Source organism: Pseudomonas sp. 9.3L (assembly GCF_058536285.1).
In genome coordinates this window covers 2,093,127-2,150,141 of sequence record NZ_JBZUBK010000001.1, presented here as the reverse complement: position 1 = coordinate 2,150,141, position 57,015 = coordinate 2,093,127, and the positions used below count along the sequence as shown (strand labels likewise).

The following is a 57,015-nucleotide window of genomic DNA, read 5'->3' as shown; positions in this document are numbered from 1 at the left end:
ACCTTCGCGCCACCCTGACGCTCGAATGGCTGTTCGGCCTAGGGGCCTTGGCTGCGGTGGCCCTGCTAGGCACCCTGCCGCCCACGGCCTAAGACGCTTGCACCCGGTAGCTGCACAGGACCTGACTGATGACCATTGGGCTCATAGCCGACACCCACGGGCTGCTTCGCCCAGAAGCGCTGCACGCCCTTGCGGGGTGTGACCACTTGATCCACGCCGGGGACATCGGCAAGCCCGCGATTCTTGACACGCTCCGAGGCGTCGCCCCCTTGAGCGTGGTGCGAGGCAATAACGACCGCGGCCTGGCATGGGCAGATGACCTGCCCGACCACCTGGTGGTACGCCACGCAGGGCTGGTGATTTACCTCACCCATGAGCGCCCTGATGTGCCTGCCGAGTTACCTGCAGGCACCCAGGTCGTGGTCACCGGGCACTCCCACAAGCCGTTGATCGAGACCCGCAATGGCGTGCTGTTCGTTAACCCGGGCAGCGCGGGCCCGCGTCGCTTCACGCTGCCGGTTTCGGTTGCGTTGCTGACGCTAACCCCCCAGGGGCCTGAGGCTCGACTGGTGCCGTTGAGCTGAACCGCATTGAACGCAACTGCCGCTGCAAGGTCTCGATTTCCACCAGCAGGGCCTCCACCGGCGTCGTGCCGCTTTCCACTGCTTCACAAGCCTGCACCAGCCCCAAAGCGCCCACGATGCGTGCGCCCCCTTTGATCCGGTGGACCACGGCGTCCAGCTCCGGAGATCCCGGCGCCAGTGCGTGCAGGCGTGTGTAGTCAACGCTCAACGCTTGCTGCAGGCTATCGCGCAATCGGCGGGCAGAAACAGGGCTGCCCCCAGCCAGGCCCAATAATGCCGCGGCGCCTTGAGGTGCCAAGCCCTCCTCGTTCGAGCTGGAGTCGCCGTGCGCGCAGGCGGCGTTTGCTGCCGGTGCGAGTGCTGCGGCGAGCGCCTCAAGGCCCAGCGGCTTGACCAGGCAGTCGTCCATCCCGGCCTCGCGTGAGCGTTCGCGTTGGCCGCACCCGGCATCGGCCGTGCAGGCAAGCAACCGGCAGGGCAAGAGCCCTTTGCGCTGCTCCTCCAGACGGATGGCCCTGGCCAGGTCGTAGCCATCCAGGCCTGGCATTTCACAGTCGCAGATCACCGCGTCAAAGCCGCCCCGGCCGCACCACTCTCGCAAACCATGGGCACCGTCCACGGCAACCGTGACCCGGTGGCCGAGGTAGCTCAGCTGTTGCGCCAGAAGCACCCGGTTAGGCTCATGGTCATCCACCACCAGAACATCCATCGCCACTTGGTGGGCAGCAGCCGGCACCTCCTCCTGTACCAGGCCCGGCGGTTCGCACATCGGCAAGCGCAGGCAGGCTTGCACCCGGCTACCTTCGCCTTCGCGGCTTTCCAGCGTAAGGCCGCCACCCATGATGCGGCACAGGTGCTGGCTGATGGACAACCCCAACCCTGCCCCCACCCGCCCGGACAAGCCGTGGTTATCCGCCTGCTGGTAAGGCTGGCAAAGCCGGCGAAGGTCTGCCTGGGGAATGCCAATACCGGTGTCCTCTACCACCAACCGCAGGGCCACCTCGTGGCCTTCGCGGGTAGCGTGGAGGCTCACCGTCACGCTGCCGGCACGGGTGAACTTGATGGCATTGCTGAGCAGGTTACCCAACACCTGTTGAAAGCGCAGCGGGTCCAGTAAGACGCCCGTTCCTACACCGGCACAGGCGTTTAGCTTTAGGTGTAACCCTTTTTCTCGGGCCTTGACCTCGTATAGCCTCACCACTTGCGCGGCCTGAACATCGATGTCTACAGGCCGGGGGTTGAGTGTGAGGTGGCCAGACTCGATTCGACTGATGTCGAGAATATCGTTGAGCAGCTCCAATAGGCCGCTGGCGGATTCCGAGGCTACTTTGAGCGCCAGCCGGTCCAGCTCCCCCTTCTCAGCCTTGCGCAGGGCCAGCTCAAGCATCCCCAGCACCGCGTTCATAGGCGTTCGGATTTCATGGCTGGCTGTGGCCAGGAAGCGGGTTTTTGCGCGGTTCGCCGAATCCGCAGCCTCCTTCGCGGTTTGTAACGCATCATAAAGCCGTTGGCGTTCCGTGATGTCGATCCAGCCGCCGATCACGCCGCCAATGCTGCCATTACTGGCCTGGTAGGGCAGCATCCAGTGGAACACCGTTAGTTGCTGGCCGTTACGCAGCCGCAACTGACGGTCCTCGACGATCGCCTGGCCTTCTGCAACCACCGCCAGGTACAGCGCTTCATACTCCTTGGCCTGCTCGCTGACCAACGGGATGCGCGTTACTGCCTGGCCGATCACCTGGGTGCGGTCGACCCCAAGGGCGGCCAGGTAGCTGGCATTGCAATTGAGGAGGCGGCCGCCGCGGTCCCGGACGTAGACGGGGTGCGGGGTGCCATCGATCATCACCCGCATGAATTCCAGCTGGTCCGTCAGCGCCTGCTCGGCGGTGCGGCGCCTGCGTACCTGCCTGCGAAGGGCCCGTATCCATGCCACGGCCAGCAGCAGCATCACCCCTGCCAGTGCAAATGCAGGCAGCAGCCAGCGGGCCTGACTCGGCCAGCGGGGCTCTACGTGAATTTCACTACGCCAGCGATGAGCCATTGCATCGAGGCCTGCGGGCTCAAAGCTGAGCAGGCCCTGGTCGAGGATAGTCAACAACGCCGCCTGCTCTGGACGCGCCGCGAACCCATAGCGCGGCGGAGCGACCGGTAGCGCGCCGCTGATGTGCAGGCCGCTGGCGGCTTCCCCTGCCAACAGTGCACGCGCCTGGATGTAAGGCAACACGGCACCTGCCGCCTGGCCGCTGCTCACGGCCTGTAAGGCCAGGCGTGCGCTGGCTTGCTCGTGCCAACGCACGCCTGGCCACTGATGGGCCAGTGCAGCCGTAAGGCCCAGAGTAGCCGGTACGCCTACGGCCTGACCCTCTACGGTGCTCAGCGGTGTACGCAGGCCTGGGCTGGCCGACGTAATTAGCACGGGCACGGCGCTTAGCCAGGCGCGACTGAGCTGCAGGTTCGCGCCGCTGGCAGTATCACTGGCCATAGCCGCCCCCAACTCGACCGTGCCAGCCTGCAGGGCTGCCACCAGCGCAGCCTGCGACTCGAACACAACAGGCTCGAACCCAACGCCGGTACGCTGGGTAATCCGTGCCAGAAGGTCGGCAGCCAGCCCGCGAAACTCGCCCCGCTCACCCTGAAAACTGAAGGGTACGAACTCCCTCAGATAGCCCACGCGAATGCGGGGGTGGGTTTCCAGCCAGCGATGTTCGACAGGCCCTAACGGCACCAGGGGTGTTTCGCTCAGCCGGGTGGCGCCGCGACTCCACGCCTGAGCCACCTCGTCACGCCAACGCAGGGGCACCTGCCCAAGGCGTGCGTTCAGTGTGTTCAGCAAGCGATCGTCGGTGGCGCGAAGCAGGAACGCGAAGCCTTCAGGGCGTGGCGGCAGGAACTGCACGTGCTCGCGGCCATAAAGTGGACTGTGAGCAAGTTGCGCGGCCACCGAGGCTGCATCGGCCAACAACGCATCCGCCTGGCCCAGCGCTACTGTTGCGAGCCCGGTTAGCAGGGAGGGTACGAGTATGGCCTGGTGAGGCGGCACCAGCCCGGCCACCGTACTGGCGCTGGCGTAAGTGGCCTGTACGGCCACCGTACTGGCGCTGGCGTAAGTGGCCTGTACGGCCACGCGTGGCCCTGCGCCGTTACGGTAGGTGGTTTGAGGCGAGAGGCGGCGTACCAGCACGGGCTGGTCTACGGCATAGGGTAAGGTTCGGGCCACACCCTGCGCGGTGGTTTCGTCACCACTGGAGCCGGTGAGCAGGTCTACGGCGCCCTCTCTCAGCGCCAGCAGAGCGGCCTCACGCGCATCGAACGGCACGAGTTGCACCTCGACCTGCAACGCATCGGTCAGTAGCCGCAGGTACTCCGCACTGATGCCTTCGTAGTGTTGGCCATTGCCAAGGATGTCCAGAGGCGGCGCATCGGGCCGGGTGACGCCTACGCGCAAGGGGCCGCGACGGCGTAGCCACAGACGGTCGGCATCGCTCAAGGGCGGTAGTGCCCACTCCGAAGGCAAGCTGACCCGGGGCCGCAACTGCGGACCTTCGGCGGCTGCGCAGGGTGTGGTTAGCGTGATGGCCAAGGCCACAATGAGCAGCACCAGGTAACGGCCCTGTAGGCCTGCCCGCCTTAGCACAGCTGGTGCCTCTTGGCGATTTCGGCCAAGGCAATGACAGACGGCACGCCGAGTTTTTCCATCAATCGAAACTTGTAGCTACTGATAGTCTTGGCGCTGAGCGCCAGGTGCTCGCCGATCAGGCGGTTGGTATACCCCCGGGCGAGGTGGTGAAGGACCAGGATTTCTCGGTCGCTGAGGGTGGCCAGGCATTCGCGTTCGGTGCGCAGTGCATCCTTGCGCCAGACGCTGCTGTAGGTGACGTCGGGAAAGTAACTGTACCCCGCCCTCACCGCCCTCACCGCCTTGCGCAGCTCAGCCAGCTCGTTGTTCTTGGCCACGAACCCGCACGCACCGGCCTTCATGCAGCGCAGCGAGTAGAACTCGGCGGGCAGTGAACTGAGGACCAGCACTTTGGTAGGTAACTGCAGGCTGCGAAACCGCTGCATTACGGTGAGCCCATCGAGTAGCGGCATGGAGATATCCACGATGGCAAGGTCGGGCAACAGGTCACGCGCGACCTGCAGGCCGAGGCGACCGTTATCAGCCTCGGCCACCAGCGCGACACCATCCTGTGCCAGCAGCAGCCCTACGCTTGCGCGGATAAATGGATGATCATCGACGATCATTGCCCGGTACATTCACACCTCCTTGGCGCTGGCCGTCTAATGCCTGACGGGGGGAGGATTATTCGATCTTCCCAAGAAAGTGTCTGTAGGACCGGTCCGAGCTATTTGTAGGAAAGGGGGAAGATTTCTGTCAGGGAGCAATCCATCGCACGGTGCGGTCAATGCTGTAGGCCCCGAAGGACGCTTTAACCATGTCGGACATCGCCCTACCCGCCCTGCCCCCTGACCTTCATTACGTCGATGACAGCCAGCCTGGCATCCGGCGGCGCACGCTCAGAGGCAAGTTTGCTTACTTCACCCCGGACGGTGAGCGCATCAAAGCCCAGGAAGAGATCGACCGCATTAACGCGCTGGTCATCCCCCCGGCCTACAAAGATGTCTGGATCTGCCCTGACCCGCGTGGTCACCTGCAAGCCACGGGCCGAGACGCACGTGGGCGCAAGCAGTACCGCTACCATCCACGGTGGCGTGAGCTGCGTGACGAAAACAAATATGCGCGCATGCTGGCGTTCGGCAAAAGCCTGCCTCAGGTGCGCCGCCAGCTTGAAGAGCACCTGGCCGCGCCAGGGCTCTCCCGTAACAAAGTCATGGCAGCGGTGATTTCACTGCTGGACGCTACGTTGATCCGTGTGGGCAACACTCAGTACGCCCGCGACAATCAGTCGTATGGCCTGACCACCCTGCTTAACGAGCACGTGGACGTCAAAGGCAGTGCGATTGCCTTTCAATTTCGCGGCAAAAGCGGGGTTGAGCATCAGATAAGCCTGAAAGACAAGCGCCTGGCGCGCATCATCAAACGCTGCATGGACCTGCCCGGCCAGCACCTGTTTCAGTTTCTGGATGAAAACGGAGAGCGCCACGTGGTCAGCTCTCACGATGTGAACGATTACCTGCGCGAACTGCACGGCAGCGACTTTACCGCCAAGGATTACCGAACCTGGGCAGGCAGTGCCTTGGCACTGGCCATGTTGCGCGAGCTGCATTGGCAACCTGAGCCCGATGCCAAGCGGCACATTGTAGACATGGTCAAACAAGTGGCCCGTCAGTTGGGCAATACGCCTGCGGTGTGTCGGCGCTGCTATATCCACCCTGCGGTACTCGAGCGCTTTGTGATGGGTGAGCTAGCAGCCTTGCCCAAGCCCCGCGAACGCAAAGGCCTGAAGCTTGAGGAGGTCGCGCTGGCCACCTTCCTGGAAAACCTGGCGCAGGTCACTGACGATGCGCAGCCCGCGCTATCCCGTACACGCAAGGCAGGGTAGCACCGGCGCCAACGCCGTGGGCGCTGCCACGGCGCTGGTTAGCGCAGTGCGGCGTGTAGGCCTAGCGGGTGGGCAGCGGGTCGTTGCCAGGGTCTTTCTCATCGATAGGCCGCGACACTTCCCCCTTTTCGTTGAGGTCCTTATGGGTTTCGCCCACCTTGCCGGCGTTATCGGGGTTATGGTTCAGGTCTTCGCGTTCAGATTGCTGAGGCATGAGTATCACTCCTACGGGTTCATGCATTAGGCAACAGAACGCCTGTAAAAGTTTGCGCTGAACTCACGGCCTCGCCGGCCAGTCATCATAAAACCTGGCTCACTGGAGGCACCCTGCAATGCACATCTCGCTGGACAAGCAAATCGCCCTCGTTACCGGCGCCAGTTCGGGCCTTGGCATGGCTGCCGCCAAGGCACTGGCCGCTGCGGGCGCTTCGGTGGTGGTGAACTACAACAGCCACCCGGAGCCTGCCCAAGCGCTGGTTGAGCAGATTCGCCAAGAGGGCGGCCAAGCCATTGCCCTTGGCGGCGACGTCAGCCAGGAAGAGGCCGTGGAGGCACTCTTCGCTAAAACCGTCGAGGCCTTTGGGGCCCTGGATATTCTGGTGGCCAATTCGGGCTTGCAACGGGACGCGGCCATCGCCGACATGACCCTTGAGGACTGGCGCAAGGTCATCGACGTGAACCTTACCGGGCAGTTCCTGTGTGCCCGTGCCGCCCTTCGCCAGTTCGCCAAGCAAGGCCCAAGGCCCTGGGTGTCCAAGGCCAACGGCAAGATCATTCACATGAGTTCGGTGCACCAGTTGATCCCGTGGGCCGGGCACGTGAACTACGCGGCGTCAAAAGGCGGCGTGGACTTGCTGATGCGTTCCATTGCCCAGGAAGTGGGCGAACAGCACATACGCGTCAATAGCATCGCACCTGGCGCGATCCGCACCCCGATCAATGAGCAAGCCACCCACGGCGACAACCTCGAAAAATTGCTCAAGCTCATTCCTTATAGCCGTGTCGGCGATCCGGAAGACGTCGCTAATGCCGTCGTCTGGCTCGCGTCTGACCTGTCGGACTACGTGCACGGCACCACGTTGTTCATCGATGGTGGCATGAGCCTTTACCCGGAGTTTCGTGGCAATGGATGAACGACGCAGGCCTGCTCAGGTGCCCATTCAGCGGCACGGCGTGATCGGTAACATGCGAGGCCTGGCGTTGGTCGCCGACACCGGTAGCATCGACTACCTGTGCTGGCCGGACTTCGACAGCCCCTCGGTGTTTACCTCACTGCTCGATACGCCCGAGGCCGGCGTATTCGACTTGGCGCCACGGCTGCCAGATGCTCGCAGGCTGCAAATCTACCTGCCAGGCAGCAACATTCTTCAAACCCGCTGGCTAAGCGGAGATGCCGTTGTTGAAGTGACGGATTTCATGCCAGTGGTGGCCGACCCCGATTTGCCACCGCTGCTGGTGCGTCGGGTCACGACAAGGTCCGGCAAGGCTACGGTGCGGATGCGCTGCCGGGTGCGCCACGACTACAACCGTGCGCAGACTCAGGCGCACAGCGACGCTGCCAGCGTGGTCTTCACAGCCGACGGCCAGCCGCCTATACGGCTAGGCGCCTCAATGCCCATGCATCTTGAGGACAATACCGCCTATGCAGAATTCGAACTGGTCGCCGGCGAGATCGCAGAGTTTGTGTTTGGCAATGCCGACGACTCCAGGGTTGTCCCAGGGCGGGCCTCAGAGCTTGAAGCCGAAACCCTCGCCTATTGGCGCCATTGGTTGGGTAAAAGCAACTACCGCGGCCGCTGGCGTGAGTGCGTCGAGCGCTCCGCCCTCGTGCTGAAACTGCTCACATCCCGTACCCATGGCGGCATTCTGGCGGCTGGCACCTTCGGTTTGCCCGAACAACCGGGGGGCGAGCGCAACTGGGATTACCGTTATTGCTGGATACGTGACGCGTCCTTTACCGTGTATGCCTTCATGCGCCTGGGCTTCAATGATGAGGCCAACGCGTTCATGCGCTGGGTACGCAGCCGCGTCAGTTCCTGCAATAAAGACCCCTCCCCGCTGCGCATCGTCTATGGCATCAAAGGTGAGAAGTCGTTTCCAGAAGAAGAACTCAGCCACTTGGCAGGCCACATGGGCTCGCGCCCGGTGCGCATTGGCAACCAGGCGTATGAACAGAAGCAACTGGACATCTATGGCGAACTGATGGATGCGGTGTATTTGGCCAACAAGTACGGCGAGGCGATTTCCCACGAGGGCTGGGTTAACTGCCAGACCTTGGTTGACCGCTTGTGCGAAGAGTGGAACACCACCGATGTGGGCATTTGGGAAATGCGTGGTGAACCCCAGCACTTCCTCCATTCCCGGCTGATGTGCTGGGTCGCTCTGGATCGGGCGATTCGTCTGGCGTACAAGCGGTCACTGCCCGGCCCCCTGGCGCGCTGGGATCACACCCGGCAGGCCATCCACAAAGACATCTGGGACAACTTCTGGGACGCCGACGCGGGGCACTTTGTGCAGCGCCTGGGCACCACCGAAGTGGACGCCTCTATGCTGTTAATGCCGTTGTTCCGCTTTGTGGGCGCAACAGACCCCGCCTGGCTGGCAACTCTGGCCGCGATCGAGCGCGACCTGGTACGCGACGGCATGGTGTACCGCTACCGTAATCACGACAGTGCCGATGGGCTGAAAGGCGACGAGGGTGCCTTTACCGCCTGTTCCTTTTGGTACGTCGAGTGCCTGGCGCGCGCAGGTCAACTGGATAAAGCGCACCTGGAGTTTGAACAACTGCTGCGCTACGCCAACCCGCTGGGGTTGTATGCCGAGGAGTTCGACCCTAACGGTCGCCACCTGGGCAATACCCCTCAAGCGCTTAGCCATTTGGCCTTGGTAAGCGCTGCCACCTTCCTTGACCGCAAACTCAGCGGCGACAACAGCTCCTGGCAACCCTAAAGAGGATCAACGATGACCAGCGAATTAGAAAAAGCCGTACTTAACCGCCTGCTCAACGCCCACCCCCGTGGCCTGGGCGCGGAAATACTGGACGACCTTCACGGCCCCGAACAGGTGGCGCTATGTGTACAGGACCTGCGTCAACGCGGCCTTATTCATAGCCCGGAAGAGGAGAAAATGGTGTACCCCGTGAAGCTCAGTGCTGCCGGTGTCGAGGCTGCAAAAGCGATAAAGGCCTGACCCCTCGCCCTGGGCCGCCCTGGCCCAGGGCACTCATAAACGACTTTTCACGCATTCCGCGTGCTAGGCGCTAGGCGCAAAAGCCATTACAGGCGATACTCCCCGGGCGTTAATGCCTCAATCCTTGTAGTATTTTTCTTATAGCGATGGGGGATAGTACGGAATTAAAAAGATTAACTCGCGTCTTTAACCTAGGACGCGTTCTGGACATCACCAGACCGGATTTTGAGCAAGGAAAAGGAACATTACATGCTGATTCTCACCCGCAAGAACAACGAGAGCATCGTTATCAACGACGACATCAAGATCACCATCCTGGGCGTGAAAGGCATGCAGGTCCGGATCGGTATCGACGCTCCCAAGAACGTACAAGTACACCGTGAAGAGATTTACCAGCGCATTCAGTCAGGCACCCCGGCACCCGCAAAAAACGAACAGTAAACGCGCAGCGCGTCTGGCCAGCAGGCTTTCCGCGCTTCGTTACCTGCCTGGCATCGCTCGGCCGCACCGTTTCTATTCGGATTGTTCATGTTCAAGCGTGGCGCTCTGTTCAGCCTCCTCCTGTTAGCCAGCCTTCCCCTGCACGCCCTTGAGCGTGGAGAGGCCGTCGCGCCCTGGACACTGCTGGACCAGTTCGATCAGCCCTACACGCTCAGTGGCGATACCCGCGTAATTCTTGTGGCACGCAGCATGAGCGCTGCCAAGCTGCTCAATGCCGCGATGGATAACGCGCCCAAGGGCTACCTTGACTCACGCCAGGTGGCCTATATCGCCGATGTTGAACGCATGCCTGCCATCGCCCGTGCGATCGCCATACCGGCCATGCGCTCAGCGCCCTACCGCATACTGCTCGATATCCAGGGCCGCGTGGCGCCTCGCTATGACGGCGCCCGCGAAGGCGTACAGTGGTTGGAGGTGGAAGGCGGCACGTTGAAAGCAGAACGACGCTTCGACGACCCGGCTGCGTTACGGCAGGCACTGGAGGCATTGCCCATCACTACCGCCCGCAAGGCCGGCCCTTCGAACGCAGCGTAACCTGCGGTTGCACTGAGTCAATCAAAGCGTGCGAACAGCTCGCTTACAAACGCACGTATTGGCTGATCGGGGCCGTACACGTCGCCCAAATGGCGCTCGGCGCTACGCACGTGCTGACGCAGGCGGTGCTTGACGCCGCTGCTGCCCAACACCGCGACCAGGGTAGATTTGCCGGCATCCTTGCCCACGTCTTTGTCAGCAGCGGTGCCAGGGGTGGCGAGGTCCTGCAGGTCATCCACCAACTGAAACGCCTGGCCCAAGTCCAGGGCAAACGCCGCCAACGAGCGCCGAACCTCCATGCCTGCTCCGGCGGCAATGGCCGCCATTTGCAAGGTGGCATCGAACAGCACGGCGGTTTTCAGTTCGTTTGTTCGGGCAATGGCGTCTTCGTTGCGCGCCTCACTGCCCTCTCGCAAGTCTTCATATTGGCCCTTTACCAGGCCCTGGCTGCCTACCGCCCTGGACAGCTCTGCCACCAGTTGGGCGCTTCGGCCAGGCTCTATACCGGCGGTGGCCAACAGGCCGAACGCACGGCTGAGCAGCGCCACCGCAGCCAGGATCGCCACGTCTTCGCCAAAACTCAGGTGAAGGGTTGGGCGGCCTCGGCGTAACGTTGCATCGTCCATGCAGGGAAGGTCATCTAATACCAATGAGGCGGCATGCACCATCTCTACCGCGCAGGCGAGGTCAAGCATTGCCGGGCGCGACTCCCCCAGCCCCTCGGCCGCTAACAGCAACAACAGGGGGCGCACCCGCTTGCCAGGTGCCAACGTACCCTCGCGCATGGCCAACGCGAGTAACTGATGAGGTTCACCGGGCTCAGGCAGCAGGGCCTGCAACCGCGCTTCAATGCGCTGGCGCAATGGCGCCCAAGTGCACTGGGTGCTGTCGTGCAGGGCGATGGGCGTGGCAGTCATGCGGTGCGGTCCTTCTGGCTATGAACGGCGGTCATCAAAACAGGCTCATGAGGGGTTTTAGTGCGGTACGACAGCCACTGACGCGGCTATACGGCCCAGAATAGTCAAAGGTTCGGCCAGCTTTACGTCTGAGGGAACGCCTTGGCGCTGGCGCTGCCTTACATGCGCACGGGTGCTGTACCAACCTTCTACAACCACATGACCCTGCATAACTGACAGTGGATTTTCTGGAATACTCCCGGAGCCGCAATGAATGATGAAGATCTGGTGAGCCGAAAGAACGACCACCTGCAGATCGTACTGGACCCTCACCGCGCCCAGAGTTCTGGCCGTACAGGTTTTGACCAGTGGCGCTTCGTTCACTGCGCCCTGCCAGAGCTGGATCTTAACGCCATTGACCTGAGTACGGAATTCCTGGGAAAGCGGTTGTCGGCACCTGTGCTTATCAGCTCCATGACCGGTGGCGCACGCTTGGCCCGTGACATCAATCATCACTTGATCGACGCCGCCCAAGCGTTGGGGCTTGCCATGGCGGTTGGGTCTCAGCGCGTGGCGCTGGAGACCGGTGCCGACCGAGGCCTGACCCGTGAGCTGCGCGACCGCGCTCCCGACGTACTGCTGCTGGCAAACTTGGGAGGGGCGCAACTGCGCACCCCGGCTGGCCTGGACCTGGCCAGGCGTGCGGTTGACATGATCAGCGCTGATGGCTTGATCGTGCACCTCAACCCCCTGCAAGAGGCCGTGCAGCCAGGCGGCGATTGCGATTGGCGGGGCGTGGCGGACGCCATTGGCGAGGCCGCGCGGCGGCTGTCGGTTCCGGTCATCGTAAAGGAGGTCGGCAGTGGCTTGAGCGCCGACGTGGCGGTTCGCCTTGCCGCGTCAGGGGTAGCTGCCCTCGATATCGCGGGCCTGGGCGGCACGCACTGGGCGGCTGTCGAGGGGGAACGCGCGACCACGGCGCTGGAACGTGAGGTGGCAATGGCCTTCAGCGCGTGGGGCATTCCCACCACCGAGTCATTGCAGCAGGTGCGCGAGCGGCTGCCGCATTTGCCCCTCATTGCTTCGGGGGGTGTGCGCAACGGTATCGACATGGCCAAGGCCATCGCTCTGGGCGCCAACCTGGTGGGCCAGGCTGCGGCCGTGCTACGCAGCGCCACTACCTCCCCCCACGCGGTGATCGAGCACTTTGAGGCCACCCTGAGGCAGCTGCGCATCGCCTGCTTTTGTACAGGTTCTGCCAATCTGGCACAGCTACGCCGTGCGCCACTTGTAAGGGAGGCCACTGCGCCGTGAGCCATTTCGGGGTCGTTACCCCTCCCCTGTACAGCCATTTTCAAGCCCTGCAAGCGCTGGCAGGGTGCCTGATCGACCGCGGGCACCAGGTCACGTTTTTTCACCAGTGGGAGGCCCTGAGCCTGCTGCACGATAGCCGCATCGGGTTTTGCCCTCTGGGGCAGCACCGTTGCCCTCCGGGCAGCCTGGCACAGCTGGTGCGCCATTCAGCCCGGCCAGGTGGCCTGGGGGTACGCCGGGTGATCCATGACATGGCGGCCACGACTGAGCTGCTGTGTGATGAGCTGCCCGCTGCGCTCATCCGTTTGGGTGTAGAGGCACTGATCTGTGATCAGATGGAAGCCGCCGGTGGTCTGGTGGCCGAGGCGCTGGGCTTGCCCTTTGTGTCCGTGGCCTGCGCACTGCCCATTAACCGCGAACCGGGCGTGCCTTTGCCCGTGATGCCCTTTCAATGGGGCCAAGCGCCGCGCCAGTTGCACATGTACGCCAGCTCCACCCGTATCTACGACGCGATCATGGCGCCCCACGGGCGAGTGGTCGAACGCTGGGCCCGGGCTTTTGGTTTGGCGCCCCGCACCGGGCTGCACGAATGCCTGTCGCCGCAGTTGCAGGTTAGCCAGACGCTGCCTGGGCTTGAGTTTCCACGCGTGGCGTTACCGGCCTGCTTTCACCACGTAGGCCCCTTGCGAGCGCCGGCACTGCCGGCTGCCACCGAGCAACCCTGGCCATTAGCACCAGGGAGGCGGTTTGTCTTTGCGTCCCTGGGCACGTTGCAAGGTCACCGCTTTGGGCTGTTCAAACGGATCGCCAATGCCTGTCGCGCCTTGGATGCACAGCTGCTGGTCGCCCACTGCGGGGGGCTGGACGCGCCTTCAGCGCAACGTTTAAAGGCGGCTGGCGCTACCTGGGTCACCGACTTTGCCCCGCAGGCCCAGGTGCTGCGCCAAGCCGATGCGGTGGTAACCCATGCGGGGCTTAATACCGTGATGGATGCCGTCGCCGCCCGCACACCGCTATTGGCCTTGCCCATCGCCTTCGATCAGCCTGGCGTCGCCGCGCGCGTGCAGCATGCCGGTATTGGCGTGAAGGCCAGTCACCGCAGTTCTCGAGGCGCCCTGGCAACACGGCTGGATACGCTGATGAGCAACCGCGCTTATGCCTCGGCGCTGCAGGCCCTCGACGCCGAGCTTCAATCCGCAGGCGGCGCGCAGCAGGCCGCCACCTTGATAGAGCGCGCCGTGAGTCAGGCGCGACCGCTTCGGGTCAGGTGCGCGTCATGAAAAAGACCTGGGACCTGATCTTGGTCGGCGCAGGGCTGGCCAATGGCATCCTGGCCTGGCGGCTAATGACCGCTCGCCCGGAGCTGTCGGTGCTGGTGGTGGATCAAGCGCCGGTGCTGGGCGCCAACCATACCTGGTCATTCCATGAGAGCGACCTCACCTTGGCGCAGCAACACTGGATGCACCCGCTGATAAGCCACCGCTGGCCAGGGTACGACGTACGCTTCCCGCACCTTCGCCGGTCATTCGCCGGTGCCTATTGCAGCGTTGCGGGCGAACACTTTGCACGCATCCTCACTGCCCGCCTCGGCCGGCAGATGCTGCTGGGTACTCAGGTGCAGCGGCTGACCCCGGACACCGTCCAGCTCGCCAGTGGCGAAACCCTGCACGCGCGCGCCGTGATCGATGGTCGAGGGTTGGCCCCCAGCCCCCACCTACGCTTGGGTTATCAAAATTTCGTGGGCCAGGACGTGCAGCTTGCTCATGCCCATGGCCTTACTCAGCCTATCGTCATGGATGCCCAGGTGGAGCAGCTCGACGGCTACCGCTTCGTGTACGTGTTGCCCTTAGGGCCGGATCGGCTGTTGATCGAAGACACCTATTACAGTGAATCCCCCGAGGTTGAACCGCTGCGTCTGCGCCAGCGCATCGAAGCCTATGCCCATAGCCAGGGGTGGGCAATTGCCCGCACTGTGCGTGAGGAGCAAGGCAGCCTGCCTATCGTATTGGCCGGGCATTTCGAGGCGTTTTTCGCCGAGGGCCAGGCCGTAGCTCGCAGTGGCTTGCGCGCGGGTCTGTTTCACCCGGTCACGGGCTATTCGCTCCCCGAAGCCGTGCGCCTGGCAGACCTCATCAGCGCTACGGCGGTGATCGATGCCGATGCCCTGCAAGCCCTGCTGCACCGCTACCGGCAAACCCTGTGGCGGCGTCAGCGGTTTTTCCGCCTGCTTAACCGTATGCTGTTCCAGGCAGCCCAACCCGACCAGCGCTGGCGGGTGCTTGAACGCTTCCACCGCTTGCCCGCAGGCCTGATCCAACGCTTCTATGCCGGCGTCCCAACCCTAGCGGACAAAGCACGCTTGCTCACCGGCAAGCCCCCGGTGGCGGTCATGCCTGCGATCAAGGCCATGCTCGATTACGCTCCACCTGCTCAGGAAGAATCATGACAGACGTACCTTTGACGGTGGTCACCGGCGCAGGCTTCGGTGGCCTCGCGCTGGCCATCAGGCTGCAAGCGGCCGGCCGCCCTACCTTGCTGCTTGAAGCCCGCGACAAACCCGGTGGGCGCGCCTACGTGTATGAAGACCAAGGCTTCACCTTCGACGCGGGCCCGACGGTCATCACCGACCCCACCGCCATTGAGGAGCTGTTCAAGATCAGTGGCCGGCGCATGGCGGACTACGTGGAGTTGCTGCCCGTCACGCCCTTTTACCGCTTGTGCTGGGAAGACGGCAGCCGCTTCGACTACGCCAACGACCAGGACGCCCTGGAACGGCAGATTGCTCGCTTCAACCCGGAGGATGTCCAGGGGTACCGGCGTTTTCTGGCGTATTCCAAAGAGGTGTTCAAAGAGGGTTACCTGAAGCTGGGCAGTGTGCCGTTCCTGTCGTTTCGCGACATGCTCCGTGCGGGCCCGAGCCTGGCCAGGCTTCAGGCCTGGCGCAGCGTGTACAGCATGGTGGCCAAGTTCATCAAGGATGAGCGGCTGCGCCAGGCGTTTTCATTCCACGCTTTGCTGGTGGGGGGCAACCCTTTCGCCGCGTCCTCGATCTATACCTTGATCCATGCGCTGGAACGCGAATGGGGGGTGTGGTTCCCGCGGGGTGGCACCGGTGCGCTGGTCAATGCGCTGGTAAAGCTGTTCCAGGATTTAGGCGGGCGCCTTGAGCTCAATGCTCAGGTCACGGCCATCGATACCCAACAAGGGCGGGTCAGCGGCGTGCGCCTGGCAGACGGCCGAACCTTCGCCGCCCAGGCACTGGCCTCTAATGCCGACGTAGTGAACACCTACAAAACCCTGCTCGCCGGCCACCCTCGTGGCGTGCGCCAGGGCAAGGTACTGGAGGGCAAGCGGGCCAGTAACTCACTGTTCGTCCTGTACTTTGGCCTGGATCACATCCAGCAAGGTATTGCGCACCACACCGTGTGCTTCGGCGCCCGTTACCAGGCGCTGATCCAGGACATCTTCCACGGCAAACAGCTGGCGGACGATTTCTCGCTGTACCTGCATGCGCCTTGCGTCACCGACCCTTCTCTGGCCCCCCCTGGCTGCGGCGCCCATTACGTATTGGCCCCCGTGCCGCATCTGGGTAACGCGCCACTCGATTGGGAAGAAGAAGGCCCGTGCCTGCGGGAACGGATATTCGATTACCTGGAGGAGCGCTACATGCCTGGGCTGCGCGAGCACCTGGTCACCAGCCGGATGTTCACCCCGGCAGATTTTCGCGATCAACTGGGTGCGCACCTGGGCTCGGCGTTCTCGTTGGAGCCACTGCTACGGCAAAGTGCGTGGTTCCGCCCCCACAACCGTGACGCGCAGATCCCCAACCTGTACCTGGTGGGCGCTGGCACCCACCCTGGCGCAGGCGTGCCCGGCGTGATTGGCTCAGCCAAGGCCACGGCCCGGCTAATGCTAGAGGATCAGGTGCCATGAACCAGCCCTTGCTTGACCACGCTGCCGCCACCATGCGCAACGGTTCCAAGAGTTTTGCCGCCGCCGCCCGGCTGTTTGACCCGGCAACCCGGCGCAGCGCCTTGATGCTGTACACCTGGTGCCGTCACTGCGATGACGTGATTGACGGCCAGGTGCTAGGCCACGACGGCCGCCCACCCCCTGCTGATGAGGCACTTCAGCGGCTACAGCAGCTGCGCGGCACCACGGCTGCGGCGTACCGGGGCGAGCCTATGACAGATCCTGCCTTCGCAGCCTTCCAGGAGGTTGCTCAGGCCCATCACATTGAGCAACGCCATGCCTTCGCGCACCTGGACGGCTTTGCCATGGACGTTAGCGGCCGAACCTTTGACACACTGGATGACACGCTGGAGTACTGCTACCACGTCGCCGGTGTAGTGGGGCTGATGATGGCCAAGGTCATGGGGGTAACGGACGAGCCTACCCTTCAACGCGCCTGTGACCTGGGGTTGGCGTTCCAGCTCACTAATATTGCGCGGGATATCGTTGAAGATGCGCAGGTTGGCCGCTGTTACCTACCTCAAGCCTGGCTCAACGAGCATGGGCTACGCACTGAACAGCTGGCGCTGCCTCAGCACCGCGCCACCTTGGCCGTATTGGCAGAGCGGCTGGTGTTGGCGGCCGAGCCTTACTATGCCTCAGCGGTGGCAGGGGTTGGCCGGCTACCGCCCCGCAGTGCCTGGGCGGTGGCCACGGCGTTAAAGGTGTACCGGGCCATCGGCCTGAAGGTGAGGGCGGCAGGGCCGGCGGCGTGGGATCGCCGGCAAGGCACGAGCAAGGCGGAAAAACTCGCCCTGCTGGCCCAAGGTTTGGGCATGGCCACCCGGGCGCGTCATGGCGATCATCCTGCACGGCCCAGTGGGCTATGGGCCAAGCCAGCTGCTACTCAGCCCGCAGAGGCTCATTAGCGTTCGCTGCCTCCTGCTGCTGGGCAGCCTTGAGCTGCGCTTTAAGTGTGGCGACCGGCGGGGCATAAAGGAAACCAAAAGACACGCACCCGGCCTTGCCGCCTACGGCATGGTGAAGCCGGTGCGCCTGGTAGAGCCGCTTGGCATACCCACGCCGTGGCAGGTACTTGAAGGGCCAGCGGCGGTGCACCAGGCCGTCGTGGGCAATGAAATACAACGCCCCGTAGGCCGTCATGCCGGCCCCTATCCACTGCAAGGGGTACATCCCCGCCGTACCAACGGCTATCAGCCCGATGGCCAGGCCTGCGAAGACCACCGCGTACAAGTCATTGAGCTCAAACCAGCCCGTGCGCGGCTCGTGGTGAGAGCGATGCCAGGCCCAGCCCCAACCGTGCATCACGTATTTGTGAGCGAACACAGAGAACACTTCCATGCCCACCACGGTAATGGCAACGATCAACGCTTCCAACATGCCTTGCCCTCCTCAATTGCCCTTTGGCACTGCGACAGCCAGCGGGTTCCCATAGGGTTCCCATAGGGTTCCCGTAGGGTCCCCGTGGGCCTGCTGCCGTTACAACCAAGTGCCCTGCAACGCCTCGATGGCCAGGGGCCGGGCGAAGTGGTAGCCCTGGGCCTGGCCGGTGCCCATTTCCCGCAACAGGTCCAGGGAGGCGGCATCTTCCACGCCTTCGGCCACCACGGACAGGCCAAGGGACTCCGCCATCCGCACAATGGCCCTGACGATGGCCCGGCTACGTGAGCTGGTGGTGAGCTCAAGGATAAAGGACTTGTCGATTTTGAGGCCTGTGAACCGAAACTGATGCACGTAGCTGAGCGACGAAAACCCTGCGCCGAAATCGTCCAGCACGACGGACATCCCCTGGTCTGCCAGCTTTTGCATGCTTTGCCGGGCCAGTTCCGGTTCGGCCACCAGTGCGCCTTCGGTCAGCTCCAGGCAGATGCGATGCGGGCTTACCCCAAAGCCTGACAGTAACTCAAGCACCTCATCGGCAAATTCAGGGCGGGTGATGCTGTAGCTAGAGCAGTTTACGTGCACCGTCGGCCAGTGGCTGTTTTCCGGCCGAGCCAACAGGGTAGCGACGCAGCGCATCATATAGAGGTCCAGGCGGCCAATCAGGCGCAGGCCCTCCAAGGCCGGCAGAAACGCCCCAGGGGCCAACACCTTGCCATCGGCCTGCCGCCAGCGGATGAGCGCTTCGAGCGCCACCAGGCGGCCGCTCTCGACATCGATGATGGGCTGAAAGTACGGCACCAGCTCTTCATTGCCTTTCATGGCGTTGCGCAACGCGCCTTCGCGTTCGAGCTGGTCGGAAAACTCCCTGCGCAGCTCCTGGTTGAACACCGCAAAGCTGTCACGGCCGCCGTTCTTCACCCGATACATGGCGGTGTCCGCATCGCGCAGCAGGTCGGCAGGCTCTTGGTGGAATTGTTCATCGGCGCTGACGATACCGATGCTGCAGGAGGAAAACACCGCCTGCCCATCGATATGAAACGGCAGGTCGAAGGCCAACAAAATACGCTCGGCGATACCCACGGCCACGTCCACCGGGGCGTCAGGCGCCAGTACAGCGAACTCATCCCCCCCTAGCCGGGCCAAGAGGTCGCTTTCGCGCAAGCAGCTGCGCAGCCGAGCGGCGGCCTCCATCAGCAACAGGTCGCCAAAATGGTGCCCGCGGCTGTCGTTGATCAACTTGAAACGGTCCAGGTCCAGGAACATCACGACCAATTGCCGCCCTTGGCCACAAAACGCTTGCCAGGCTTGCTCCAGCTGCAATTGCAAGTGGCTGCGGTTGGGCAACCCGGTAAGGGCATCATGGGCGTTTTCGTGTTGCAGCTTGGCGTTGGCCAAATCCAGCTCACGGGTACGGTCTTGCACCCGTGCTTCGAGTTTGAGGTTCGCCGCATGCACCGCCTCGGCCGCGCTGCGCCGTGCCAGGGCGGTGTCGATGTGGCGAGACACGAACGTGAGCAGTTCCTGGTCGCGCAAGGTGTAGCGTATTTGCGGGATGTAACTCTGCACTACCAGCACGCCGCGCACCTGATCGTCGTCGAACAGCGGGATGCCCAGCCAGGACTGGGACCGCACCAGTTCTTTGGTCGTATAGATTTCCCCCATGTCCATCAACCGAGACGCGTCGTCGAAATCGATCAGGCACGGCCTACGCTGGCGAATTACATACTCGGTGAGCCCCCGGCGATGCTGCCTAGGCTGTGGTGGAGCATTCGCCACTTCGTCGATGTAGTACGGGAAGGTCACTTCATCCTGAGCAGGATCGAACAAAGCGATGTAAAAGTTACGGGCATAGAGCAACTCCCCGACAATGGCGTGCAGCCTGGAAAACAGCTCGGCCATGTCGCCCTGCTGGCTGGAAAGCTCAGCGATCTGGAACAGCGCATTCTGAAGGTGTTCGGCCCGTTCGCGCTCGGTCACCTGCTGGCGCAGCGCATCGTTGAGTTGAGAGAGTTCACGGGTGCGCTCGGCGACCATGCGCTCAAGGTGCGCGCGGTGCAGGATGCGGTCCAGTGCCATGGCTACGTGCCGGGCCACTACCAAAAACAACGCCCGGTCTTGCTCGCTATACACCCTGTCGACGTCATACACCTGCATGGCGATCATGCCGAACACGTGATCCGAGGCGTTCTTGAGGGGTGCGCCCATCCAGAATTCAGGCTGGTGCCCCACGCAGTAAAAGCGCCCTTCCCGACCAGCCTTGGCAATGCCCAGCGCATCGATCAGCATCGGCTGGCCGGTGGTGAGTACATACCCGGTCAAGGACAGGCATTCGCGGTCCAGGTACTCGTTGGCATCCGCTTCCACCGCCTGGTCATCGGTGGTGTCCACGTAATACGGATAGGTGATTTGCCCGGTGCGCTGATCGTACAGCGCCAGGTAAAAGTTCTCGGCGTCTATCAAGTCGGCCAATTGACGGTGCACGCCCACCATGAACGTAGCGCGGTCATGCACGGTGCTGGCCAGGTTGGTGATGTCGTACAGCACGCGCTGGGTGTGCTGTGCGCGAATCAGCGCATCGCTTTGAAGACGCAACCCCAGGCGCATGGCCAGGTCGCCGAAGTGGGGGTTGTGGGCCTCGGCTTGACGTGCCACCAGCCACCCCAAGACACTTTCGCCACGCCCTGTAACCCAGCGGTACAGGCCTTCATGCTGGCAATAGTGAGCAAGCGCCTGCTCGCTGAGCGCACGCGGCCAGGCTCTGTGTTCATCGCCGCAGCCCGTCAGTTGCAGTTGCTCACCCGCGCGATAAAACGCCCAGGTCTTGTCGCCGGCCACCGCCCTGGCATCGGCCAGCAAGCGAGCAAGGCTGGGCAACGTCGAATCCTGAGAACTCATGCATGCTCCACGCGTTAGCGACACCATCCATCATCCCTGCCGAATCGGGTATGGCGTGAGGCCACCACCGCCGCGATTGAATCATACAACTACGCACGCTATCGCCGCCAGACAACTGGTGAATCTGTCGCAGGCGCAACAGCCCTAGCCGCGCCCAACGAAGGGCATTTTGGTGGCCATCACGGTCATGTTCAGCACATTGGTGGTCAGCGGCAAGCCGGCCATGTATAACACGGCCGCCGCCACCTCCTGCACATCACACATGGGCTCCACGGCGTTAGTGCCATTGGCTTGCAGTACACCCTGAGTCATGCGGTGGGAAAGCTCGGTCAAGGCATTGCCGATATCGATCTGCCCACAGGCAATGGAAAACGGCCGGCCGTCCAGGGCAAAGCTTTTGGTCAACCCCAGTACCGCGTGCTTGCTGGCCGTATAGGGCGCGCTGAAGGGCCGAGGCGCGTGGGCGGAAATAGACCCATTGTTGATAATCCTTCCGCCTTGAGGCTGCTGCTTGCGCATCAAGGCAAAGGCGGCCCGGCTGCACAGGTACACCCCTGTCACATTGGTGTCGATCACCTTCAGCCACGCCTGTACAGGCAGCTCGTCAGCAGGCACGGCCGGGGCGCCAATGCCTGCGTTATTGAACAGCAGGTCGAGCCGGCCAAAACGCTGTTCAACGGTAGCAAACAGTGCACTGACACTGTCCGGGTCGGTGACATCGGTAGGGATCGCCAAGGCCTGCTCGCCCCGCGCCTGGGCCGCGAGCTGAAGGGCAAGCAACGGCTCGGGCCTGCGGCCCGCCAGCACCACGGTGTACCCCGCCGCCAGCAGCGCGCTCGCCACGGCCTGCCCAATCCCACTGCCCGCGCCTGTTACCAACGCCACCTTAGGCCCATCACTCATTGGTGTATCGCTCCGCTGTGAACCCTGGATAGGTACCTTGCAACCCACGCCCGTTAGCCCGGCTGCTGCTGATGGGACCTGATGACCCGTGCCTTGCTGTTGGCCAGGTGAACGCGCATGGCGGCGCGCGCGGCGTCGTAATCCTGCCGCGCGATCGCGTTATAGATATGCTCATGCTCGCCGACCAGCCGCTCGTGGGCCTGCTGGCGGTCGAGCCGGGCAATGGAAACGCTATTGAGCCTAGCGCGTGGAAACATACTCGTGCCGAAGTGAGTGACGATTTCTACAAAGTAGCGGTTATTGGTCGCGTTGGCGATTTGCAGGTGGAACTGAAAATCCGAGACCAGCGAACTGCCCGTGTCGCTGGCGCGGGAGAACCGATCAAGGGCGTCGGCCATAGCATCGAGCTGCACCAGGGTACGGCGGCGGGCAGCGATGCCGGCCGCCTCCACTTCAAAGCTCATGCGCACATCGATGATCGCGACCACGTCTTGCAGCGTGACAATGGTCGAAGGGTCCAGGCGCGGCCCGGCGCTGGCGTTAGCATTGAGCACGAACGTACCAATGCCACGGCGCGTTTCCACCAGCCCTGCCACCTGCAACCTGGACAGCGCCTCGCGCACCACGGAGCGGCTCACGCCGCCGGTTTCCATCAACTCCACTTCGCTAGGGAGTTTATCGCCCGGCTTGAGCACGCCCTCGCCGATACGCTGGGAAAACGCGTCCACCAGCACCTGGGCAAGGTTACGGGGGCGACGCAGCAGGCGAGATGAAACAGGAGGGTCAGTGGCCAAGGGGGTTATCTGTGCCGGTGAAAGGAGAGCGCATGATATAGGAAGTCATCGCCAATAGGCGCGTGCCTGCGCGAGGCACCTCCACCCACCTCAGGCCCTTGCCAGGGCCCGAGGCCTCTACACGGCGAGTCAGTGCTTGCCTGGCAACACGGCACCGAGCACCTGCTTGGCGGCCTGCGCAAGAATGCCCGCCTCGTTAGGGTCACCCTTGAGCAAGGCCGAGGTGAACTTTTTCACCTGCTCCAGCGTGAAGTGAGGCGGCAAGGGCGGCACATCGGGGTCGGTCTTGAATTCAATCACCACCGGCCGGTCACTGGCCAGGGCCTGCTCCCAGGCCGCGGCTACCTGGTCATCGCTGTCCACGAAGATTCCGGTCAGGCCAATGGACTCGGCGAAGCGGTAGTACGGCACGTCAGGGATGTTCTGCGACGCTTCGAACTTAGGGTCGCCTTGCATCACCCGCTGCTCCCACGTGACCTGGTTCAGGTCTTCATTGTTGAACACCGCGCAGATCCACCGGGCATCCCCCCATTGCCGCCAGTACTTGGCCACGGTGATCAATTCCGCCATGTTGTTCATCTGCATGGCGCCGTCGCCGACCAGCGCAATCACCGGCCGTTGCGGGAACGCAAACTTGGCGGCAATGGCGTAGGGCACTGCCGCGCCCATGGAGGCAAGCCCGCCCGATAATGAGCACTGCATGCCTCGTCGAATTTTCAGGTCACGGGCGAACCAGTTGGCACAGGAACCTGAGTCGCTGGTGATGATGGCCTCGTCCGGCAGGCGTGGCGAAAGTTCGTACACCACCCGTTGCGGGTTAATGGGGTTGGCCGTAGCCAGTGCACGTTTTTTCAAGGTGCTTTCCCAGCCCTCGCGCCACCCCACCACCCGCTTGCGCCATGCGCTGCGGTCTTTTTCCAGTAGCAGCGGCAACAGCGCCGCGAGGGTTTCGGCGGCATCGCCGGTGAGGTTGACCTCCATGGGGTAACGCAGGCTGAGCATGTCCGGCGCCAGGTCGATCTGCACGCCACGGGCATGGCCCTCTTTGGGCAAAAATTCTGAATAAGGGAAGCCGGAGCCCACCATCAAGAGGGTGTCGCACTCCTGCATCAGCGTGTAGCTGGGCTCTGTACCGAGCAGCCCAATGGAGCCGGTGACCCAGGGCAAGTCGTCGGGCAGCACGGCTTTGCCCAGCAACGCTTTGGCCACCCCTGCCCCCAACAGTTCAGCTACCTGAATCACTTCTTCCGTCGCGCTCAGAGCACCGGCGCCGACCAAAATGGCAATGCGTTCGCCGCTGTTGAGCACGTCGGCCGCGCGCTGCAGATCATGCGCGTAAGGCACTACCTTCGGGCGGCTGAAGCCAACGCCCGAGTGCACGGTGCCGTGGGCGCGAGCAGGCTCGCTGTAGGCTTCTTCCTGAAGGTCGTTAGGCAGTATCAGGGCCGTTACACGGCGTTCGCCAATGGCCGTGCGCACGGCGCGGTCGACCAGGTGCCTGACTTGCGACGGCGCGCTGGCCTGCTGCACAAAGGCGCCGGCCACGTCCTTGAACATCGACACCAGGTCCAGCTCCTGCTGGTAATGGCCGCCCAAGGCCGTACGCGCTTGCTGGCCGGCAATGGCCAGCACGGGCATGTGGTCCAGGCGGGCGTCATAGAGGCCTGTGAGCAGATGACTGGCACCGGGCCCGGAGGTGGAAATACACACCCCTAGTTCGCCGGTGAATTTGGCATGGGCACAAGCCATGAACGCGGCCATTTCTTCATGCCGGGCCTGGACGAATTCAATCTTGCCGTCGGCCCGCGCCATGGCCCCGAACACCCCATTGATGCCGTCGCCAGGGTAGCCGAATATGCGCCGCACGCCCCACTGGTATAGGCGTTCGATCAAAAAATCACCAACGGTCATGCCAGCCATGAAGCGTTTCCTTTGCGGGTCAGTATCCGTTCTAGACCGCCGGGCCAACGGCCCGGGTTCCATTTTTTTCCACGCCATTGGGCATTTGGCTACACTCTGCGCCCCCTTATCGACGAGTAACCCTCTTGACCATGGATGCAACCGCCCTGGCCCGCCTTCATCAGTGCTTCACCCAGCTTCTGGCCGCGCCGCCCAGCGAAGCCCGCCGTGTATTGCACGGGCGGGGGCGGCTGTGGCCAGGGCTGGAACAACTGACGGTGGACTGGCTGGAGGGGCTGATTCAGGTCACCCTGTTCAAACCCCTCGAACCGGCGGCTTATGACGCCATGATGGCTCAGTTGAAGGCATGGCCCGCCAGCCCTCTGTGGGCCAGCGCCCAGGTAGAAGGCCTGTTCGTTCAACAGCGTTACCTTGAAGGCAGCCCGGCAGTGTGGGTAGCCGGCGAACCCGGCAGCGTGCCTCGGCGCATTCACGAGGATGGCCTGGCCTACCTGATCGAGCCCGGCCGGGCGCAGAACAGCGGGTTTTTTCTGGACATGCGCGAGGGTCGTCGCTGGGTACGGTCCCAGGCCGCTGGCAAACGGGTGCTGAACCTGTTCGCCTACACCTGCAGCTTTTCGGTGGCCGCCCTGGCCGGGGGCGCCAGCGCGGTGGTCAACCTGGACATGGCCAGTGCCGCCTTGGCCAGGGGGCGGGACAACCACCGGGCCAATGGGCAGGACGTAAGCCAGGTGAAATTCCTGCCCCATGACCTCTTCAAGTCCTGGGCGAAAGTACGCCGTGAAGGGCCGTACGACCTGGTCATTCTGGACCCGCCTTCGTTTCAACGGGGCAGTTTTATCCTCAGCCGGGATTACCCCAAGGCACTGCGCAAGCTCGAAGGCTTACTGAATCCAGGAGCCCAAGTGCTGGCCTGCCTGAATGACCCTGCCCTGCCCGAAGCGTTTCTGCGCGACGCCATGGCCCGGGAAGCGCCAGGCCTGCGTTGGGTGAACCGCGTGCCCAACCCTGCGGAGTTTGCCGACATCGATCCGGAGGCGGGGTTAAAGGTGCTGGTGTTTCAGGCAATACCCATAGGCCTTCAATAATCAGCCGGAGCGGCCGATAAAGGGTTCACGCGTTATTTGAATACTCTTTACAGGCCCCTCTACACAGCATGACGAACCCTCCCACTACACGGTCGCCCCTCTACCGTCTTGCCCAACGGGGGCTATGGTTGCTGCCCCTGGGCATCCTGGTGATCGCGGTGGTGGTCGCGCTGTGCATCGGGCAGCTCGACGTGCGTAACGCCAAGCGAGAGCTGCGCGCCGACGTACGCGTTCGCCTGAGCGGTGTCAGTGCCCAGGCGCAAACCCAGCTGGGCTCGGCCTTCAGCGAGGCCGAAGGGCTGGCGCACCTGATCAGTGTCGAAGGCACTATCAGCAGCGCCCGGTTTGCCGGCATGGTCCGGCAAGTGATCGACGCCGTGCCCTACATCGACCATGTGGTACTGGCGCCCGATGACGTAATCGCTGACGTGTACCCCCGAGCTGCCAACGAACGCCTGCTGGGGCAAAGCTTCCGCGCCGCCGCGCCTGATCGCTTCCAGCCTGTGTTTAGCCAGGCGCGGCTCAATGCGCTTGCCGGGCCCTTTTCGCTGGCACAAGGCAGCCCGGCCCTGGTGTACCGCCGCGCGGTGTTCGTGACCCACCCACCCCAGGCCCCTCGTTACTGGGGCAGCCTGCTGATCGTGGCAAAGGTTGAAGGGTTGTTGAAGGCGGCCAATATCACCTCACAGCCCGGCCTTGATATTGCGCTGCGGGTGGCCGACGACCAAGGGGCCGATGCGCAGATGATCTGGGGCGAGCCTTCACTATTCAGTGACCATGCAGTAGTGAGTGAATTTCAAGTACCCGGCGGCCATTGGCAGTTGGCAGCGCGACCCCAGGGCGGCTGGCCGGCGGTGAACCTGATTGACTCACGCATGCTGGCGCTGTCGCTGATCGGCGGCGCCTTGCTGGCACTCTACTGCGCGCAGTTGACTCGCGGCCATGTGCTGCTGACACGGCGCAACGAGGACCTCAATCGCGAAATCAGCGAACGCCAGCAAGCCCAGGCACAACTGGCTCGTATGGCGTTGTTCGACGGCGTGACCAACCTGCCCAACCGGGTGCTGTTCCGGCAACGCCTGGACCAGGCCATCGAAGCCGGTGGCCAAGGCCAGGGCCAGGGTTTCGCGGTGCTGCTGCTGGACATCGATGGGTTCAAGGTCATCAACGACACGCTAGGCCATCCCCTGGGCGACTTGTTGCTGCAACAAGCGACCCAGCAGTTGGCCCAGCAGATCAGCCCTCACGACACCCTGGCGCGGTTAGGTGGCGATGAGTTCGGGTTCATCCTTGACCACTTGGGCGACCCCGCCCAGGCGATTCCGGTGGTAGAGCGGCTGGTCAAGGCCATGCAGCAACCCTTCAACCTTGACGGCAACGCGGCGCTGGTATCGGCCAGCGTGGGGGTCGCCTTGTACCCCCTCGACGGGCAAACCGCCGCAGACCTGTTGCGCCACGCGGACACGGCCATGTATAGCGCCAAGGGTGCCGGGCGCAATGGCTATCATTTTTACCAGCCTGCCATGACGTCGGTGATTCACGAACGGGTGGTCATGGAGCATGCCCTACGCCGGGCCCTGGCCTATGACGAATTTGAAGTGTGGTACCAACCCAAGGTGTGTCTGCTCACCGGCGCCGTTGCGGGGGCCGAGGCGTTGTTACGCTGGCGTGACCCAGTACAGGGCCTGGTGCTGCCCGATGCCTTTATTCCCGTGGCCGAGCGTTCGGGGCTGATCATTCCTATCGGGCAGTGGGTGCTGGGCGAAGTGTGCAGGCAACAAGCCGCGTGGCGCGCAGCAGGCCAGTTTGTAGGGTGCGTGGCCATCAACGTGGCTGCACCTCAAATTGACCGCAGTGACTTTTTTGCAAGCGTGGTCACCGCGCTCGCCACGCACTGGTTGCCACCCTCTGCCCTGGAAGTGGAAGTGACCGAAAGCCTGCTGATGGAAAGCCAGGAGCGGGCCTGTGACGTCTTGGCGCGGCTACAGGCGCACGGGGTACGGACCGCCATTGATGACTTTGGCACCGGCCACTCTTCACTGGCCTACCTCAAGCTGCTGCCGGTCAACCACCTGAAGATAGACCGGGCGTTTATTTGCGACCTACCCACGGATGCGACCTACGGCGCAATCACTCAGGCCATCGTGACCCTGGGCGACGCCTTACGTTTTTGCGTAACGGCTGAAGGGGTGGAAACCGAAAGCCAATGTGAGTTTTTACGTACCGTGGGGTGTGCCTATGGCCAAGGCTACCTGTTCGGCAAGCCCATGCCTGCCGCCGCCTTCCAGGCCTGGATAGCAGAGCGCCCTGCTCCACTAAGCGACGCACTGACGGCCGCCGCGCATATGGCGCCCCGGCAAAGCGACGGGGTCGCTCAAGCTTGATGGAGCCCTGACTGCAAAAAAGTATCAGTCAGGGTGCGTGCAGGGCGTTGTTTGATTGCATCATCAAGCGTGTAATCCCTGCCAGGCACACGCCCCGCTTCCTCGCGGCTAAAAAAAAACAATAACCAGGCTCAGGCACCTGCCCGGGCCAAAGGAGAGCATGATGCGCACGTCGGCACCCGCCTTGATGGCGACCTTGGGTCTTGTGATGGCAGGTCACGCCCTGGCCGCAGACACCGAACTGACCATTGCCACTGTGAACAACAGTGACATGATCCGCATGCAGAAGCTGTCGAAAACCTTCGAAGAACAACACCAGGACATTCACCTCAAGTGGGTGGTACTGGAAGAAAACGTGTTGCGTCAGCGCCTGACCACTGACATCGCAACCCAGGGCGGGCAATTCGACGTGCTCACCATCGGCATGTACGAAGCCTCACTGTGGGGCAGCAAGCAATGGCTGGCCCCCATGGATAACCTGCCGGCCAGCTATAACCTTGATGACGTGTTCCCTTCGGTACGCGAAGGCTTGTCCGTCGGCGGCAAACTCTACGCACTGCCCTTCTACGCTGAAAGCTCGATCACCTACTACCGCACCGACCTGTTCAAGGCCGCCGGGCTGACCATGCCTGAGAAGCCCACTTGGACCCAGATCGGCGAGTTCGCCAGCAAGCTTACCGACAAGAGCAAGGATCAGTACGGCCTGTGCCTACGGGGCAAGCCGGGCTGGGGCGAAAACATGGCGCTGATCACCACCCTGGCCAATGGCTACGGTGGCACTTGGTTCGATAACGACTGGAAGCCGCAATTTGCCACCGACGCATGGAAAAAAGCCCTGACGTTCTATGTGGACAACATGAAGGCGTCCGGCCCGCCTGGCGCGTCCAGCAACGGCTTCAACGAAAACCTCGCCCTGTTCAACAGTGGCAAGTGCGCCATCTGGGTAGACGCAAGCGTCGCAGGCTCCTTTGTGACCGACAAAGCTCAGAGCAAGGTGGCCGACAGCGTGGGCTTTACCTTCGCCCCCCATGAAACCACCGAGAAAGGCGCGTCCTGGCTGTACTCATGGGCCTTGGCCATTCCTAGCAGCTCCAAAAAGCAAGACGCTGCCCGCACCTTCGCTACCTGGGCTACGTCTGAGGACTACGCCAAGCTGGTTGCCAAGGAGGACGGCGTGACCAACGTGCCGCCTGGCACCCGTGCCTCTACCTACAACGACGCTTACATGAAGGCTGCGCCCTTTGCCAAGGTCACCCTCGAATCGTTGAAAATGGCGGACCCGAAAGTGTCGCAAGGCAAGCCTTACGTGGGCATCCAGTTGGTAACCATTCCTGAATTCCAGGCCATGGGCACCTCCGTCGGGCAAACCTTCTCTGCTGCGCTCACAGGCAAGACCACGGTCGAGCAAGCCCTGGCCACCGCCCAGCAGAGCACCGAGCGTGACATGAAGCGCGCGGGCTATCCGAAGAAGTAAGCCCGTTTACCGCAGGGGCCACCCCGGCCCCTTCTGGTTTCTTCAAGGTAGGCAACCATGACCTCATCGACCCTCAAGGGCCACGTGGGCGACACGCCCGCGCCGCGCAAGCGCCTGTTCCGCAACCCTGGCTGGTTCCTGGTCAGCCCATCGGTCACCCTGCTGCTGCTGTGGATGATCGTGCCGCTGGCCATGACCCTGTACTTTTCGCTCATCCGCTACAACCTGCTATACCCCGGCGAAAACGCGTTCGTAGGCCTGGAAAACTTCTCCTACTTCCTCACCGACAGTGGCTTCCTGCCGGGGGCCTGGAACACCGTCGTGCTGGTGGCCAGCGTGCTGGCGATCAGCGTAGTCGGCGGGGTGCTCATCGCCGCCTTGCTCGAAGCCAGTGAGTTCTTTGGCCGGGGTATCGTCCGGGTATTGCTGATCTCGCCGTTCTTCATCATGCCCACCGTGGGCGCCCTGGTGTTCAAGAACCTGATCTTCCACCCCGTGTCGGGCATCCTGGCGGCGCTATGGAAAGCCTTCGGCGCGCAACCGGTGGACTGGCTGGCGCAGTACCCGTTGCTGTCGATCATCATCATCGTTGCCTGGCAATGGCTGCCCTTCGCCATTCTGATTCTGATGACGGCGATGCAGTCGCTGGACCAGGAACAGAAAGAGGCCGCACGCCTTGACGGCGCAGGCCCCGTGGCTATTTTCTGGCACCTGACCCTGCCGCACCTGGCGCGGCCTGTGGCCGTGGTGGTGATGATCGAGACGATCTTCCTGCTGTCGGTGTTCGCCGAGATCTTCACCACCACCAATGGCGGCCCTGGCTTTGCGTCCACCAACCTTGCGTACCTGATTTATAACCAGGCGCTGGTGCAGTTTGACGTGGGCATGGCCTCGGCGGGTGGGTTGATCGCCGTGGCCATCGCCAACATCGCTGCCATCGTGCTGGTACGCATGATCGGCAAGAACCTGACCGACAAGGGCTGAGGGCTGGACCATGATGACGCTCAAGACTTCACGTCGCCTGCAAAGCGCGGCCCTCGGCACGCTGTCGTGGGCCGTGGCCCTAGTGATTTTCTTTCCGATCTTTTGGATGGTGCTCACCAGCTTTAAAACCGAACTCGATGCGTTCGCAACGCCGCCGCAGTTCATCTTTACCCCTACCCTGGAGAACTACCTGCATATCCAGGAGCGTAGTGATTACTTCCACTTCGCCTGGAACTCGGTGCTGATTTCATTCAGCGCTACCCTGCTGTGCATGCTGATCGCGGTTCCGGCCGCGTACTCGATGGCCTTCTACGAGACCAAACGCACCAAACGCACCTTGCTGTGGATGCTGTCCACCAAGATGCTGCCGCCGGTTGGGGTACTGATGCCTATCTACCTGCTGGCCAAGAGTGCAGGCCTGCTGGACTCACGGTTGGGGCTGATCATCATCTACACGTTGATCAACCTGCCTATTGTGGTGTGGATGGTCTACACGTACTTCAAGGACATCCCGCGCGACATCCTCGAAGCCGCGCGGCTCGATGGCGCTACCCTGGCCCAGGAGATGATCCGGGTGCTGTTGCCCATCAGCAAAGGCGGCTTGGCGTCTACCCTGTTGCTGTCGCTGATCCTGTGCTGGAACGAGGCGTTCTGGTCACTCAACCTGACCAGCTCCCAGGCGGCGCCGCTGACCGCGCTGATTGCGTCCTACTCCAGCCCCGAAGGCCTGTTCTGGGCAAAACTGTCGGCTGTCTCCACCCTGGCGTGCGCACCCATTCTGATCTTCGGCTGGATCAGCCAGAAGCAGTTGGTTCGCGGCCTCTCGTTTGGTGCGGTGAAATGACCCGCCCTGAATCGCTGGCGCGGCCAGCCTCGCTTATAAGGACTCACACATGGCTACGTTAAACGTTCGCAACCTGACAAAAGGCTTTGAAGACTTACAGATCATCAAAGGCATCGACCTTGAGGTGCGCGACCGGGAGTTTGTGGTGTTCGTGGGGCCGTCGGGGTGTGGCAAGTCTACCTTGCTGCGGCTGATCGCCGGGCTCGAAGACGTGAGCGGCGGCCAGATCGAGCTGGACGGCCTTGACATCACCGAGGTCACCCCGGCCAAGCGCGACCTGGCCATGGTGTTCCAGACCTACGCGCTGTACCCGCACATGACCGTACGCAAGAACCTGTCCTTTGCCCTTGACCTGGCCGGGCGCGACAAACAGGAGATCGCCAACAAGGTGAACGAGGCGGCGCGCATCCTGGAGCTGGAGCCGCTGCTGGAGCGCAAGCCTAAGCAACTGTCCGGCGGGCAGCGCCAACGCGTGGCTATCGGCCGCGCCATCGTGCGCAACCCCAAGATTTTCTTGTTCGACGAACCCCTATCCAACCTGGACGCCGCCCTGCGGGTACAAATGCGCCTGGAGCTTTCCAGGCTGCACAAGGAACTGCAAGCCACGATGATTTATGTGACCCACGACCAGGTGGAGGCCATGACCCTGGCCGACAAGGTGGTGGTGCTCAATGCCGGGCGGGTGGAACAGGTCGGCTCTCCCCTGGAGCTGTACCATCACCCCGCCAACCTGTTCGTGGCGGGCTTTTTGGGCACGCCGAAAATGGGCTTTCTCAAGGGTCGCGTGGTGCAGGTGCAGGGCGCTGGCTGCGAGGTGCAGCTCGACGCGGGTGCGCGCCTGGCCTTGCCACGCATAAGCGCCACCCTGGCCGAGGGCGACCTGGTGACAGTGGGTATCCGGCCCGAGCACCTGGAGCTGGCCAAGCCTGGCGACTGCGAGCTGACCGTGACCGCCGACGTCAGCGAGCGCCTGGGCAGTGACACCTATTGCCACGTGCGTACCGATTCAGACGAACCTCTCACCCTGCGCCTGCGCGGCGACCTGGCCAGCCAGTATGGGCAGCGCCTCAGCCTGCACCTGGATGCTCAACACTGCCACCTGTTTGACGCCAAAGGGCTTGCCGTGCCAAACCCTCTGCGCGCCGCAGCCTGACTTTCGGAGCCCTTATGAGCCAACCTCCCATGAAGCTCGACCTCAACAGCCTGGATAACCTGCCCGATACCGTGAAACGCCCCCGCTATCAGCTAGAGACGGTAACCGAAGGCATCATTCACATCGGCGTGGGCGGGTTTCACCGCGCCCACCAGGCCTATTACACCGATGCCCTGATGAACCAGGGTAAAGCCCTGGACTGGGGCATCTGTGGCGCCGGGGTGCGCGCTGAAGACCGTAAGGCGCACGATGACCTGGCTGGCCAGGGCCACCTCTACACGCTGTTTGAATTAGGCGATAACCCCGACACCGAAGTGCGTGTGATCGGCGCCCTTCGCCACATGGTGCTGGCCGAGGACGGCCCCGAGGCCCTGATTGCCCGCATGGCCCAGCCTGAGATCCGTATCGTGTCGCTGACCATCACCGAGGGCGGGTACTGCATTGACGACAGCACGGGCGAGTTCATGGCGCACCTGCCGTTGATCCAGCACGACCTGGCGCACCCCCAGGCACCCAAGACCATGTTTGGCTTCGTCTGCGCAGCCTTGCAGCGACGCCGGGCAGCGGGCACTAAGCCGTTCACGCTGATGTCCTGCGATAACCTTCCGCACAACGGCCAGGTGGCACGCAAGGCGCTGCTGGCCTTCGCGACCCTGGCCGGCGATGCCTATGGCGAGGGCTTGGCGGGCTGGATCGCCGACAACGTCACCTTCCCCAATGCCATGGTGGACCGTATTACCCCCATGACCAGCGCCGCTCACCGTCAGCAGTTGCTGGAACGCCACGGCATCGAAGACGCCTGGCCGGTAGTGTGTGAGCCCTTCGTGCAGTGGGTACTGGAAGACAACTTCTGCGACGGCCGCCCCGCCTGGGAAGACGTTGGCGTGCAATTCACCGACGACGTTACCCCTTATGAGGAGATGAAGCTCAAGCTGCTCAATGGCAGCCATCTGGCGCTGACCTATCTGGGGTTTTTGAAGGGCTACAGGTTCGTCCACGAAACCATGAACGACCCACTGTTCACCCAGTACATCCGCGACTACATGGACCTGGATGTCACCCCACAGTTGGCGCCAGTGCCGGGCATTGACCTGACTGATTATAAAGACACCCTGATTGCCCGTTTCTCGAACCAGGCCATCGCTGACCAGTTGGAGCGTGTGTGCTCGGACGGCTCGTCGAAATTCCCCAAGTTCACCGTGCCGACGCTTAATGAGCTGATCAAGCGCGGTGGCGACCTGCGTCGTGCGGCGTTGGTGGTCGCGGCCTGGGCGCTTTACCTGCGCGGGCGCGATGAAAAGGGCCAGCAGTACAGCATTCCCGACCCCCGCGCAGCCTTCTGCCAGGATCTGGTGGCTGCGGATGAGGGGCTGGCGCAACGGTTGTTGGGCACTGAGGAGATCTTTGGCAGCCAGGTACCTGCTTGCGCAGCGTTCGTCGAAGCGTTCGAGCATCAATTGAGGCAATTGCGTGCCCACGGCGTGGACGGCGCGCTCAAGGCGCTGAATGCAGACAGGAACGCGCCATGTTCCTAGGCATCGATTGTGGCACTCAGGGCACAAAGGCCTTGGTACTGGATACCCGCAGCGGCCAGGTCATCGGCCGGGGCACTGCGGAACACACCATGATCAGCGGCCCTAATGGCCGCCGCGAACAAGATCCGGCCGAGTGGGTTCAGGCGCTGACACACGCCTGCCAGGCCGCACTGGCCGCGGCGGGCATCGCCGGCCAGGTTATCGAAGGCATTGGTGTGTCAGGGCAGCAACACGGGTTAGTGCTGCTGGACGCCGAAGGCCAGGTGCTTCGCCCGGCCAAGCTGTGGTGCGACACTGAAAGCACCGAGCAGAATGAACGCCTGCTGGCGCTGCTGGGTGGCACCGAGGGCTCACTGGCACGCCTGGGCGTGGCCATTGCACCTGGCTACACCCTGTCCAAACTGCTGTGGACCCAGGACTGCTTTCCAGCGGTGTTCGAGCGTATCCACAGCATCCTGCTGCCCCATGACTACCTGAACTTCTGGCTGACCGGGCAGCGCTGCACCGAGTACGGTGACGCATCGGGAACAGGTTACTTCAACGTGCGGCAACGCCGGTGGGATACCCCTCTGCTGGACAGTATCGACCCTACCGGCCGCCTGAGCCGGGCCCTGCCCACCCTGGTGCGCGCCGACCAACCCGTGGGCACGCTGCTGCCAGAGGCGGCGGCAGCGCTTGGGCTCAACCCTGGCGTGCTGGTTGCCAGCGGTGGCGGCGACAACATGATGGGGGCCATCGGTACCGGCAACATCCACCCTGGCCTGTTCACCATGAGCCTGGGGTCGTCGGGCACTGTGTACGGCTATACCCCAACGCCGGTGGTGTGCAGTGAACCTGCAGTGGCGACCTTCTGTTCGTCATCAGGGGGCTGGTTGCCGCTAATTTGCACCATGAACCTGACGAACGTCACCAGTACCGTGCGCGAACTGCTCGCAGTGGACCTGACCACCTTCAACCAGCATGTAACACAGGCGCCGATCGGGGCAGGCGGGCTGTTGATGCTACCCTTCCTCAATGGCGAACGGGTACCCGCCCTGCCCCACGCCACCGGCACGCTGCTGGGCCTGACGGCCACTAACTTGACCCCTGCCAACCTTAGCCGAGCCGCCGTGGAAGGCACTACGTTCGGGCTGCGCTACGGGCTGGACCTGCTGCGCGCAGCCGGCATGCACAGCGCGGACATTCGCCTGGTGGGGGGAGGCTCCAAAAGCCCGGTGTGGCGGCAACTCGTGGCCGATGTGATGGCAACACCGGTAGTTTGCACCAACGAGCCTGAGGCGGCGGCGCTTGGCGCGGCCATCCAGGCCGCCTGGTGCGCCGCCCCAGGCGCTGCCAGCCTTGAAGCGTTGTGCGCCCGCTGTGTTCACGTGGACGCCTCCACCCGGTGCGAGCCTATTGCCACGCATGTGGAGGCGTACCAGGTAGTGTATGAGCGCTATCGCCAACATATCCGTGAGTTGGAGCATGCCCACGCCGCCCTACAATAACTAAGCCTGCAACTTAAACACTTCCTGAGATTATTTACTTAACCTTGAGCAAGTACTATGCTCCGGCTACATGAATCATTAGGCCGGAGCCACTGCCCATGTCCAGACTCGCTGAATTTCGCGCCGCAGAAAAAGCCCTGCAAGAACAGCTTGCTCAATTAGAAGTCATGAAAAACGATTCAGGCCTCAAACGCGAAATCGAATTCGAGCAAAAACTGCTCGATATGATGAAGCACTACGACAAGGGGCTGAGGGATATCATCGCGCTGCTCGACCCGTCCAAACCAAGCGTACCGCGCGCGGCTGCTTCCACCTCGCCTAAAACCCGCCGCGCCCGTGTGGTCAAAGTGTACGAAAACCCGGAAACCGGCGAGTTGATCGAAACCAAGGGCGGCAATCACCGCGGCTTGCGTGCCTGGAAAGACCAATACGGCGCAGACACCGTCGAAGGTTGGGTTCGTCGCTGAACGGCACATGGCTTCACGCTTTTTTCACAGGCATGCGCGCAGGATGAAGACCGCTAAAGGAATAGCGCCCCATATGCCCGCTTCGGCGGGCTTCTTCTTTTCTGCTATTGGCATTACCCTCCTCGCGCCTTGCCCCCCTCGCTTCAACACCTTTCGTTACACACTCATCTCCCTTCGTAAGTAAGTATCAGGAGTCCTTATGACCCTCAAAGAACCGAATACCGTGCCGGGTGTCACCGCTCAACCGGATATAGCCACTCAAGGTTTTGTGTTCAACCACACCATGCTGCGTGTAAAAGACATCGACCGCTCGCTGGATTTCTATACGCGAGTACTCGGTTTTAGCCTGGTTGAAAAGCGCGACTTCCCCGAAGCGGAGTTCAGCCTTTATTTTCTGGCGTTAGTAGACCGCGAGACTATTCCGCTGGATGCGACAGAGCGTAACCGCTGGATGAAGTCCATCCCAGGCGTACTTGAGTTAACGCATAACCACGGTTCCCAACAGAACACCAGCGTGCCTTACCATAATGGCAACAGCGACCCGCGCGGCTTTGGCCACATCTGTGTCTCGGTGCCTGATGTAGTCGCTGCTTGCGAACGTTTTGAAGCGCTGGGCGTGAACTTCCAGAAGCGCCTGAGCGATGGGCGCATGAAAAGCCTGGCGTTTATCAAAGACCCGGATGACTACTGGGTAGAGATCATTCAGCCCACACCGCTTGCCAGCGAATAATCACTTGGCGTGTGGCCGCTAATAGCGCCCGGCCATGCCGACTCTAGGCGCTATGCCGTTGCCAGGGTCGAAGGGCCGGGGTCATGGCGTGCGTGTGAAGAGCAAGAGGTTGCCTCAAGGCGAGATAGGGTCGCTGGCGTCCATGGTTTCTTCCACGGCGTGGTCCACCTTGTCATTGTCTTGCGCAGGCTCTCGGGTTTTAACGCCCTTGCTGCCGCAATGGCAGCCGTCCATCACGCAAGGCTGGCTGTCGAGGTGGTCAACGGAACACGGTACGCAGCAGTACCACTTCCCTTCTACTTCAACCCCTTTCCCATGAGACTGGCCGCATTCGCAGCCGCTGCAATTACAGGTGTTTTCAGCCATGACAACCTCCAGACAATAAAGGGCCGGGCAGGTAAACCGTGCCGGGTACTAGATGTATGAAGGTTCGGAGGCTGGGAAGTTTCGCTGATAACCACGTAGGCAACCTGTAGCGGGCGCTGGGCGAAGTACATGCATGACTCAAGAGCGCTGTGAGTCAGCGGCGAACGCAACGGCGGCCAGGAACAGGTGCCCCTGATTGGAGTCGGACAGAAAAGCCTTGGAGAACGCCCTAATGAGCGCTACTGCAAAAAAAGACAATCCGCGCCTGTGGGAGCAGATAAAAAAAGAAATGACCGAGGGTGATAAAGGCGGAGAACCGGGCCAGTGGTCTGCCCGCAAGGCGCAGTTGGCAACCCTGGAATATCAACGTCGTGGTGGTGGCTACGTAGGCCACAAGACCGCCGACAACCATCTCACGCAGTGGACCGATGAACACTGACCGAGAAGGTGTAACGAGATAGAGATGAACCGCTAACAGGGTGGGCACCACACGCTCACCCTGCCGAGCGCAGATTACTTCTTGCGGGCCATAGGACCGAGTTCTTTAATCACCGAGTTCTCGCGGTTGATCATCACGTACCTGCCACTGATCTCGACCCACTGGGCGTCGTCATCAGGTGCTTTCAGGCCTTTAGCTTTCCAGTCCTTGATGGCGAGTTTTTCGGAGGTGTACTGATCAGGCGCTTTGTCACCATGGGAATAGCACTTTTTATGACCAAGGAAGTTGTCCCACACTTGATCGGGCTTGCAGTCGCTTTTCTTCTCGTCAGTAGCTTGGGCCATGAACGGCGCCAGGCACAGGAAGCCCGCCAACATTACCGCGGATGTTTTGTTGCGCATCGTACACCTCATCTCACGCGGGCGACCGGCCCGCACTCCGAGTGGCCTGTCTGTGCATCACAGGCCTCTGTGCTTAAGAAAGCCAACCGGACTGAAAAGTTTCTTTCAAGCACCGCACGAAAAACACTGATAGCGAAAAGCCGGCATATCACTTCTGGGCGGGCCAGGTAAAATCACGCCACTACGCCTAGCGTCCCGACCGCCGCTGCCCACGCCTTGACTGAGTAACGCCTGATGCCGTTGATTAGCCGCAGTGAATCAAGTGGCCGCCCTGACTCGGTTAGCGACAACGACGCCCGTCATCGCTTATTGATCGAAGCGGTGACCGACTACGCGATCTACATGCTAGCCCCCAATGGTGTGGTGACTAACTGGAACGCCGGCGCCCAGCGCATCAAGGGCTACTCGCCGGCAGACATCATCGGCCAGCACTTTTCCCTGTTTTACCCCGAAGCGGAGCGTGCCAAGGGCGAGCCGGCGCGCAATCTGCAGGCCGCCTTGCATGCGGGGCACTTCGAATGCCAAGGCTGGCGCGTGCGCAAAGATGGCTCCACCTTTTGGGCCAGCGTGGTGATCAATCCCGTCAGGGACGATGCGGGCAGCCTGGTGGGGTTTGCCAAAGTGACCCGAGACATGACCGACGCTCGCGAACAGGAACTGGCCCTCGCAGAGGCGCAAGAAGCGCTGTTCCAGTCCCAGAAAATGGAAGCGCTGGGGCAGTTGACCGGCGGCATCGCTCATGACTTCAACAACCTGCTCACGGTGGTACTGGGCAGCCTGGAAGTCGTCCGCAAACGTTTGCCTGACGACCCTCGCGTGACCCTTCTGGTCGACAACGCCATACAGGGCGCGCAACGCGGAGCATCGCTGATGCAACGGATGCTCGCGTTCGCTCGGCGCCAGCATCTGAACCTGGTGCCTGTGGACCTGCCTGCGCTGGTGGATGGCATGACTGGGCTGTTACAAAGCTCCCTAGGCCCCCGGGTGCAGTGGGAGGCGTCGTTCGGCCCTGGGCTGCGCCCGGTGCTGGCAGACGTAAACCAGCTGGAGCTGTCAATCGTGAACCTGGCCGTGAATGCCCGCGACGCCATGCCCGAGGGTGGTACCTTGCGCCTTGAGTTGAGTGAGCACCTTGCGTGCCCACCCGCCTTGGGGCTCACACCGGGGCCTTATGCCTGCCTGGCCTTGCACGACACGGGTACTGGCATGGATGCGTCCACGCTCGCAAGGGCAACTGAGCCTTTCTTCACCACCAAGGGGATTGGCCAGGGTACGGGCCTCGGGCTGTCGATGGTGCATGGCATGGCCGAGCAAACCGGCGGCCGCCTGGTGCTGCGCAGTGCGAACCCTGGCGGCACCACCGCTGAGCTGTGGCTGCCGCTGGCGCCCACTACGGGTGTGTAGCCGGCTCAGCCGCTGGCGGCTCGCCTTGCCGGTCCTGTTCAGGCACCTGGCTGGTGTCCACGCTGACCACCACCGACATACCCGGCCTTAACCGCCGACGGTTGGCTTGATCGGCATCGATCTGAATACGCACAGGGATACGCTGGGCGATCTTGACGAAGTTGCCGGTCGCGTTATCCGCCTGCAACAAGCTGAATTCCGAACCCGTAGCGGGAGAAATTTCCTCAACCCGGCCGGTGAGCCGAGCGTGGTTGAGGGCGTCTACAGTAAACGACGCCCGTTGCCCGAGCCGCACGCTGGCCATCTGCGTTTCCTTGTAATTGGCAATCACCCAGTACGTCTCAGGCACCAAGGCCATCAGTTGAGCACCGGAATTTACCCAAGCCCCGAGGCGTACCCCAACTTGCCCCAGTTGGCCATCTCTCGGCGCTAGCACCCGGGTATTGGCAAGGTCGATACGGGCCAGCGCCAGCGCTGCCTGTGCGTTGTCGACCGCCGCTACCAGCGCGTCCCGGTTGACCGCCACGCTGCGCACGTCCTCCTCGGCAATGCGCACCGCGGCCTTGGCTTGTGCCAGGTTGGCTTGCGCCTGGGCGGCAGCGGCGCGGGTCACGTCCAGCTCACTTTGCGAGATCGAACCATCGGTAATCAGGGCAAGGCTTCGACGCAGGTCAGCAGCCGCCTTGCGGGTTTGAGCGTCCGCGCTGCCAATGGCGGCTTTGCGTTGCTCCAAGGTCGCCTGGGCACTTCGGGTTTGCTGACGATTATTCGCCAGCGCGGCTTGCTGGGACGCCACATTGGCCTGCGCCTGGGCCAGGCGCTGGGTGTAGATGCGGTCGTCCAGGCGCACCAAGAGGTCGCCTGCCTTCACGTACTGAAAATCCTTGACCGGCACTTCAAAGACATAGCCACTGAGCTGGGGGCTTATTAGCGTTACCTGACCCCTGACGTAGGCGTTTTCTGTACTTTCGATGGGGCTGGCGAAGGGGGGTAGTTGCCAGGCATACAGCACCACCATGACCCCCAGTATGGCCAGGCCGCCGAAGGTCAGGGCTGAAAACAACCGCGCCCTGCCCGACCGCGGTTGCACGGTCTGCGCCGAGGCCGGCGCCTGGCCTTCAGGGGTGGCGGCGATGGCCGTGGTGGTGGTGGCTTGGGTGGGTTCAGTCATGAGGGTGCGCCCGGGGGTTGAGCCTTGGCTGCCTGGGCGGCACGGGCGTTGGTGGACAGCCACAGCACCCGCACCGACATCCAGATCAAGGTAAGGATAGCGATGATCGCGATCAGCATGAAAACGTCGTTGTAGGCCATGACATTGGCCTCCCGCGTGGCTGCCGCACCCAACGCACGAACACCTTGGGTAGTACGTGCGGTGGGGTCGGTGATGACCTGCGCATAGCTGGCAGCCGTGCTCTGGATACGGGCGGCCACCCTGGGGTCGGTGGCCAGGAGTTGCTCGACCAGCAAGCTGGAATGAAATTTTTCCCGTATCACCTGCCAAGTCCCCAGCAGCGCCGAGCCCAGCAGCCCACCCAGGTTTTGCGCGATCCCGAACAGCACGGAAAAGCTCACCAGGTTACGGGGGTTGGCGATCACGTTTCGGGTGCCCAGCACCATGGTAGGCCCCAGGAAAAAGGTGCTGCCGAATGCCAACAAGAACTGGCTCACATACAGCTGTGGCGGGCGCGTGAGGTTGCTGGAAAAACTGTCCATCAGCGCCCCCACGGCCATCAGCGCCACGGAGATCAATAATGGCCTGAATAAATGATCGGGGTGAATCGTCAGCGCACTTACCGCAAGGCCCGCCACACTGCCGATCAACATGACCATGTAGAGGCTGAACAATTGTTCACTGCCCATATTCAGGTACTGCATGAAGCCGACCGCCCCGGTGGATTGCTCTGAGGTGACCATGCGAATGAGCACCACTGCCAGCCCCAGGCGAAGGATCGGGCCGCTGCCCAACCAGCGCGTCATCAGTAAAGGGTTGCGGCGGTTATGCTCGATGCACAAGCCCATGAAAATCAGCACGATGGATGCGGCCAGGGCAATGCCGATCCAGCGCGCCTCCAGCCACCAGTCGATGCGGCCCAGTGAAAGCACGGCAACCAACAGCCCGATGCCTGGGGCCAACAGCGCGAAGGTCAAGAAATCCAGAGGCTCGAACGTCTTGAAGCGGTCGCCGGGCGGCAGCTTGAGCCATAGCACACAGCCCAGTGCGCTGATGGCAAGCCCCAACTCGAACAGGTACAAGCCCCGCCACTCAGCGATCTGCAGCAGGTCCTCAGACACCAGCCTGGCCAGGGGCAAGGCAAGCTGCGCCGTGCCCAAGCCCAGCACCAAGGCTTTGAGCCGCCATTTGGCCGGCAGCGCCTGAATCATGTAGTACAAGCCAAGCGAGCTTAAGGCGGCACCGACCATGCCGTGAGCGGCGCGTACCGCAATGGCCGAGCCCAGGTCATTGACGAACAGGTGCGCCAGGGTGACGACCACATACAGTGCCAGAAACACTTCAGTGAACGCGCGCAGGCCAAACTGCTGGCGAAACTTCACCAGCAGCAGGTTCATGGTCACGTTGGTCATCACGTAGGCTGCCGGCAACCAGGCGATCTCGGCGCTGGTCACCCCCAGCGCGCCTTGCAAGTAGATCAGGTTAGCCGTGACCAAGGCGTTGCCCAGCCCGCCCGTGATACCCACCAGCAGCCCCACCAGAGCATAGGCCACTCGGCGGGAGGTGGGGTGCAACGGCGTAGACGGCGATCCCGGCAGATTGGGTTTTTCATGTGGCTGCCATTGGCGTGGTGCGTACCGATCCATAGCCTGACCCGAGGTGACGTGTGCCTTAGTAGCAGCGAGGTGGAAAAAGTTTCGACGGCCTGCAAGCGTCCTGCCCTATACCTATAGGGCCGCCTCAGCGCAGGCAAACATTCTCTATAAGCCTGGCTTTGCAGATTAATTACCCTGCGGCACGGGGCTGCCTCTCGCTAAAAGAGAAAAACTCTCTCGCTGCCCCGGCCTAAAATCAGTGTGCTAGTGCTCCAGCAACTCCCCAATAAACACAAGATAGAGGGTTGTGAGACGTGAACGCCCAACAGCCGTTATGCCTGCACGTGCCTGAGCCTTCGGGTCGACCGGGCTGCAAGACCGACTTCAGTTACCTGCGCCTGAGCCCTGCAGGTAGCGCACGCAAGCCGCCGATTCACAGTGACGCTCAAGACACCGCCGACCTCGCCGTGGGCCTTGTGCGGGTACTGGCCGACGATGGCCAGGCCGTGGGCCCCTGGGCCGAGCCCATTGCCCTCGACACCCTCCACGCCGGGTTGCGGGCCATGGTAAAAACACGGGTGTTTGATGCGCGCATGGTCACTGCGCAACGCCAAAAGAAAATGTCCTTCTACGTCCAAAGCCTGGGCGAGGAAGCCATTGGTGCTGCCCACGCGCTTGCCTTGAACGCCGACGACATGTGCTTCCCCACCTACCGTCAGCAAAGCATCCTGATGGCCAGGCAGGTGCCGCTGTTCGAGATGATCTGCCAGTTGTTCTCCAACGCGCTTGACCCCCTGAAGGGGCGCCAGTTGCCGGTGATGTACTCCAACAAGGCGGCCGGGTTTTTCAGTATTTCCGGCAACCTGGCCACGCAGTTCGTGCAGGGTGTCGGCTGGGCCATGGCCTCTGCGATCCGCGGCGACACCCGTATCGCTTCGGCGTGGATCGGCGATGGCTCCACCGCCGAAGCGGACTTCCACACGGCCCTGACTTTCGCCCATGTGTACCGCGCGCCGGTGATCCTCAATGTGGTGAATAACCAATGGGCGATCTCCAGCTTCCAGCACATTGCCGGGGGGGAGGCCAGTACCTTCGCTGGCCGTGGAGTAGGCAGCGGGATCGCCTCGCTGAGGGTGGACGGCAATGACTTTCTTGCGGTGTATGCGGTGTCACGCTGGGCTGCGCAGCGGGCACGCAGCAACCTGGGGCCGGTACTCATCGAATGGGTGACCTACCGTGGCGGCCCCCACTCCACGTCCGACGACCCCTCTAAATACCGGCCGGTAGACGACTGGGCGCACTTTCCCCTGGGTGACCCGATCCAGCGCCTCAAGCAGCACCTGATCGTGCTGGGCGAGTGGTCCGAGGCCCAGCACCAGGCCCTGATCGCGGAATTGGAGCAGGAGGTGGTGACCGCCACCCGGGAGGCCGAGCGACACGGCACCCTGGGCGGTGATTCCTATGCCAGCGCCGCTACTATTTTCGAAGACGTGTACCAGGACATGCCTGCCCACCTTCGTCGCCAACGCCAGCAGATGGGGATTTGACCGATGAATATCGCACAACAACTCGATCACCCACTCCAGGCTGAAGAAACGCGGACCATGACCATGGTGCAGGCCATCCGCTCAGCCCTGGACGTGATGCTGGAACGCGATCCCACGGTGGTTACCTTCGGCCAGGACGTGGGCTACTTCGGCGGCGTATTTCGTTGCACCGAAGGCTTACAGGCCAAACATGGCAAAAGCCGCGTGTTCGATACGCCCATTTCAGAGAGCGGGATCGTCGGTGTGGCGGTGGGCATGGGTGCCTACGGTTTGCGCCCTGTAGCCGAGATTCAGTTCGCCGACTACGTGTACCCTGCGTATGACCAGCTTACTTCCGAGGCTGCGCGCCTGCGCTTTCGCTCTGCCGGGGATTTTACGGCGCCCATTACCGTGCGCATGCCCTGCGGTGGCGGTATTTATGGCGGTCAGACCCACAGCCAGAGCCCGGAGGCCATCTTTACCCAAGTGTGCGGCCTTCGCACCTTGATGCCCTCTAACCCCTATGACGCCAAGGGGCTGCTGATCTCGGCCATCGAGTGCAACGACCCGGTGATCTTCCTGGAGCCCAAGCGGTTGTACAACGGCCCCTTCGATGGCCACCACGACCGCCCGGTTACCGCGTGGGCGAGTCATGTGGCCAGTCAGGTACCCGACGGCTACTACCGCGTCCCCCTCGATGAAGCAGCCATCACCCGCCCAGGCAGTGCCGTCACGGTCATTACCTACGGCACCACCGTGCACGTGGCGGTAGCCGCCGCGATGGAAACCGGTATAGACGCCGAGGTGATCGACCTGCGCAGCTTATGGCCCCTGGACCTGGACACCCTGGTGGCCTCGGTGAAAAAAACCCGGCGTTGCGTGATCGTGCATGAAGCCACGCAAACTTGCGGGCTGGGCGCCGAGCTTCTGGCGCTGATTCAGGAGCATTGCTTCTATTGGCTGGAGGCTCCGATCGAACGTGTTGCGGGCTGGGACACCCCCTACCCTCATGCCCAGGAATGGGCTTACTTCCCAGGGCCAGAGCGCGTCGGCGCCGCCCTCAAGCGCGTCATGGAGGTGCGTTGATGGGCCAGCATGTGATCAAGATGCCCGACATCGGCGAAGGCATTGCCCAGGTGGAGCTGGTGGAATGGTTTGTAAAGGTGGGCGATACCGTGTCCGAAGACCAGGTACTGGCCGACGTGATGACCGACAAGGCTACCGTTGAAATTCCCAGCCCTGTGGCGGGTCAGGTGATCGCGTTGGGTGCGGTGCCTGGCCAGACGATGGCGGTAGGCAGCGAGCTGATTCGGCTGGAGGTTCAGGGCGCTGGCAACCTCAAGGGCGATGCTCAGGCACAGCCCGCGCCCGTAGTGGTAGACGCCGCGCCGGCCTCACCACCCGTGCCAGCGACCCCGCCTGCGCCGCCGGAAAGCCCTGCCACCGCACCTGCCGTTGCGAGCCCAGCGATGACCGGGGAGCGCCCGCTGGCCTCCCCGGCGGTGCGTAAACGCGCCTGGGACGCGGGTATCGACCTCTGCGCCCTGCAAGGCAGCGGCCCGGCCGGGCGTATCGTGCAGGCGGATCTTGACCAGTGGGCGCATGGCACGGCCCGCCCTCAGGCTACAGCAGCGAACGAAGAGGCGATCGAGGCCATACCCGTGATTGGCCTACGGCGCAAAATCGCCGAGCGGATGCAACAGGCTACTCAGCGCGCGGCGCATTTTACCTACGTGGAAGAGATGGATGTGACTGCCTTGGAGGCGCTACGCCAGCAACTCAATCACCGCTGGGGCGCCAGCCGTGGCCGCCTGACCCTACTGCCTTTATTGGTGCGCGCTCTGGTGGTCGCGATCAAGGACTTCCCGCAACTCAATGCGCGCTACGACGATGAGCGCCAGGTGATCCAGCGCTACAGTGCAGTGCATGTAGGCATCGCCACTCAAGGTGACAATGGCCTGCTGGTGCCCGTGTTACGTAACGCCCAAAGCCGCTGCCTGTGGGGCAATGCCAACGAGATCACTCGCATCGCCGAGGCCGCGCGTCATGGCAAGGCCGAGCGTGAGGTGCTTTCGGGTTCGACCATTACCCTCACCAGCCTGGGCGCGCTGGGGGGCATCGTGTCCACCCCTGTGCTCAACCTGCCTGAAGTCGCCATTGTAGGCGTGAACAAAATAATGGACGTGCCCCGGGTTGTAGGCGGGCAGATCGTCGTGCGCAAGGTGATGAACCTCTCCAGCTCCTTTGATCACCGCGTGGTTGACGGCATGGACGCCGCACGCTTTATCCAAGCGGTGCGCCAACTGCTGGAACAGCCCGCCACACTCTTTATCGAATAAGGCTCGACCATGAACACAGTGGAAACCCGATTGCTTATTTTGGGTGGGGGCCCTGGCGGCTACGTGGCAGCGATCCGCGCAGGCCAGCTGGGCATCCCGACCGTACTGGTGGAAGCGCATGCGCTGGGCGGCACGTGCCTGAACGTAGGCTGCATCCCCTCCAAAGCGCTGATTCATGTGGCGGAACACCTTCATCAACTCAGTACCCCTACCCCGTTTGGCGTGAGTGCCAGCCACCCCTTGCTGGACCTGAGCAAGGCCATCGGCTGGAAAGACAGCCTGGTGGACCGCCTGACCACAGGTGTGGCGGCTTTGCTCAAGAAACACCAAGTGAGGGTTATCCGTGGCCATGGCCAGATCGTGGACGGTAAAACCCTCGACGTGGGCGATACCCGCATTCACTGCGAGCACCTGCTGCTGGCTACGGGCTCGCACAGTGTGAGCCTGCCGGGGCTGCCTGTGTGTGACGCGGTGATCGATTCAACCCAGGCCTTGTCCCCGTCCGACCTGCCCCACCACCTGGCTGTAGTAGGCGGCGGTTACATCGGCCTGGAGCTGGGTATCGCGTACCGCAAGATGGGCGTGCAGGTGACAGTGATCGAAGCGCAGCCTCGGCTATTGCCGGCCTACGATGCCACATTGACCCAGCCGGTGATGGAGCGGCTCGCCACCCTCGGTATCGAGATGCTGCCTGGCCACAGCGTGGAAGGGTACGAACAGGGCGCCGAGCAGTTGACCGTCCGCACGCCCACGGGGGACGCGCGGACTTTAAAGGTAGACCGCGTGCTAGTGGCCGTGGGCCGTGCGCCGCGTACCCAGGGTTATCAGTTGGAGCGCCTGGATCTGGTCATGAATGGCAGGGCAGTGAAGGTGGATGCGCGGTGCCACACCAGCATGACCAATGTATGGGCCATCGGCGATGTGACCGGCGAACCGATGTTGGCCCACAGGGCCATGGCTCAGGGGGAGATCGTGGCTGAAATCATCGCGGGCCAGGTACGCCAGTTCATGCCCGCGGCCATTCCTGCCGTGTGTTACACGGACCCTGAGATCGTTACCGTCGGGATGTTGCCTGAGCACGCCGCGCCTGACGCACTGGTGGCCAGTTTCCCCTTCGCCGCCAATGGCCGTGCCATGACCCTGGGCGATACCAGCGGCTTTGTGCGCGTGGTCGCTCGTGCTGACAACCACCTGATCCTCGGCTGGCAGGCCGTTGGCACAGGGGTATCGGCACTCGCCGCTGCGTTTGCGCAGTCCATGGAGATGGGTGCGTGCCTGGAAGACATTGCCGGCACCATTCATGCCCACCCCACCTTGGGTGAAGCCGTACAAGAGGCTGCACTAAGGGCCTTGGGGCACGCACTGCACCTGTAAACCTTCCCGTCTGCTGTCTGCCTTCTTGCCCGCAGCGGCTTCCGGCAAGAAGGTTCTATTAAAAATAATGATTATCGCCACCATGGTGTTCAATTTCTCGAACAGTGCCATTAGCGGTTTACTGAACCCCACAGAAACCCAAGTCATTCCACGAGGACCACCATGAAAACCGCCTTTGCCATCGCCGCGCTCGCGACTGCCTTCGCCACCAGCGCCTTCGCTCAAGATGGGGCTGATCGCAGCGTAACCAGTAACGTGCCAGTAGATGCCTACCAGTACGGCATGCACTTGGACGTGCAGAAAGTTCTGTCTGAAACCGACGTGAGCGCCAAGCGTGGCGTGGTGCCTGTGACCATGGTCTACCAGGACAGCCAGGGTGCCGTGCATAAGGTGCAGTACTTGCAGCGCGGCGGTTTCAACGACACCAATGGCTAAAGCCGCTGGCGCCTGTGCCACCCACTGCCCCAACGCCCCGGCCTGACCGGGGCGTTTTGCATCCTCCGCTGCTATTTGACCAATCACACCTGGCATGCTTTCCTTACGCCTTTCGTTCGGGTGCCCCTCACAGGGTGAAACGGGAAACCGGTGAGCCATATGGCTCTTTACAGTCCGGTGCTGCCCCCGCAACGGTAAGCAAGCGCGCTTCCAATCCACTGTGCCTTGGCATGGGAAGGGGAAGCGAATAGGCAGGGTTTAAGCCCTTCCCCTTGCAAGCCCGGAGACCGGCCCGAGCGTCATACATCGACATCCCTGCGGTGGGCAGGCTGTGCTGCCTTGTCTGACTGGCAAGGGGCTGGCGTGCCTGCTCGTACCCTACCGAGGACGCGACATGCCTTCCAACGCTACCAGCCCTGCTGTCACCCGCCCTATTACCCACGTCGAACGCATTGCTGCGGCTTGCATAGCCGTTGTGCTGGGCGCAAGCCTGGTCTATTTCGCAGGGTTTTCGCACATTTCGGCGGTTCACAACGCCGCCCATGACACGCGCCATAGCGCTGCCTTCCCCTGCCATTGAGGTGCCCGTGATGATGCTGCATATCGTGCGTACCGCAGGCTTTGCCGGGCTGTTCGCTGCTCTGCTGCTTACCCTGATGCAAAGCCTGTGGCTGTCGCCCTTGATCTTGCAGGCTGAAACCTACGAACAGGCCGCCCCTACGCTGGAAGCGCATAGCCACACGCCCGAGCATGAGGCACCGGCTTGGGCGCCTGAAGAGGGCTGGCAGCGAGTGGTGTCTACGACCGGCGGCAATTTAGTGGTAGCCGTGGGGTTTGGTTTGATCCTGGCAGGGTTGTATACCCTGCGACGTCCTGGGCGCTTGGCCGAAGGCCCGCTCTGGGGGCTGGCGGGCTACGCCGTATTTACCCTCGCCCCTACGCTAGGGCTGCCGCCTGAACTACCCGGTACTGCGGCCGCAGACCTGGTGTCTCGGCAATTGTGGTGGGCGGGCACGGCGGTGTGCACTGCGCTGGGCCTAGCGCTGCTGGTTTTTGTTCAAAACTGGATGGCCAAGGCCACCGCTGCCGTACTCTTAGCCCTACCTCACCTGATAGGGGCGCCGCAGCCACTAACCCATGAAAGCCTGGCGCCAGAGGCGCTGGAACAGCAGTTCCGTTGGGTAGCCCACGTTATCAACCTGGTGTTCTGGCTGGTATTGGGCATGCTCAGTACCTGGCTGTTCCGCCGCCGATCCGAGAGCCTGAGTCTGTGGTAGGTAAGGGTCACTGCCTGGTGGCGGGCTTCGGCTGCCGTCAGGGCTGCTCGCTGGAGGAATTGCGGGTGCTGCTGAGCAAGGCCTTGATAACCGCCAACGCGAGCCCGGCTAACCTTCAAGGCATCGCTACCTTCGAAGGGCGCCTGCAGGCGCCAGGGCTGATGGCGTTGGCCACCGAGCTGTGCCTGACGCTGGCAGGCTATAGCGCGCCGGCCATGGCGCGCTTCGAAGCGCTACTCAGCCACCGCTCGGCAGTGAGTTGGCACCATACAGGGTGCCAAGGTGTGGCTGAGAGCGCAGCCCTGGCCCACTGCGCTTCGCTTGCTGGCACCGTGCCTGAACTGCTGGTTACCCGCCTGCAAAGCCCTAGCGCCACCGTCGCACTGGCCATGCCGCTGGCCTCTTCCCCTCCACAGGTATTTCGATGACCGTGTACTTCATAGGCGCCGGCCCCGGCGATCCTGACCTCATCACTGTCAAGGGGCTGCGCCTCATACAAGGTTGCCCGGTCATTATTTACGCAGGTTCTTTGGTCCCAAGGGAGGTGCTGCGCCAGCATCAGGCGCAGCGCGTGATAAACAGCGCCGAGCTTGACCTGGAAGCGATTATCGAGGAAATCGTCCAGGCCCACCGGCAGGGGTTGGATGTGGCCCGGGTGCACTCTGGGGACCCAAGCCTGTATGGCGCAATTGGCGAGCAGATTCGCTGCCTGAAGGCCCTTGATATTCCCTACGAAATCATACCGGGGGTCACTGCAGTGGCGGCCTGTGCAGCTTTGCTTGGCAGTGAGCTGACGTTACCTGGCGTGTCCCAGACACTGATCCTGACGCGTTACGGCACGCGTTCGCCGATGCCGCCCGGCGAGGCGCTGGCCGACCTTGCCCGACATGGGGCCACAATGGCTATTCACTTAGGGATCAGCCATTTGCCAGCCATCGTGGCCACACTGCTACCCTCCTATGGCGCCGACTGCCCCGTTGCGGTGATCTACAAAGCCAGCTGGCCTGACCAAGACTGGGCGCTCGGCACCTTGGGCGATATTGAACAGCAGGTCGCGGCTAAAGGGTTCAGGCGCACTGCGCTGATTCTGGTAGGGCGGGTGCTGGGCAACGAGGTGTTCGAGGATTCCGCCCTGTACAGGGCGGGACGGGCTCACCTGTACCGACCCGCTAGCACCGAATAAGACCGCAAGGGCTACAGCCGTGGCCCTGTACGGGAAGGCTTAGTAGTAGGCGTTTTCTTTGACGCTGTGGTCGGTAACGTCCCGCACGCCTTTGAGTTCGGGAATGCGTTCGAGCAGGGTACGCTCGATGCCTTCCCTGAGGGTGACGTCTGCCTGCCCGCAGCCCTGACAGCCGCCGCCGAACTGCAGCACCGCAACGCCATCTTCTACCACTTCGATCAGCGTGACCTGCCCACCGTGGCTGGCCAGCCCCGGGTTGATCTCGGTTTGCAGGTAGTAATTGATGCGCTCGTTGATTGGGCTGTCGTCATTGACCATGGGCACCTTGGCGTTAGGGGCCTTGATGGTGAGTTGACCGCCCATACGGTCGGTCGCGTAGTCCACCACAGCGGCATCCAGGAAGGGCTCGCTGACTGCGTCGATCCAGGCCGTGAAACTCTTGAGGCCCAGCGGCGAGTCATCAGGCTTTTCTTCACCCGGTTTGCAGTACGCGATACAGGTTTCGGCGTACTGGGTGCCTGGCTGGGTGATGAATACGCGGATGCCAATGCCTGGTGTGTTCTGCTTGTTCAGCAGGTCACCCAGGTACTCTTGAGCCGCGTCGGTAATGGTTATTGCGCTCATGTAGGTTCCTCACAGACTGGCGCCCAGTTTACGGCAAACCGGGCGCGGGAGAAAGTCCTAGTAATTTTGTCGGGTTAAGGCGTTCGCTGGCGTCGGTTGCGGGCCCGACAGCCAGGCTTTCATGCGGTGATACAAGCGTTTTTCCAGCCATTGATAACTCAACCACGACGTGGCCAGGATGGTAGGTACGCAGAACACTGCAAAAACCAAGTAGGCGTTGACGTTCAGCCGGGTGGTGATAAACCAGCCTGCATAGAGCACCAGCAGGTGGACCAGGTAGACCGAGTAGGAGCAGTCACCCAGGGCTTTAAGCACACGGTTATGAGCAAACCGAGACTCCAGCGCCAGGCAGGCCGCGACAATGCCCGCGCTCGGCAGGCCCCAGTTCACCAGCCGGTTGCTCGGCTCAAGGTAGTAAATCAGTGCCGCACAGCCTGCGATGAGCGCCAGGGGCAACCATAGCCCGCTGCGTACCCAGCCGCGGCGCCACGCGATGCCCAAGCCAATTCCCAGCAAGAACTCATAAATGATGTTGTTGGCGTAAAACCGCGCCGACAGGCCCAGCTGGCTGAACGCCTCACTGCTCACCAGCAACGCAACAGCGACCACTGGCGCACGCCAGGCTTTGGGCACCACGAAGGCAAGCGAGAACACCGCATAGAAGAAAATCTCGTAATTGAGGGTCCAGCCCACGTTAAGCGTGGGATACAAGCCATAACCACCGGGATTTTCCGATGGAATGAACAACAATGAGAGTATGAAGGTAGGCCAGTTGATGTCGCCATGCGGCATGTAACGACCCACGGTCCACAACAGCAAACCCATGGCCAAGGTATAGAACCAGTAGGCGGGTATAATGCGCATCGCGCGATTGAGCAGAAACTCCTTGGCCTGCACCGGCTTGCCGTAGGTGGAGAGGTAAATCACCAGGCCGCTTATGACGAAAAAGATGTCTACGCCAACTGATCCTTTGGAGGCAAACAGATGCCCCAAGACGCCGCCGCCTTCGAAATTAAAGAAAATCTGCATGAAATGGTGGCACACGACCATCCATGCAGCGATGGCGCGAAGCGCCTGAATCGAAATCAGCATCCACATTACCTTTGCCGCAAAATACCACCGCGCCCAAGACGCGGACTCATCCATGGGACTGCATGATGAAAGGGATGTTTCATCGGTGCCCCGATAAGGGGCAGGGTAAGCGCCCTCAACATGAATCAGATTCATGTAAGCGCACGCATCGCCGTAACCCCCCTGCCCTTTGCTATCATCCCGGCCTTTACCGTCCGCAGCAGAGTTCACCTCCATGACCGACCGCCACGCTCGCCAACTCGCCTTCAAAGACGCGTTGAAGAAACGCATCCTGATTCTCGACGGTGGCATGGGCACGATGATCCAGAGCTACCGCCTTGAAGAAAGCGACTACCGGGGCGAGCGTTTTGCGGATTGGCCCAGCGATGTCAAAGGCAATAACGACCTGCTGCTGCTCTCGCGTCCCGATGTCATCGCTGACATCGAAGCGGCGTATCTGGACGCCGGCGCGGACATTCTGGAAACCAACACCTTTAACGCCACCCAGGTGTCCCAAGCCGACTACGGCATGGAAGCGCTGGTGTATGAGCTAAACGTGGAAGGGGCTCACATTGCGCGTCGGGTGGCAGATGCCAAGACGCTGCAGACCCCTGACAAGCCCCGCTTCGTCGCTGGCGTGCTAGGCCCTACCAGCCGCACCTGCTCGCTGTCGCCCGACGTGAATAACCCTGGCTACCGCAACGTGACCTTCGACGAGTTGGTGACCAACTACACCGAGGCTACGCGTGGCTTGATCGAAGGAGGCGCAGACCTGATCCTGATCGAGACCATTTTCGATACCCTCAACGCCAAGGCGGCCATTTTTGCCGTGCAGGGCGTGTTCGATGCAGTGGGCTTCGAACTTCCGATCATGATCAGTGGCACCATCACGGACGCCTCTGGTCGCACGCTCTCCGGGCAGACCACCGAAGCGTTCTGGAACTCAGTGCGCCATGCTCGCCCCGTCTCGGTCGGGCTCAACTGCGCACTGGGCGCCCACGAGCTGCGGCCGTACTTGGAAGAGCTGTCCAACAAGGCCGATACCTATGTGTCCGCCCACCCCAACGCCGGGCTACCCAACGCCTTTGGCGAGTACGACGAAACCCCGGAGCAAATGGCCGAGACGGTCGAGGAATTCGCCCAGAGCGGCTTCCTGAATATCGTAGGTGGTTGCTGCGGCACCACCCCGGCGCACATCCAGGCCATTGCCGAAGCGGTGGGCAAGCATGCGCCGCGCGCCATCCCGGACATTCCGAAGGCGTGCCGGCTGTCGGGGCTGGAGCCCTTCACCATCGACCGCCAGTCCTTGTTCGTGAACGTGGGTGAGCGCACCAACATTACCGGCTCGGCGCGGTTCGCACGCCTGATTCGGGAAGACAACTACACCGAAGCCTTGGAAGTGGCGTTACAGCAGGTCGAAGCGGGCGCACAGGTGATCGACATCAACATGGACGAAGGGATGCTGGACTCCCAAAAGGCCATGGTGACCTTCCTTAACCTGATCGCAGGCGAACCGGACATTTCTCGGGTGCCGATCATGATCGACTCCTCCAAGTGGGAAGTGATCGAGGCTGGGCTCAAATGCATCCAGGGCAAGGGCATCGTCAACTCCATCAGCATGAAAGAAGGCGTGGACGCCTTTATCCACCATGCCACGCTGTGCAAGCGCTACGGCGCTGCCGTGGTGGTGATGGCCTTCGATGAACAGGGCCAGGCCGACACCCAGCAGCGCAAGATCGATATTTGTGCCCGCTCCTACGACATCCTGGTGAACCAGGTGGGCTTCCCGGCCGAAGACATTATTTTCGACCCCAATATTTTCGCCGTGGCCACAGGGATCGAAGAGCACAACAACTACGCAGTCGACTTCATCAATGCCTGCGGCTGGATTCGTGACAACCTGCCCTATGCGCTCACCTCCGGTGGCGTCTCCAATGTGTCGTTCTCGTTCCGTGGCAACAACCCGGTGAGAGAGGCTATTCACTCGGTCTTCCTGCTACATGCCATCCGCAATGGCTTGACCATGGGGATCGTCAACGCCGGCCAGCTGGAGATCTATGACGAAATCCCTGCCGCGCTGCGCGATCGTGTGGAAGACGTGGTGCTCAACCGCACCCCGGAGGGCACCGAGGCGCTGCTCGCTATTGCTGATCAATACCGAGGCGATGGCAGCATCAAGGAAGCGGAAACCGAAGAATGGCGCGGTTGGGATGTAAACAAACGGCTTGAGCATGCCTTGGTCAAGGGCATCACCACCCACATCGTGGAAGACACCGAGCTGTCCCGCCAGGGCTTCAGCCGGCCTATCGAGGTCATCGAAGGCCCGTTGATGGCCGGCATGAACGTGGTGGGCGACCTCTTCGGCGCCGGCAAGATGTTTTTGCCGCAAGTGGTCAAGTCTGCCCGCGTCATGAAGCAGGCCGTAGCGCACCTGATCCCGTTTATCGAAGCCGAAAAAGGCGACAAACCCGAAGCCAAGGGCAAGATCCTCATGGCGACGGTCAAAGGCGACGTGCATGACATCGGCAAGAACATCGTGGGGGTGGTGCTGGGGTGTAACGGCTACGACATCGTAGACTTGGGCGTGATGGTGCCTGCGGAAAAAATCCTCCAGGCCGCGCGGGATGAAAAGTGCGACATCATCGGGTTGTCCGGCCTGATCACACCGTCGCTGGATGAAATGGTACACGTAGCGCGTGAGATGCAGCGCCAGGGGTTCCACCTGCCCCTGATGATCGGCGGCGCCACCACCTCCAAGGCACACACGGCCGTGAAAATCGAGCCGCGCTACAGCAACGACGCGGTGGTGTACGTCACGGATGCCTCACGTGCCGTAGGTGTAGCCACACAGTTGCTGTCCAAGGAGCTAAAGCCTGCCTTTGTCGAACGTACTCGCGTGGACTACGCCGAGGTGCGCGAACGGACCGCCGCACGCGGCAGCCGTACCGAACGCTTGAGCTACGCCAAGGCCGTGGCTGCCAAACCCCAATGGGACTGGGCAAGCTACCAGCCTGTTCAACCGCGTTTCACCGGAACGCGGGTGCTGGAAGACATCGACTTGAAGGTATTGGCGGAGTTCATCGACTGGACGCCGTTCTTCATCTCGTGGGACTTGGCTGGCAAATACCCGCGCATTCTTACCGATGAAGTCGTAGGCGAGGCCGCCACAGCACTGTTTGACGATGCCCAGGCCATGCTCCACAAGCTCATTGACGAGAAACTGATCCGGGCCAAGGCCGTGTTCGGCTTCTGGCCAGCCAATCAGGTGGCGGACGATGATATCGAAGTGTATGGCGAAGACGGCCAGCCCTGCGCGATGCTGCATCACTTGCGTCAGCAAACCATCAAGCCGGACGGCAAGCCTAACCTGTGCCTGGCAGATTTCGTCGCCCCTAAAGACAGTGGTGTAACCGATTACATGGGTGGTTTTATCACCACTGCGGGGATTGGCGCCGAAGAAGTGGCCAAGGCGTACCAGGATGCAGGCGACGATTACAACTCCATCATGGTCAAGGCCTTGGCGGACCGCCTGGCAGAAGCCTGCGCTGAATGGCTGCACCTACAGGTGCGAAAGGAGCACTGGGGTTACGCTGTTGACGAGCAACTGGACAATGAGTCGCTAATCCGCGAGCAGTACCGAGGCATACGCCCTGCGCCTGGCTATCCGGCCTGCCCCGATCACACTGAAAAGGGCACCTTGTTCCACTTGCTAGACCCTGAAAGCACCAGTGGCGTGACCCTTACTGAGCACTTCGCCATGTTCCCGACCGCTGCGGTCAGTGGCTGGTACTTCGCGCACCCTCAGGCCCAATATTTCGCCGTGGGCAAAATAGACCGAGACCAGGTAGAGCGCTATTCCAAACGCAAGGGCCAGACGCAAGCGATCACAGAACGCTGGCTGTCACCCAACCTTGGATATGATGCTTAAAATCAATTACTTAGGGAGCTTATCTAGATTTTTTCTAGAGGATATCGACGCCTGAACAAATAATAATTTTCCTTAACTATCAATATATTAGGATCATTATCGAAAATCTTCCGTAGGAGTGAGCGCCGGCTCGCGAATGCTTTTAATGGCCCCGCCTGCATTCATACAGCACAGCCTATTCGTGAGCTATCGCTTGTTTTTATAGGAAGTTTATATCCTTTAAATTCAGTTACTTAGCATTTTGCTCTAAGGTCAATTCCCTAATGCGTAGTAATCCAGAACACAGCTGCTGCAATGACCAGCACGGCCATAAACGCAGTGGCCCAGGCATCGATCGGGCGGGACGCTTTTTTTGATTTGGCAGACACATTGCGCATGACGAGTACCTTTGTTGTTATGCGTCCAGCAGGACGTTGCTGTCAGTCAAGCTCAGCATCCACCTCACCGCCATCCAGCCCGTCGGATCGTGAGTGGTAAGCGCATGCATATCGATATTGGCTATTTCCTTATAAGAAAACTTCGCTTCAGTGAATAAGCCAAAACCGGTATCTTTCGCCCGCGCAACCGTGAGCGCTTACCGCCTGAACACAGGACACCTATGTACGTTTACGATGAGTACGATCAAAGAATCGTCGAGGACCGCGTCAAGCAGTTCCGTGATCAAACCCGCCGCTACCTAGCTGGGGAGCTAAGCGAAGAAGAGTTCCGCCCGCTTCGCCTGCAAAATGGCCTGTACATCCAGCGCTACGCCCCCATGCTGCGCGTAGCTGTACCCTACGGCCAGCTCACCTCGCGTCAGGCGCGCATGTTGGCCAAGATCGCCCGTGACTACGACAAGGGCTATGCCCACATCAGTACCCGCCAGAACGTGCAGTTCAACTGGCCTGCCGTACAAGACATCCCTGACATCCTCGCCGAGCTGGCGACGGTGCAGATGCATGCTATTCAAACCAGCGGCAATTGCTTGCGCAACGTGACTACCGATCAGTTTGCTGGCGTGGCCGCAGACGAGCTGATTGACCCCCGCCCGTGGTGTGAAATCGTGCGCCAGTGGACAACCTTCCACCCAGAGTTCGCCTACCTTCCCCGCAAATTCAAGATTGCGGTCAACGGTGCTGCCAGTGACCGCGCTGCAATCGAAGTGCATGACATTGGCCTGGAGCCTGTTCATAACGCGGCCGGCAAGCTGGGTTTCCGGGTACTCGTGGGTGGGGGCCTGGGGCGTACGCCTGTGGTGGGCGCCTTCATCAATGAATTCCTGCCCTGGCAAGACTTGCTCAGCTACCTGGACGCCATCCTGCGTGTGTACAACCGCTATGGCCGCCGGGACAACAAGTACAAGGCACGCAT

51 protein-coding genes and 1 riboswitch (2 of these 52 running past the window's edge) are annotated in these 57,015 nt (G+C 61.9%); of the genes, 36 read left to right on the top strand and 15 right to left on the bottom strand.

Translation table 11 applies throughout. The features are described 5' to 3' along the window. Together AC4LE2_RS09835 and AC4LE2_RS09830 are read left to right on the top strand one after the other, a co-directional pair. Positions 1-92: the final stretch of a CopD family protein gene (locus tag AC4LE2_RS09835; RefSeq protein WP_491825576.1), read on the top strand. It extends 754 nt beyond the left edge of the window; only the last 92 of its 846 coding nucleotides appear in the window; the start codon falls outside the window, past its left edge; its stop codon occupies positions 90-92. A 36-nt stretch (positions 93-128) separates the two neighbouring features. Then, positions 129-584, top strand: coding sequence for a metallophosphoesterase family protein (locus AC4LE2_RS09830; protein WP_491825575.1), 456 nt, complete (start codon positions 129-131; stop codon positions 582-584). Here AC4LE2_RS09830 and AC4LE2_RS09825 read toward each other — a convergent pair. Further along, positions 508-4,218: an ATP-binding protein gene (locus AC4LE2_RS09825; protein WP_491825574.1), complete on the bottom strand. Its 3,711-nt coding sequence runs from the start codon at positions 4,216-4,218 to the stop codon at positions 508-510. The two genes, AC4LE2_RS09830 and AC4LE2_RS09825, sit on opposite strands and share 77 nt — an antisense overlap. Further along, positions 4,212-4,838 (bottom strand): response regulator, encoded by a 627-nt coding sequence (locus AC4LE2_RS09820; protein ID WP_491825573.1) that lies wholly within the window; start codon positions 4,836-4,838, stop codon positions 4,212-4,214. The genes AC4LE2_RS09825 and AC4LE2_RS09820 overlap by 7 nt, the downstream gene beginning before the upstream one ends. A 179-nt stretch (positions 4,839-5,017) precedes the next feature. On the opposite strand from AC4LE2_RS09820, the gene AC4LE2_RS09815 reads away from it, so the two are divergent. Beyond that, positions 5,018-6,085, top strand: coding sequence for a DNA topoisomerase IB (locus AC4LE2_RS09815; protein ID WP_491825572.1), 1,068 nt, complete (start codon positions 5,018-5,020; stop codon positions 6,083-6,085). Between the two features lie 61 nt (positions 6,086-6,146). On the opposite strand, the gene AC4LE2_RS09810 is transcribed toward AC4LE2_RS09815, so the two are convergent. Then, positions 6,147-6,299, bottom strand: coding sequence for a hypothetical protein (locus AC4LE2_RS09810; RefSeq protein ID WP_491825571.1), 153 nt, complete (start codon positions 6,297-6,299; stop codon positions 6,147-6,149). Between the two features lie 118 nt (positions 6,300-6,417). Between AC4LE2_RS09810 and AC4LE2_RS09805 the strand changes: the two genes are divergently transcribed. The 5 genes from AC4LE2_RS09805 (at position 6,418) to AC4LE2_RS09785 (ending at position 10,309) form a co-directional block, all read left to right on the top strand. Continuing rightward, positions 6,418-7,218, top strand: coding sequence for an SDR family oxidoreductase (locus tag AC4LE2_RS09805; RefSeq protein ID WP_491825570.1), 801 nt, complete (start codon positions 6,418-6,420; stop codon positions 7,216-7,218). Next, complete coding sequence (locus tag AC4LE2_RS09800) at positions 7,211-9,034, top strand: glycoside hydrolase family 15 protein (RefSeq protein ID WP_491825569.1); 1,824 nt, start codon at positions 7,211-7,213, stop codon at positions 9,032-9,034. Before AC4LE2_RS09805 ends, AC4LE2_RS09800 begins: the two co-directional genes overlap by 8 nt. A gap of 12 nt (positions 9,035-9,046) precedes the next feature. Beyond that, positions 9,047-9,274, top strand: coding sequence for a hypothetical protein (locus AC4LE2_RS09795; protein WP_491825568.1), 228 nt, complete (start codon positions 9,047-9,049; stop codon positions 9,272-9,274). A 249-nt stretch (positions 9,275-9,523) separates the two neighbouring features. Further along, complete coding sequence (csrA, locus tag AC4LE2_RS09790) at positions 9,524-9,715, top strand: carbon storage regulator CsrA (RefSeq protein WP_491825567.1); 192 nt, start codon at positions 9,524-9,526, stop codon at positions 9,713-9,715. Positions 9,716-9,802: 87 nt separating this feature from the next. Beyond that, the gene (locus tag AC4LE2_RS09785; RefSeq protein WP_491825566.1) at positions 9,803-10,309 is read left to right on the top strand and encodes a hypothetical protein; all 507 of its coding nucleotides are present in this window, start codon (positions 9,803-9,805) and stop codon (positions 10,307-10,309) included. Positions 10,310-10,326: 17 nt separating this feature from the next. On the opposite strand, the gene AC4LE2_RS09780 is transcribed toward AC4LE2_RS09785, so the two are convergent. Then, positions 10,327-11,226 (bottom strand): polyprenyl synthetase family protein, encoded by a 900-nt coding sequence (locus tag AC4LE2_RS09780; protein WP_491825565.1) that lies wholly within the window; start codon positions 11,224-11,226, stop codon positions 10,327-10,329. A 249-nt stretch (positions 11,227-11,475) separates the two neighbouring features. Between AC4LE2_RS09780 and fni the strand changes: the two genes are divergently transcribed. Genes fni through crtB form a run of 5 tightly spaced genes read left to right on the top strand, consistent with a single transcriptional unit; the run spans position 11,476 to position 17,399 of the window. After that, a complete protein-coding gene (gene fni, locus AC4LE2_RS09775) occupies positions 11,476-12,519 on the top strand; it encodes a type 2 isopentenyl-diphosphate Delta-isomerase (protein ID WP_491825564.1) in 1,044 nt (347 codons plus the stop codon). Then, entirely contained in the window at positions 12,516-13,799 is a 1,284-nt protein-coding gene (locus AC4LE2_RS09770) for a glycosyltransferase (RefSeq protein ID WP_491825563.1), read from the top strand. The genes fni and AC4LE2_RS09770 overlap by 4 nt, the downstream gene beginning before the upstream one ends. Next, positions 13,796-14,965, top strand: coding sequence for a lycopene beta-cyclase CrtY (gene crtY / locus AC4LE2_RS09765; RefSeq protein WP_491825562.1), 1,170 nt, complete (start codon positions 13,796-13,798; stop codon positions 14,963-14,965). Before AC4LE2_RS09770 ends, crtY begins: the two co-directional genes overlap by 4 nt. Continuing rightward, positions 14,962-16,452 carry a phytoene desaturase gene (locus tag AC4LE2_RS09760; protein WP_491825561.1) on the top strand — a complete coding sequence of 497 codons (1,491 nt, stop codon included), beginning with the start codon at positions 14,962-14,964 and terminating at the stop codon, positions 16,450-16,452. The genes crtY and AC4LE2_RS09760 overlap by 4 nt, the downstream gene beginning before the upstream one ends. Further along, a complete protein-coding gene (crtB, locus tag AC4LE2_RS09755) occupies positions 16,449-17,399 on the top strand; it encodes a 15-cis-phytoene synthase CrtB (protein WP_491825560.1) in 951 nt (316 codons plus the stop codon). Before AC4LE2_RS09760 ends, crtB begins: the two co-directional genes overlap by 4 nt. On the opposite strand, the gene AC4LE2_RS09750 is transcribed toward crtB, so the two are convergent. The 5 genes from AC4LE2_RS09750 to AC4LE2_RS09730 all read right to left on the bottom strand — a co-directional run bounded on the left by AC4LE2_RS09750 (position 17,374) and on the right by AC4LE2_RS09730 (position 24,386). Beyond that, on the bottom strand, positions 17,374-17,871 hold the full coding sequence (locus AC4LE2_RS09750) for a sterol desaturase family protein (protein WP_491825559.1): 498 nt from the start codon (positions 17,869-17,871) through the stop codon (positions 17,374-17,376). The two genes, crtB and AC4LE2_RS09750, sit on opposite strands and share 26 nt — an antisense overlap. A 99-nt stretch (positions 17,872-17,970) precedes the next feature. Next, entirely contained in the window at positions 17,971-20,796 is a 2,826-nt protein-coding gene (locus AC4LE2_RS09745) for a sensor domain-containing phosphodiesterase (RefSeq protein ID WP_491825558.1), read from the bottom strand. A 117-nt stretch (positions 20,797-20,913) separates the two neighbouring features. Beyond that, on the bottom strand, positions 20,914-21,672 hold the full coding sequence (locus tag AC4LE2_RS09740; RefSeq protein WP_491825557.1) for an SDR family oxidoreductase: 759 nt from the start codon (positions 21,670-21,672) through the stop codon (positions 20,914-20,916). A gap of 53 nt (positions 21,673-21,725) precedes the next feature. Next, positions 21,726-22,466, bottom strand: a complete 741-nt coding sequence (locus tag AC4LE2_RS09735; RefSeq protein ID WP_491825556.1) for a FadR/GntR family transcriptional regulator — start codon at positions 22,464-22,466, stop codon at positions 21,726-21,728. Positions 22,467-22,595: 129 nt separating this feature from the next. After that, positions 22,596-24,386 carry a thiamine pyrophosphate-requiring protein gene (locus AC4LE2_RS09730; protein ID WP_491825555.1) on the bottom strand — a complete coding sequence of 597 codons (1,791 nt, stop codon included), beginning with the start codon at positions 24,384-24,386 and terminating at the stop codon, positions 22,596-22,598. Positions 24,387-24,517: 131 nt separating this feature from the next. Between AC4LE2_RS09730 and AC4LE2_RS09725 the strand changes: the two genes are divergently transcribed. The 10 genes from AC4LE2_RS09725 to gloA all read left to right on the top strand — a co-directional run bounded on the left by AC4LE2_RS09725 (position 24,518) and on the right by gloA (position 36,532). Then, entirely contained in the window at positions 24,518-25,474 is a 957-nt protein-coding gene (locus AC4LE2_RS09725; RefSeq protein ID WP_491828105.1) for a class I SAM-dependent methyltransferase, read from the top strand. A 68-nt stretch (positions 25,475-25,542) separates the two neighbouring features. Next, on the top strand, positions 25,543-27,858 hold the full coding sequence (locus tag AC4LE2_RS09720; protein ID WP_491825554.1) for a putative bifunctional diguanylate cyclase/phosphodiesterase: 2,316 nt from the start codon (positions 25,543-25,545) through the stop codon (positions 27,856-27,858). 187 nt (positions 27,859-28,045) lie between these two features. Next, positions 28,046-29,332: an ABC transporter substrate-binding protein gene (locus tag AC4LE2_RS09715; RefSeq protein WP_491828104.1), complete on the top strand. Its 1,287-nt coding sequence runs from the start codon at positions 28,046-28,048 to the stop codon at positions 29,330-29,332. 57 nt (positions 29,333-29,389) lie between these two features. Beyond that, positions 29,390-30,316: a carbohydrate ABC transporter permease gene (locus AC4LE2_RS09710; protein ID WP_491825553.1), complete on the top strand. Its 927-nt coding sequence runs from the start codon at positions 29,390-29,392 to the stop codon at positions 30,314-30,316. A gap of 10 nt (positions 30,317-30,326) precedes the next feature. Further along, on the top strand, positions 30,327-31,160 hold the full coding sequence (locus tag AC4LE2_RS09705) for a carbohydrate ABC transporter permease (protein ID WP_491825552.1): 834 nt from the start codon (positions 30,327-30,329) through the stop codon (positions 31,158-31,160). 49 nt (positions 31,161-31,209) lie between these two features. Then, a complete protein-coding gene (locus AC4LE2_RS09700) occupies positions 31,210-32,313 on the top strand; it encodes an ABC transporter ATP-binding protein (protein ID WP_491825551.1) in 1,104 nt (367 codons plus the stop codon). Between the two features lie 29 nt (positions 32,314-32,342). After that, on the top strand, positions 32,343-33,848 hold the full coding sequence (locus AC4LE2_RS09695; RefSeq protein WP_491828103.1) for a mannitol dehydrogenase family protein: 1,506 nt from the start codon (positions 32,343-32,345) through the stop codon (positions 33,846-33,848). Continuing rightward, a complete protein-coding gene (gene xylB / locus AC4LE2_RS09690; protein WP_491825550.1) occupies positions 33,839-35,335 on the top strand; it encodes a xylulokinase in 1,497 nt (498 codons plus the stop codon). The genes AC4LE2_RS09695 and xylB overlap by 10 nt, the downstream gene beginning before the upstream one ends. Before the next feature lie 98 nt (positions 35,336-35,433). Continuing rightward, positions 35,434-35,802, top strand: a complete 369-nt coding sequence (locus tag AC4LE2_RS09685; protein ID WP_491825549.1) for a histone-like nucleoid-structuring protein, MvaT/MvaU family — start codon at positions 35,434-35,436, stop codon at positions 35,800-35,802. Positions 35,803-36,001: 199 nt separating this feature from the next. Beyond that, the gene (gloA, locus tag AC4LE2_RS09680) at positions 36,002-36,532 is read left to right on the top strand and encodes a lactoylglutathione lyase (RefSeq protein WP_491825548.1); all 531 of its coding nucleotides are present in this window, start codon (positions 36,002-36,004) and stop codon (positions 36,530-36,532) included. 114 nt (positions 36,533-36,646) lie between these two features. Here the strand turns inward: gloA and AC4LE2_RS09675 are convergent, their stop codons facing one another. Continuing rightward, positions 36,647-36,898 carry a metallothionein gene (locus tag AC4LE2_RS09675; protein ID WP_491825547.1) on the bottom strand — a complete coding sequence of 84 codons (252 nt, stop codon included), beginning with the start codon at positions 36,896-36,898 and terminating at the stop codon, positions 36,647-36,649. Between the two features lie 232 nt (positions 36,899-37,130). On the opposite strand from AC4LE2_RS09675, the gene AC4LE2_RS09670 reads away from it, so the two are divergent. Then, positions 37,131-37,337 (top strand): hypothetical protein, encoded by a 207-nt coding sequence (locus tag AC4LE2_RS09670; RefSeq protein ID WP_491825546.1) that lies wholly within the window; start codon positions 37,131-37,133, stop codon positions 37,335-37,337. Between the two features lie 74 nt (positions 37,338-37,411). Here the strand turns inward: AC4LE2_RS09670 and AC4LE2_RS09665 are convergent, their stop codons facing one another. After that, entirely contained in the window at positions 37,412-37,738 is a 327-nt protein-coding gene (locus AC4LE2_RS09665) for an RcnB family protein (RefSeq protein ID WP_491825545.1), read from the bottom strand. A 234-nt stretch (positions 37,739-37,972) separates the two neighbouring features. Here AC4LE2_RS09665 and AC4LE2_RS09660 point away from each other — a divergent pair, with 234 nt between their 5' ends. Then, positions 37,973-39,142, top strand: coding sequence for a PAS domain-containing sensor histidine kinase (locus AC4LE2_RS09660; protein ID WP_491825544.1), 1,170 nt, complete (start codon positions 37,973-37,975; stop codon positions 39,140-39,142). Here the strand turns inward: AC4LE2_RS09660 and AC4LE2_RS09655 are convergent. Next, the gene (locus AC4LE2_RS09655) at positions 39,129-40,313 is read right to left on the bottom strand and encodes an HlyD family secretion protein (protein WP_491825543.1); all 1,185 of its coding nucleotides are present in this window, start codon (positions 40,311-40,313) and stop codon (positions 39,129-39,131) included. The two genes, AC4LE2_RS09660 and AC4LE2_RS09655, sit on opposite strands and share 14 nt — an antisense overlap. Continuing rightward, the gene (locus AC4LE2_RS09650) at positions 40,310-41,959 is read right to left on the bottom strand and encodes an MFS transporter (protein ID WP_491825542.1); all 1,650 of its coding nucleotides are present in this window, start codon (positions 41,957-41,959) and stop codon (positions 40,310-40,312) included. The genes AC4LE2_RS09655 and AC4LE2_RS09650 overlap by 4 nt, the downstream gene beginning before the upstream one ends. A 263-nt stretch (positions 41,960-42,222) precedes the next feature. Between AC4LE2_RS09650 and AC4LE2_RS09645 the strand changes: the two genes are divergently transcribed. The 9 genes from AC4LE2_RS09645 to cobM all read left to right on the top strand — a co-directional run bounded on the left by AC4LE2_RS09645 (position 42,223) and on the right by cobM (position 50,042). Then, positions 42,223-43,455 (top strand): 3-methyl-2-oxobutanoate dehydrogenase (2-methylpropanoyl-transferring) subunit alpha, encoded by a 1,233-nt coding sequence (locus tag AC4LE2_RS09645; RefSeq protein ID WP_491825541.1) that lies wholly within the window; start codon positions 42,223-42,225, stop codon positions 43,453-43,455. A 3-nt stretch (positions 43,456-43,458) separates the two neighbouring features. Further along, entirely contained in the window at positions 43,459-44,520 is a 1,062-nt protein-coding gene (locus AC4LE2_RS09640; RefSeq protein WP_491825540.1) for an alpha-ketoacid dehydrogenase subunit beta, read from the top strand. After that, positions 44,520-45,773, top strand: a complete 1,254-nt coding sequence (locus AC4LE2_RS09635; RefSeq protein ID WP_491825539.1) for a dihydrolipoamide acetyltransferase family protein — start codon at positions 44,520-44,522, stop codon at positions 45,771-45,773. Before AC4LE2_RS09640 ends, AC4LE2_RS09635 begins: the two co-directional genes overlap by 1 nt. A 9-nt stretch (positions 45,774-45,782) precedes the next feature. Continuing rightward, positions 45,783-47,147 carry a dihydrolipoyl dehydrogenase gene (lpdA, locus tag AC4LE2_RS09630; RefSeq protein WP_491825538.1) on the top strand — a complete coding sequence of 455 codons (1,365 nt, stop codon included), beginning with the start codon at positions 45,783-45,785 and terminating at the stop codon, positions 47,145-47,147. Between the two features lie 162 nt (positions 47,148-47,309). Further along, positions 47,310-47,582, top strand: coding sequence for a DUF2790 domain-containing protein (locus AC4LE2_RS09625; protein WP_491825537.1), 273 nt, complete (start codon positions 47,310-47,312; stop codon positions 47,580-47,582). A 101-nt stretch (positions 47,583-47,683) separates the two neighbouring features. Then, positions 47,684-47,892: riboswitch (cobalamin riboswitch) on the top strand. 84 nt (positions 47,893-47,976) lie between these two features. Continuing rightward, positions 47,977-48,162, top strand: coding sequence for a CbtB domain-containing protein (locus AC4LE2_RS09620; protein WP_491825536.1), 186 nt, complete (start codon positions 47,977-47,979; stop codon positions 48,160-48,162). A 10-nt stretch (positions 48,163-48,172) separates the two neighbouring features. After that, complete coding sequence (locus tag AC4LE2_RS09615; protein WP_491825535.1) at positions 48,173-48,859, top strand: CbtA family protein; 687 nt, start codon at positions 48,173-48,175, stop codon at positions 48,857-48,859. Then, the gene (locus AC4LE2_RS09610) at positions 48,853-49,287 is read left to right on the top strand and encodes a cobalamin biosynthesis protein (RefSeq protein ID WP_491825534.1); all 435 of its coding nucleotides are present in this window, start codon (positions 48,853-48,855) and stop codon (positions 49,285-49,287) included. The genes AC4LE2_RS09615 and AC4LE2_RS09610 overlap by 7 nt, the downstream gene beginning before the upstream one ends. Further along, a complete protein-coding gene (cobM, locus tag AC4LE2_RS09605) occupies positions 49,284-50,042 on the top strand; it encodes a precorrin-4 C(11)-methyltransferase (protein ID WP_491825533.1) in 759 nt (252 codons plus the stop codon). Before AC4LE2_RS09610 ends, cobM begins: the two co-directional genes overlap by 4 nt. A gap of 39 nt (positions 50,043-50,081) precedes the next feature. Here cobM and nfuA read toward each other — a convergent pair whose 3' ends face one another. Next, a complete protein-coding gene (nfuA, locus tag AC4LE2_RS09600) occupies positions 50,082-50,666 on the bottom strand; it encodes a Fe-S biogenesis protein NfuA (RefSeq protein WP_491825532.1) in 585 nt (194 codons plus the stop codon). A gap of 57 nt (positions 50,667-50,723) precedes the next feature. Then, positions 50,724-51,758 carry an acyltransferase family protein gene (locus tag AC4LE2_RS09595; RefSeq protein WP_491825531.1) on the bottom strand — a complete coding sequence of 345 codons (1,035 nt, stop codon included), beginning with the start codon at positions 51,756-51,758 and terminating at the stop codon, positions 50,724-50,726. Positions 51,759-51,972: 214 nt separating this feature from the next. Here AC4LE2_RS09595 and metH point away from each other — a divergent pair, with 214 nt between their 5' ends. Further along, positions 51,973-55,665 carry a methionine synthase gene (gene metH, locus AC4LE2_RS09590; protein WP_491825530.1) on the top strand — a complete coding sequence of 1,231 codons (3,693 nt, stop codon included), beginning with the start codon at positions 51,973-51,975 and terminating at the stop codon, positions 55,663-55,665. Positions 55,666-56,263: 598 nt separating this feature from the next. Continuing rightward, positions 56,264-57,015, top strand: partial view of a nitrite/sulfite reductase gene (locus AC4LE2_RS09585; protein ID WP_491825529.1) — the 5' portion only. 907 nt of this gene lie beyond the right edge of the window; the window shows 752 of its 1,659 coding nt (coding positions 1-752); the start codon lies at positions 56,264-56,266; the stop codon falls past the right edge of the window.

Bases quoted from the DNA above. Each gene is read 5' to 3' on its own strand.
- AC4LE2_RS09730 (WP_491825555.1), bottom strand. From the start codon at position 24,386: ATGGCTGGCATGACCGTTGGTGATTTTTTGATCGAACGCCTATACCAG.
- AC4LE2_RS09685 (WP_491825549.1), top strand. From the start codon at position 35,434: ATGTCCAGACTCGCTGAATTTCGCGCCGCAGAAAAAGCCCTGCAAGAA.
- AC4LE2_RS09795 (WP_491825568.1), top strand. From the start codon at position 9,047: ATGACCAGCGAATTAGAAAAAGCCGTACTTAACCGCCTGCTCAACGCC.
- AC4LE2_RS09655 (WP_491825543.1), bottom strand. From the start codon at position 40,313: ATGACTGAACCCACCCAAGCCACCACCACCACGGCCATCGCCGCCACC.
- AC4LE2_RS09720 (WP_491825554.1), top strand. From the start codon at position 25,543: ATGACGAACCCTCCCACTACACGGTCGCCCCTCTACCGTCTTGCCCAA.
- AC4LE2_RS09620 (WP_491825536.1), top strand. From the start codon at position 47,977: ATGCCTTCCAACGCTACCAGCCCTGCTGTCACCCGCCCTATTACCCAC.
- csrA (WP_491825567.1), top strand. From the start codon at position 9,524: ATGCTGATTCTCACCCGCAAGAACAACGAGAGCATCGTTATCAACGAC.
- AC4LE2_RS09740 (WP_491825557.1), bottom strand. From the start codon at position 21,672: ATGAGTGATGGGCCTAAGGTGGCGTTGGTAACAGGCGCGGGCAGTGGG.
- AC4LE2_RS09660 (WP_491825544.1), top strand. From the start codon at position 37,973: ATGCCGTTGATTAGCCGCAGTGAATCAAGTGGCCGCCCTGACTCGGTT.
- AC4LE2_RS09815 (WP_491825572.1), top strand. From the start codon at position 5,018: ATGTCGGACATCGCCCTACCCGCCCTGCCCCCTGACCTTCATTACGTC.
- lpdA (WP_491825538.1), top strand. From the start codon at position 45,783: ATGAACACAGTGGAAACCCGATTGCTTATTTTGGGTGGGGGCCCTGGC.
- AC4LE2_RS09725 (WP_491828105.1), top strand. From the start codon at position 24,518: ATGGATGCAACCGCCCTGGCCCGCCTTCATCAGTGCTTCACCCAGCTT.
- AC4LE2_RS09715 (WP_491828104.1), top strand. From the start codon at position 28,046: ATGGCGACCTTGGGTCTTGTGATGGCAGGTCACGCCCTGGCCGCAGAC.
- gloA (WP_491825548.1), top strand. From the start codon at position 36,002: ATGACCCTCAAAGAACCGAATACCGTGCCGGGTGTCACCGCTCAACCG.
- crtY (WP_491825562.1), top strand. From the start codon at position 13,796: ATGAAAAAGACCTGGGACCTGATCTTGGTCGGCGCAGGGCTGGCCAAT.
- nfuA (WP_491825532.1), bottom strand. From the start codon at position 50,666: ATGAGCGCAATAACCATTACCGACGCGGCTCAAGAGTACCTGGGTGAC.
- AC4LE2_RS09760 (WP_491825561.1), top strand. From the start codon at position 14,962: ATGACAGACGTACCTTTGACGGTGGTCACCGGCGCAGGCTTCGGTGGC.
- AC4LE2_RS09710 (WP_491825553.1), top strand. From the start codon at position 29,390: ATGACCTCATCGACCCTCAAGGGCCACGTGGGCGACACGCCCGCGCCG.
- AC4LE2_RS09820 (WP_491825573.1), bottom strand. From the start codon at position 4,838: ATGTACCGGGCAATGATCGTCGATGATCATCCATTTATCCGCGCAAGC.
- AC4LE2_RS09640 (WP_491825540.1), top strand. From the start codon at position 43,459: ATGAATATCGCACAACAACTCGATCACCCACTCCAGGCTGAAGAAACG.
- AC4LE2_RS09800 (WP_491825569.1), top strand. From the start codon at position 7,211: ATGGATGAACGACGCAGGCCTGCTCAGGTGCCCATTCAGCGGCACGGC.
- metH (WP_491825530.1), top strand. From the start codon at position 51,973: ATGACCGACCGCCACGCTCGCCAACTCGCCTTCAAAGACGCGTTGAAG.
- AC4LE2_RS09695 (WP_491828103.1), top strand. From the start codon at position 32,343: ATGAAGCTCGACCTCAACAGCCTGGATAACCTGCCCGATACCGTGAAA.
- crtB (WP_491825560.1), top strand. From the start codon at position 16,449: ATGAACCAGCCCTTGCTTGACCACGCTGCCGCCACCATGCGCAACGGT.
- AC4LE2_RS09615 (WP_491825535.1), top strand. From the start codon at position 48,173: ATGATGCTGCATATCGTGCGTACCGCAGGCTTTGCCGGGCTGTTCGCT.
- fni (WP_491825564.1), top strand. From the start codon at position 11,476: ATGAATGATGAAGATCTGGTGAGCCGAAAGAACGACCACCTGCAGATC.
- xylB (WP_491825550.1), top strand. From the start codon at position 33,839: ATGTTCCTAGGCATCGATTGTGGCACTCAGGGCACAAAGGCCTTGGTA.
- AC4LE2_RS09805 (WP_491825570.1), top strand. From the start codon at position 6,418: ATGCACATCTCGCTGGACAAGCAAATCGCCCTCGTTACCGGCGCCAGT.
- AC4LE2_RS09830 (WP_491825575.1), top strand. From the start codon at position 129: ATGACCATTGGGCTCATAGCCGACACCCACGGGCTGCTTCGCCCAGAA.
- AC4LE2_RS09785 (WP_491825566.1), top strand. From the start codon at position 9,803: ATGTTCAAGCGTGGCGCTCTGTTCAGCCTCCTCCTGTTAGCCAGCCTT.
- AC4LE2_RS09675 (WP_491825547.1), bottom strand. From the start codon at position 36,898: ATGGCTGAAAACACCTGTAATTGCAGCGGCTGCGAATGCGGCCAGTCT.
- AC4LE2_RS09665 (WP_491825545.1), bottom strand. From the start codon at position 37,738: ATGCGCAACAAAACATCCGCGGTAATGTTGGCGGGCTTCCTGTGCCTG.
- AC4LE2_RS09750 (WP_491825559.1), bottom strand. From the start codon at position 17,871: ATGTTGGAAGCGTTGATCGTTGCCATTACCGTGGTGGGCATGGAAGTG.
- AC4LE2_RS09780 (WP_491825565.1), bottom strand. From the start codon at position 11,226: ATGACTGCCACGCCCATCGCCCTGCACGACAGCACCCAGTGCACTTGG.
- AC4LE2_RS09625 (WP_491825537.1), top strand. From the start codon at position 47,310: ATGAAAACCGCCTTTGCCATCGCCGCGCTCGCGACTGCCTTCGCCACC.
- AC4LE2_RS09635 (WP_491825539.1), top strand. From the start codon at position 44,520: ATGGGCCAGCATGTGATCAAGATGCCCGACATCGGCGAAGGCATTGCC.
- AC4LE2_RS09670 (WP_491825546.1), top strand. From the start codon at position 37,131: ATGAGCGCTACTGCAAAAAAAGACAATCCGCGCCTGTGGGAGCAGATA.
- cobM (WP_491825533.1), top strand. From the start codon at position 49,284: ATGACCGTGTACTTCATAGGCGCCGGCCCCGGCGATCCTGACCTCATC.
- AC4LE2_RS09810 (WP_491825571.1), bottom strand. From the start codon at position 6,299: ATGCCTCAGCAATCTGAACGCGAAGACCTGAACCATAACCCCGATAAC.
- AC4LE2_RS09700 (WP_491825551.1), top strand. From the start codon at position 31,210: ATGGCTACGTTAAACGTTCGCAACCTGACAAAAGGCTTTGAAGACTTA.
- AC4LE2_RS09705 (WP_491825552.1), top strand. From the start codon at position 30,327: ATGATGACGCTCAAGACTTCACGTCGCCTGCAAAGCGCGGCCCTCGGC.
- AC4LE2_RS09595 (WP_491825531.1), bottom strand. From the start codon at position 51,758: ATGCTGATTTCGATTCAGGCGCTTCGCGCCATCGCTGCATGGATGGTC.
- AC4LE2_RS09650 (WP_491825542.1), bottom strand. From the start codon at position 41,959: ATGGATCGGTACGCACCACGCCAATGGCAGCCACATGAAAAACCCAAT.
- AC4LE2_RS09745 (WP_491825558.1), bottom strand. From the start codon at position 20,796: ATGGTGTCGCTAACGCGTGGAGCATGCATGAGTTCTCAGGATTCGACG.